This is a genomic window from Embleya sp. NPDC020630 (assembly GCF_044334985.1).
GTDB lineage: Bacteria > Actinomycetota > Actinomycetes > Streptomycetales > Streptomycetaceae > Embleya.
Map to the genome: position 1 here is coordinate 626,037 of NZ_JBIRUB010000002.1, position 57,671 is coordinate 683,707.

Consider the following 57,671-nt stretch of genomic DNA (forward strand, 5'->3'; position numbering starts at 1 on the left):
GCCGGCAGCATGTTGATCACGGCGATGATCTGGCGCCAGACGTGCTGGTCTTCATCGCTCAGCCATCTGGGCTCGACATCGGTCATGAACCAAGAATACCGGAGTTAGTTGAAACTTGAATGACCCTTTGGTTGCCGCGCGTCGCGCCGCACGCTGTGAGACGGCCACGTGACCGATCGGTAACCTCCACTACGCTCGGCCCGTGCCGAAGCCACTGAACCTTCCCTTCGATCCGATCACCCGTGCCGACGAGCACTGGCGAGAGCACTGGGGCGAGTGCCCGCCGATGGTCGCCATCACCTCGATCATGCGTGCCCAGCAGATTCTGCTCGCCGGCGCCGACGCGGTGCTCAAGCCGTACGGCCTGACCTTCGCCCGCTACGAGGCACTGGTCCTGCTCACCTTCAGCCGGACCGGTTCGCTGCCGCTGTCCCGGATCGGCGAGCGCCTGATGGTGCACCCGACGAGTGTGACCAACACGATCGACCGCCTGGAGCAGGCCGAGTTGGTCGCCCGTCGGCCGAACCCGCGCGACGGTCGCGGCGTACTCGCGGTGATCACGGACAAGGGGCGCGACGTCACCGAGCGGGCCACCCGGGACCTGACCGCGCGCGAGTTCGGGCTCGGCGCGTACACCGCCGAGCAGTGCGCCCAGCTGTTCGACCTGCTGCGGGTGTTGCGGGTGGACGCCGGCGACTTCGTGGTCGAGCCGGAGGCGGAGGCCAAGGACGAGGCGAAGGACGGGAGCGCGGCGGGGGAGGGGGCGGATTCGGGGACCCCGGTGCCGGCGACGTAAGCTGCATGCGCCATTGTGAAAAGCGGTCGACGACGACGTCGAGCCCGCCGTTACCGAAGGTGCTGCCGTGAAGCCTGCCGTATTGACCCGCTACCGAGTGATGGCCTGGATCACCGGGTGCATGCTCCTGGTCCTGTGCCTGTGCATGGTCCTGAAGTACGGGTTCGACACCGGCGAGAAGGCGACGCTCTACGTCAGCCAGGCGCACGGCCTGTTCTACATGATCTACCTCGTCGTCACCTTCGACCTCAGCAGCAAGATGAAGTGGAAGTTCGAGCGCATGCTGCTGATGATGCTCGCCGGCACCGTTCCGCTCGCGTCGTTCTACGCCGAGCGCAAGGCCGTCGAGGCGGTCCACGAGCGCGGCCTCGCCACCGCCGCCGCCGCCGGCGCCTGAGCCGCTCGCAGTCAGCCCGTTCCGTACCCGCTTCCCCCTGAGGACCCCCATGCTTTCCACCGCCTCCGGCCGCTTCAAGGTGATCTCGATCGCCGAGGGTTGTTCGTTCCTGATCCTGCTCGTCTTCGGCTCGCTGCTGAGCCGGATCTCGGACATCAACCTCGTCATGCCGCTGGGCCTGCTGCACGCGGTCCTGTTCATCCTGTACCTGCTGGCCATGATGGACGCGCGCACCAAGCTCTCGTGGGACAACAAGACCACGCTGCTCGCGTTCATCGCCGCGATCCCGCCGTTCGGCCCGTTCGTCTTCGACTACAAGATGAAGCACAAGCTGGTCGAGCCGACCGCGGCGCCGGCCACCGCCTGACCGTTCGCCGCCGCGCTCGCGGCCGTGCCCACGAAGCCCCCGACACCTCGTCGGGGGCTTCGGCGTTATCGGGGGGTGGGCATATTTTCGGGGGTGCTTGGACATTTACTAGGACGTCCTAGTAATTTTTCCGGTGCCGCGCGGGAATGGGTCCTACGACGACGGCATCGGACGGGAGCCACGTGAACACCGAGGACATCGAAGAGGGTCGGCGGCGCTGGCAGGACCGCTACGACAAGGTCCGCAACGACGGCATGCGCCGCACCACGCTTTCCGAACTCGAGGTCGAGCCGGTCTACGGCCCGCCCGCGGACCAGCCCTACGCCGGCTTCGAGCGGATCGGCTGGCCGGGCGAGTTTCCCTACACCCGCGGCTTGTACGCGACCGGCTACCGAGGCCGGGCATGGACCATCCGGCAGTTCGCCGGCTTCGGCAACGCGGAACAGACCAACGAGCGCTACCGGATGATCCTGGCGGCCGGCGGCGGCGGGCTCTCCGTCGCCTTCGACATGCCGACCCTGATGGGCCGGGACAGCGACGACGAGCGCTCGCTCGGCGAGGTCGGGCACTGCGGCGTCGCGGTGGACTCGGCGGCCGACATGGACGTGCTCTTCCGCGACATCCCGCTGGGCGACGTGACCACGTCGATGACCATCTCCGGGCCGGCGGTGCCGGCGTTCTGCATGTACCTGGTCGCGGCGGAGCGGCAGGGCGTGGACATCGGCACGCTCAACGGCACGCTGCAGACCGACATCTACAAGGAATACATCGCGCAGAAGGAGTGGCTGTTCGCGCCCGAGCCGCACCTGCGGTTGATCGGCGACCTGATGGAGTACTGCGCCGAGAAGATCCCGGCGTACAAGCCGCTGTCGGTGTCCGGGTACCACATCCGCGAGGCGGGGGCGACGGCCGCGCAGGAGCTGGCGTACACGCTGGCCAACGGGTTCGGCTACGTGGAACTCGGGCTGTCGCGCGGGATGGACGTGGACGTCTTCGGTCCCGGGTTGTCGTTCTTCTTCGACGCGCACGTGGACTTCTTCGAGGAGATCGCCAAGTTCCGCGCGGCGCGCCGGATCTGGGCGCGGTGGATGCGCGACGTGTACGGCGCGAAGACCGCGAAGGCGCAGTGGCTGCGCTTCCACACCCAGACGGCGGGCGTGTCGCTGACCGCGCAGCAGCCGTACAACAACGTGGTGCGCACCGCGGTCGAGGCGCTCGCGGCGGTGCTCGGCGGGACGAACTCGCTGCACACGAACGCGCTGGACGAGACGCTGGCGCTGCCGAGTGCGCAGGCCGCGGAGATCGCGCTGCGCACCCAGCAGGTGCTGATGGAGGAGACCGGCGTCGCGGCGGTGGCCGACCCGCTGGGCGGGTCGTGGTACGTGGAGGCGTTGACGGATCGGCTGGAGGCCGAGGCGGAGGCGACGTTCGCGAAGATCCGCGAGCTGGGCGAGAGTTCGCCGCACCCGATCGGGCCGATGACGTCGGGCATCCTGCGCGGCATCGAGGACGGGTGGTTCACCGGGGAGATCGCCGAGTCGGCGTTCCGTTATCAGCGGGCGGTGGAGAAGGGCGACAAGCGGGTCGTCGGGGTCAACTGCCACGAGGGGTCGGTGACGGGGGACCTGGAGATCATGCGGGTCAGCCATGAGGTCGAGCGGGACCAGGTGGCGATGCTCGGGAAGCGGCGGGGCGCGCGGGATCAGGCTGCGGTGGACTCGGCGCTTGGTGCGATGCGGGATGTTGCGCGGGGGTCGGGGAATTTGGTGCCGCCGATGTTGGCGGCGGCTCGGGTGGAGGCGACACTCGGGGAGATCTGTGACGTTCTGCGGGAGGAGTGGGGCACGTACACGGAGCCCGCGCGCTTCTGAGTCCGAGTCGGGTGGCCTCAAACGCCGGCCGGGCTGGGTTTGGCCTCAAACGCCGGCCGGGCTGGGGGGGACCTGGCCTCGGGCCGGGGGGCCTGGCCTCCGGCCGGGGTGGCCTCACGCGTACCTGGGCCGTGCGACGAGGCCTCCGGTCGAGGTGGTTTCACGCGCACCTGGGCTGTGCGGCGGCTTGCTTGGCCTCAAGCGCCGGCCGGGCTGGATTTGCTTGGGTTGGCCGGGTGGGCTCCGGGGGGAGCTGACCTGGCCTTCGGCCGAGGTGGCCTCAAGCGCCGGCCGGGCTGGATTTGCTTGGGTTGGCCGGGTGGGCTCCGGGGGGAGCTGACCTGGCCTTCGGCCGAGGTGGCCTCAAGCGCCGGCCGGGCTGGAATTGCTTGGGTTGGCCGGGTGGGCTCCTGGGGAGTTGACCCGGCCTTTGGCCGAGGTGGCCGGGCTGGGTTTGGTTGGGTGGGCTCCTGGGGGAGTCGAGGTGGGCTTGAGTGGCGGTCGGGCTGGAGGTGCTTTTGGGGGCGGTGGGCCTACGGGGTGGCTGGGAGTAGGCCGGTTACTACGAATGTGGTGAAGCGTTGGACCCAGTTGTCGGAGGCGGGTTCGGCGCTTACCAGGATGTGTTGGACTACCGTGCCGGCGATTACGTCGAAGATCAGGTCTACGTCTATGTCGCCCGGGGCGGTGATTTCGCCTCTGGCTTTGGCTCGGGCGCGGCCTTCGACCACCAGGCGTTTTTGGGGGTCGACGATTTCCTCGCGGATGCGCCGTCGTAGGGCCGGGTCGCTGGTGGAGTCGGCCACCAGGCCCATCAGGGCCGTGCGCATCTCGGGGCGGCCGAGGAGTGCGGCGAAGCGGCGGACCACGTCCTCGATGTCCGCGCGTAGATCCGGGCCCCGATCCGGCAGGTGCAGCGTGTCCAGCATCTCCGCGACGGCGGCGATGGCCAGGTCGTGCTTGGAGTGCCAGCGGCGGTACAGCGTGGTCTTGGCCACGCCCGCGCGCGTGGCGACGTCGCCCATGGCCAGCCCCGCCCAACCGCCCTCGGCGAGGAGTGCGCGCGCCGCGGCCAGGATCGCGTCGTCCGCGGTGGTGCTGCGGGGGCGCCCGATGCGCTGTGGGGGCGCGCCGACCGCCCGTCGTTCCGCCGGTTCCGCCGATTCGTCGTGCACGGGCGGTCATGTTACCGGCTGGTACGGTTTCCGGCCCCGATCCGCTCCGGTGGCGCAACTCACATCCGCCATTGGGGATCCTACGGTCGCATTCCGCCCGGCGCTCCCCTTACGCTACGAGCCGTAGCGAATCGCGGTGCCTGGATGGGGATTCGAGCACACGATCGCGACTGACGACCTGTCAAGGGTCGTCGTCCGTCCCGGGGCCCGCATCCTGCGGGGACCGGGGCGCGACGGGAACTCGTGCGTGTGCCGGTGGGTCGCCCCGTGCATCGTTCGCCTTGCTCTCGGGGGAAGATGTCTACATGCAGCCACGGAACATGTCCATGCGCGGAGTAGTCGATCTCGGGGCGGTCAAGGCCGCCGCCGACAATGCCGCCAAGCGTGCGGCCACCCCGGCCGGGAAGCCCGCCGCCGCGGCCGGTGGCCAACGGGTCGTCATCGACGTCACCGAGGCCACCTTCGAGACCGATGTGCTCGCGCTCTCCCAGCAGGCACCCGTCGTGATCGACTTCTGGGCCGAGTGGTGCCAGCCGTGCAAGCAGCTGAGCCCGCTCCTGGAGCGGTTGGCCGAGGAGTACGCCGGCCGCTTCGTGCTCGCCAAGATCGACGTCGACGCCAACCCGCGCCTGGCCCAGGAGTTCGGGGTCCAGGGCATCCCCGCCGTGATGGCGGTGCTCGGCGGCCAGCTCGCCCCGCTGTTCCAGGGCGTGGTGCCCGAGCAGCAGGCGCGCCAGGTGCTCGACCAGCTCGTCCAGCTCGGCGAGGAGCGCTTCGGGCTGACCGGTGTGGTGGTCGACGGCGCACCGGCCGCGGCCCCCGACGACGCCGAGTCCGAGGAGGAGCCCCCCGGCGACCCGCTGCTCGCGCCCGCCGACGAGGCCCTGGAGGCCGGCGATCTGGACGGCGCGGCCCAGGCGTTCCGCAACGTGCTCTCCGACCACCCCGCGCACGCCGAGGCCAAGCTCGGTCTGATCAACACCGAACTCCTGCTGCGCACCCAGGGTGTGGACGCGGACAAGGCCCGGGCGGACGCCGCCGAGCACCCGGACGACGTCGCCGTACAGACCCTCGCCGCCGACGTGGACATCCTGGACGGCCGCGCCGACGAGGCGTTCGCCCGACTCGTGGAGACCGTGCGGCGGACCTCGGGCGACGAGCGGAACAGGGCGCGGTTGCACCTGCTGGAGCTGTTCGAGATCGTCGGCGCCGACGACCCCCGGGTGCCGAAGGCGCGCATGGCCCTTGCGGGCGTGCTTTTCTGAGTCTGCGTCAGCACCGCGGTCCGGTTGCGTCGGACACCGCTCCGAGCGGCGTTTCGGGCGCCGGCCGCGCTCGCTCGCTTTGTCGATGAAGCCCCGGTCGTTCTCGATCCCGAGAGCGGCCGGGGCGTTGTCTTTACCCATCTTTGACTATGGGTCATTTCCCTCGCCCTGCGTGTCTTTTGGTGACCTCCGGGTGATCCGTTAACGGACTTATCCCACAAAATCGGATCGACGGACATGCGTCTCGATACCGCGCTGTGATCCGGTGGCGAGCGGCGTTCGACGGACCGCGTTACCCGTCGGTAACGAACCTCTTGTGTGCCGACCCGGTCGTGAAAGATGATCGGGCCGCTCGATCCGTGTCCCATTCGCCCCGGCAGCCGGTCGGCGGCGCGGACGCGGACCTCCCCATCCAGGCCGCGCCGGTCCTTCCCGGGACAGGCAGGCCCTCCCTCCATGCCCCGCCACGTGCGGCCCTGGTCCGCATGAGGAGGGGACTCTGTCCCGAGGAGGACCATGGACAAGAAGGTTCAGACGGGTAGCGGCAAGACCCGCTGGAAGCGATTCGGCATCGTGCTCCTGCCGGTCGCGGCAATGACCGTGGGCATGTTCGCGGGCGTCGCGAACGGTGTGGTCCCGGTGAACATCACCGTGGGCGGCGGCAACTTCAAGGTCCGCGCCGACAAGATGGAGGCGACGGACTTCTCCCAGTTCGGGGACTTCCTCAAGCGGAACAAGGGCGCCGACGTGCCGGTCGCGACCGCCGCGATCGGACACGCCGACATCACCAACCTCTGTCAGTCGGTCAAGGGGCCGTTCGGCATCGTGCTCCGGATCGAGGCCGGCGGCAAGGGCACCAAGGCCGAGGCCGACAACATGACCCTCTCGATGGACGGCCTCGACGGCGACGCGGTGTTCGAGAACATCGACATCGGCGTCGACGCGTCGACCATGGCCAAGGGCTCGGGGGGCAAGGGTCCGGCGACCATCGGCAACGGCCACCCCACGATGTTCGGCCAGCAGGCCAACAAGGCGACGTTCACCGACGTCAAGCAGTCGGCCTGGCTCGTGCAGGCGGGCCGGTTCTACCTCAAGGACCTCCACCTGGAGGTCGGCGGCGGTAGCAAGGAGTGCTTCTGACGTTCCGTCGGCTGTGGGCGCCTCGTCGTCCACAGCCGGTCAGTCGTATCGAGGCGGCATTCCAGGGAGTTGAACAGTGACCGCAGAACAGCGGCATCCCCATGCGGTCGTGCGCTGCCTGCGCGCGTTTCGGGAGTGGCGATCGGCCCGGCCGTTCTGGGCCGGACTCTTCACCATCCTGGCTGCCGGACCCATCCTGTGGGCCCCGTACGCATCCGTCAGCGCGGGTGACGTCACGGTCAGGCTGACGCAGTTCGGCGGCGTCTCGGCGCTGTTCATCGGCGCCATCCTGATCATGTGTGGAATCGCGCTCTGGTTGACCCCGGCGGCGCGGGTCTACCTCGGGATCTTCGTGATCCTCGTATCGCTCGTGTCCTTCATCGTGGCGACCTTCGGTGGCTTCGGCGTGGGCATGTTGCTCGGCCTCGTCGGTGGCATGCTCGCGACCTCCTGGACGTACAACGAGCCGTCGGACGACGAGGACGACGAGCGCCGTGGTGACGACGCCGGGGACGGACACGACGGCCGCGCCGACGTCGACGACACGCTCGTCGAGGACGGCTTTTTGGCCGACGCGTTGAACGGAAGGGCCCCCGATGCCTCGGGGGAAGCGTCGGCCGGGTCGGAGACCCACGGGCCCGGTGACAAGGCGGCGGGAACGGCCGCCCCCAGGGTCACGCTCGCGGTGATCGTGGCCGCGATGGCCGGCGTGGTCGGACTGGTCGGGATCGCGAGTGCGTCGCCCAGCGACCCACTGCCGGAGAACCCGTACGCGGACGGGCCGTGCGCCTCGGCGAGTCCCACCACGTCGCCGGGTTCGGCATCGGCCACGCCGGGCACGTCGAGTTCGGCGCCGAGCAGCACGGCCGCCCCGTCGGCGGGTTCGACCCCCGCCGGCAAGGCGGCGCAGACACGGTCCGCGGCGGGGCAACCCACCGCCGCGCAGAGCCCGGCGGCCGACCCGAGGACCGGCACGTCCAAGGCGCCGGAAGGCAAGGCACCGGAAAGCGGGGAACCAACCTTCAAGCTGCCCGAGTTGAAGCTGCCGGAGCTGAAACTGCCCGAGTTGACGCTGCCCGGGTTGCCCGGTCTCGGCCTACCCGGGATCAAGCCGTCCGCGCCGGCGTCGTCCGCGCCGGCGTCGACGGTGTCCGCCGCACCCCCGGCACCGTTGGCGGCCTCGGGCGGCTCGGCCTCGGCCACGCCGCCGGCGGCCGAGTCGACGCCGTCCGCTTCGGCGTCGGGCAAACCCTCGACCAAGCCCACGACGACGTCGGCCAAGCCGTCGGCCACGTCGTCGTCGGCCGCGCCGAAGGACGGCAAGTCGCCCTTCCCGTGTCCGGTCCAGGGTCCCGTGAACGCCAAGAGCGGCAACGGGATCCCGCCGGTCGCGGTGGACCCCCTGGTCCTCAAGTCCAGCCTGCTGGCCATGGCCGGGCTGAACTACGAGGGCGTGGTCAAGGTCCGGACGCTCACCGGGGTCGAGGAGAACGCGCTCAAGTTCACCGTGTCCAAGGGCATCGACATCTGGAACATGTCCATGACGGTGAAGGAGGAGGGCGGCAAGGACGTCGTCATCTCGTCCGACGAGGGCAGCAAGTCCTGGATGGACGCGGACATCCCGACGACGATGTACGTGAAGTACCTCAAGGGCAACATCTTCGGGATCATCCCGATCACCTTCACGCCCGAGAGCCCGCCGCCGATCAACGTGCCGATCGTGTTCTTCACGAACGTGGAGAGTTCGATGTACGCCCAACTGGGCGGGAAACTGCACATCCCCGGCTACGGCCTGAACAAGGTCAACGTGAAGTAGTCGGATCGAGTCGACACGAGCGGTCGACGCGCCGAACCACCGATGCGCCCCGGAACCCACGCGGTTCCGGGGCGCATCGGCGTGGGGCCGGTTGCCGCCGGGCGCTACGCGTCCACGTGGCGTTCGCGGAACAGGGCCAGGATGTTCTCGGGGGGCAGGCTCGGCCACAGGGTCACCCGGCCGTTGCGGCGGTCGATGATCCACTGGCCGGCGCCCACGTTGGCCATCGAGTCGGGGTCGGCGAAGATCGGTTGGACCAGCCAGCCGTACTCGAACTCGCTCATCACGAAGTCGACCGGCGCGTGCGGGCCGCCGCCGACCACGTGCCGTCGGGCCTTGTCCCGGGCCTCGCGCTCGTCGATCGGCTTCGGGGGCAGCGGCTCCCGGGCGGGCGTCAGGTTCAGGCGGGTGGGTCGCCGGCCCTCGATCAGCGCGATCAGCGCGCCGTCGAACGTGTCGGCCACGTGCCACAGGTCGCCCCACCACAGGTACACCGCGCCGCGCGGGTCCATCGCCAACCGGCCGCGTCCCAGGTCGTATTCGCCGACCGGGGTGAGCGGCCGGCCCAGCGCCGCGCCGTACGCCGCGAGCACGTCGCCCGCGTACAGCCCGACCAGCGGGTCGATCCGGAACGGCATCCGCGACATGTCCGTGCCGGGCCCGTACTGATGCACCGTCATCCCGCCGAACTCCCACAGCGCCTTGATCGCGCTCGGCGGGACGTCGATCCCGGCCGTGCCCAACGCCCGGTACCAGCGCAGCAGTTCCTCTTCCGGGATGTGGATGCCGGGCTGCCAGCCGGTGGCCGTCAGGGCCTGGGCCACGGCCTCGGGAAAACGATCGCTCATGACGCGGGCACCTCCAGGATCGTCACGCCCAGATCGGCCAGCGCGGGCGCGCAGGACGAACACGGCGGGATCGGCCGCTCGTGCGCGGGGTCGTTCGGCTCGCGCAGCAGGATCGCGGCCAGCGCCGCGCCGCGCAGCAGGTGCCGCATCCGGTCGAGCACCGCGTCGTGGTCGGGGTCGTGCACACCCTCGGCGGCCAACGACGCCTCCGCCTCGACCGCGACCTCGGACAACAACGCCGCGTCGGGGCAACGCCCGTGGAACACCGAGCGCATCGCGGGCTCGGTCCGGTCCAGGAGCGCGGTCACGGCCGGGTGCAGATCCACGAGCGTGGTGTGCGCGCTCACCGCCGTCATCGGCTCCCGACCGGGACGTTGCAACGCCGCACCGACGCCGGGCGGCAGCTGATTGTCGAACATCGGTCTCGTCCGTTCCCTTCGTGATGCCGCGTCAGGGTCGCAGGTCGGCGGGCAGACCCGCGCCCGCGTGGTCGACGACGATCGGCCGGTAGTGGCCGCCGGCGGCCGCGGTGCGGGCGATCTCGTCGAGTTCGCCCGGCACTTGGACCAACGCGTCGGCCAGCAGCGTGCCGACGTCGTCGGCGAGCCGGGACAGCAGCGCGACGGTCGCCTCCGGAGTGTCGCCCTGTCGCGCGTAGCGGTCGTCGTTGTCCCAGTACCAGACCGAACCGGCGTCCTGCCCCTGGGTCTTGAGCACCAGCGCGCCGCCCTGCACCCACGCGACGGCCAGGAAGTCGGCGGTCAACCGGTCGGTGAACCGGGCCGCCACATCCAGCAGGTCGTACGGGTCATAGGCGCCGTAGAGGTTGAAGAACTGCTGGTCGAACACGAACCCGTGGCGCGGGTGCACCGCAGGGCGGGCCGGCGGGCCGCCGCCGTTGTCGATCAGCAACGCCCGGTAGGCGTCCGGGAGTCGGTACTTGAGGTACTTGCCCTCCAGGTGGGTCAGGTCGACGTCGGTCAGTGGTCGGCCGACGTGCAGCGTGACCGGCACCCGGGCCTGCTCGACCGGGCTCCACAGGCCGGTGCGGTCCCGGTCGACCGACGTCATCGTGGCCACCCCGCCGTGGTGGCGCATCGCGTTCTTGACGTCCACCGGGATCAGGTACAGCCGGCGCGCGTGCGGCGCGTGGTGCCAGGTCCAGCCGCGCGGGGTCGCCGTTTCCACGAGGTCCCGGTACAGCGGATCGCCGGTGCCGGCCGCCGCGAGGTTGGCCGCGAGTACGTCGGTGACCCTGGCCTCGTCGACACCGAGCCCCGGCGGGATCGGCGCGGCCTCGATCACCACGCGCGCGTACGGCAGGAAATCCGGGAATCCGTACAGGTCGACGAAGACTCCGTCGGCGTAGACCCGACTGCGCGAGGTGCGGCCGAAATCGACGATCGAACCCGCGAATTCGGCGGCCGGCGAGTCGCCGGCTGCGGCACCGATATCGGTCATGGCGCGGTCCGTTCCGGATCTGCCGAATCCAGGAACGGGGAGGTCGGGTCGATCTCCCACAGCTCCAGGAATTGGGCGAAGGTATCGGCCACCCGGCGGAGCAGGTGGGTCGAGATGTATTCGGGGGTGTATTCCTCGTCGGTGTCGAGGGTCGACTCGCTCCAATACCAGAGCGAGCCGCATTCGGGTTCGGTCACCTTGATCGCCACGATTCCGGTGGTGAGGCGGGTGACCGGCAGATAATCCAGGGTGAGCACGTCGCGGCAATAGCCGTGGGCGTAGAGCAGTTCGGTCTGCGGATCGCCGCCGGTACGGTGGCCGTAGAGGTCGTCCTCCGGGTCCAGGCCACGCGGCATGAGCTGGGCGGCGACCGGGAACTCGGCACCGTTGGTGGCGGCGAGCCAGGCCCGGTATTCGGCCGGCAGGGCGAACCCGAGTTTTTCCTCGAGTTCGCACAGGGCTTCTTCCGAGAGGGTTCCTCGCGGCGTCAATTCGACGGTCAAGGCTGGACTCCAGGGTTGCCGGACGCGGGATCGGGGGCCATGGCGCTGGCGATACCACCGTGATGTTTCACCGCGTAGTGTACTGCGAACGGTATGAGCATCATGGTGCGTGTGCCCTCGACGTGGTGCCAGACGTATCCGGGAGCGCTGCGGCCCGGGCGGACGCCGGCCCACATCGGATCGTTTCTGAATTCCGCGTTGGCCTGGCGAATATCGAGCTTGCGCTGGTCGTCGTTTGCTTCCTGGCGGGCCTCCTTGAATTTCTTGGTGCCATCCGGGCCGGGCGGGAAATCGCTGCGCTTGGGCGGGGCGACGACGGTGTGCGGAAGATTGATGGTGCGCACCGCGTAGGTGGTGAAGTCCGGATAACCCTGAAGGTTGATGTAGACGCCGTCGGGGAAGTGGTTGTCCAGCGTCGGGCTCGCGAAGTGCACGATCTGGCCCGCGTATCCCGAGTTGATCGGGTAGCGGGGAGCGCCGGTCATGTCCCGGCCGCGCAGTGCCAGGTCGTTCATGCGCTGCGCCAGGTCGGAGCCGGTCAGCAGTCGTGCGTCGGTGCCCCGCAGGAGGCGGTCGAACTCGTCGCGGGCCTGGCGCTCGGCGCTGGTCAGCTCGTCCGGGTTCGGGTGGTTGACCAGCGCGTCGATGCCGGAGGCGTCGAACATCCGGCGGATCGTGGCCCGATTGAGGTTGTTGCGGGGCGGTGCGCCGGTGTCCGGGTGCGGGTTGTTCGAGCGGGCGCTCTGCGGCATCTCGAATTCGGCGTCGCCGCGGTGGGTGTCCCAGGTCAGATTTGCGCGGTCGGCCATGAAGGACGGGTCGCGCGTGACGCCGAGGTCGTAGGGCGACTGGCCGCCTCGGACGTCGTCCGGCTTCGGCGGGTTCGGGTTCGGCGCCGGCGAAGTGATGGGCGAGCTAGGGGAGTTGGCGTTGGGCGCGGCGTTGGGGTCGAAGTTCTCCGCGGCCGGGCGGGTCGCCATGAAGTCGCCGACCTCACGCTCGATGTCGTCGCGCCGACCGTCGTGCGTGGTGGGCCGATCGCCGGTCGGACTCGCCGTGGTCGCGGGTTCGCCGAGCGGGCGCGGATTGGCCTGCATCGGCGGCGCGAGGGGCGGCGTGGTGTCGATCGGACCGGGCGGATTGGCCTGGGTGTGCCGCGGTGGCGGCGGGGGAGTGGCCGGGGTCGGAGCGGGGGTGGGATTGGGGTTGGGATTGGGATTGGGTCCGGATTGACCGGGGTTGGGGACGTGGCTGCCTGGGTCGACGGGGCCGGTTTGGACGGGTTGCTGGTTGTGCGGTGCCGGGTGGACCGGTCCCGTTTGGAACGGCTGCTGGTTGTGCGGCGGTGCGGGGTGCACCGGGCCGGTCCGGAACGGCTGCGGGTGGTGGGGCGCAGGGTGGACCGGGCCGGGTTGGACGGGCTGTTGGTTGTGCGGTGGCGCGGGGTGCACGGGGCCCGTTTGGAAGGGCTGCTGGTTGTGCGGAGGCGTCGGGTGGACCGGGCCGGGTTGGATCGGTTGTTGGTTGTGCGGGACGGGTTGTACCGGTGGTTGTTGGGTGTACGGGCTGGCCTGCACCGGCTGTTGGGTGTGGGGGCCGGGCTGGTTGTACGGGCCCGGTTGTTGTTGCCGGGTGTACGGGTTGGGCTGGACCACCGGCTCGTGGGTGAACGGGGCCGGTGGTGGCGGCTGTTGCTGGTGGGCGTACGGGCCCGGCTGCATCGTCTGGAAGTGCGGGGCGGGCGGCACCGGCGGCGGAGGCGGGGCGACCGGTTGGGTGACGGGCGGGGCCGTCATGGGGACCGGTCGGGCGTTCGGGTCGAGCGTGATCGCGGAGACGGTGATCGCGTTCGGGTGCGGCAGGTTCATGATCTGGTTCGTCTGCGGGTCGATCCAGAGGATGTCGCCACCCACGTTGATCGCGGCCCAGGCATGTGAACTGCGCGCCACCCGGACCGAACCGTCCGGCTGGACCTCGTTGCGCGGGGGCCATTCGGTGACGATGTACGAGATCGAGCCGGGGCCGGACGTCCGCAGGGCGGCGTCGATCCGGGCGAAGGCGGCACCCGGGCTCGACGAGCCGTCCGGGTTGAGGTCTAGCCGGTTCCAGGGCGCGCCGGTCTCCTGCTCCGCGCGCCGCATGCCGTTCGTCTCGCCGCCGTTCTCACCCGGCACGCGGGCCGCGGACACCTCCGGTCGGCCGAACCAGGTGTTGCCGAAGGCCAGTACGCCGTCCAGGCAGTTGATGCCTCGGCCGGGTACCTGGTGGCCGCCGTCGTTCTGCAGCCGGAACCAGCGCCCCTGGCGGGGGTCGGGGTGCACCACGGGTGTGCCGTCGGGGTGGCGAGGAACCGCGTTGTTCAACGCGCTTACATCGCTCCAGGTGGGCGGGAGCAGACCGCCGGGCTGGTTGAACGGACGCCCGGCGGACAGCGGCGGGCGGCCCGCCATCGGACCGCCGGGTCTGGGCGGCGGCGCGTGGTGCGGCATCGGTTGCGCGTACGGATTGTTCGCCACCGGGGTGTTGCCGTACGGCGTCCCGTTGTAGGGGGACGGCGTGTTGGGGTTCTGGTGGAACGGGCCGCCCTGGAACGGGGGAGCCGCCGGGCCGGGGTGGTTCGGGCCGGTGTCGATGTCCGGGCCGCGGCCGAGGAGGCCGCGCATCCGGTCGCCGAGGCTCTGGAGGGTGTTGCGGAACGGTCCGGTGTGATCGGGCCGTACGGGGGCGCGGGGCGGCGTCGTGGTGAGCGGGCCGCCCGGCTGCGGGGTTGCGTCGACGGTGGTGTCGCCGCTGCCGTCCCGGACCGGGGCGGGTGTCGCGTCCGGGGCCGGGTGGGACGCCGGATCGGGCTCGGTCGCGGGGTCGGGGGTCGGCGTGGCGTCCCGATCCGAGGTGGGATCGGTGTTCGTGTCCGGGGTGGGCGCGCCGTCCCCGGTCGGGGCGGTCTCGGAGTGTCGGTCCGGCGTCCGGTCGGGGGACGGGTCCGGCGTGGTGTCCTGACGGGGGTCGGAGTCCGGGGTGACCTCGGAGGTCGGGTCGGGCTTCGCGTCGGGACGGGTGTCGGGCGCGGTGTCGGGCTCCGCGTCCGGGTGGGTGTCCGGGGCGACGTCCGAGTCGGTGTCGGTTTCCTGCTTCGGTCGGGCGTCCGGGGTGCTGTCCGGCCGCGCGTCCGGGGTCGAGTCCGTGGTCGGATTCGGTTCCGTGCGGGGCGACTTCGGTGTCGTGTCCGCACTCGGCTCCGGCGTGGTGTCCGGAGTGTCGGTGTGGTGGTCGGGGGTGGTCGGCGTGGTCGAATCGGCGGCCGGGCGGGCCGGGTTCGGCTGTCCGGTGGGGTCCGGGGTCGGGTCGGCCGGGTGCGTGGTCGCGGGCACCGACATGTCGATCGGCTGGGCGTTCGCGTCCACGGGCAGCGCCCATACGCGGTTTTGGCCCGGGTACGGCTCGGGCATGACCTCGCCGGACTGCGGGTCGACCCACAGGACGTCGCCGTCCACGTTGACCGCGGCCCACGCGTGCGAGACCCGGCCGGTCTCGATCGTGCCGTCCGGTTGGATCCGCGGTTCGGTCGGCCTGGAGGTGACGATGTACGTCAGCGCGCCCGGCCCCGCGTCGCGCAGCCGCGCCTCGATCTCGCCGTACGCGCCGGCGATGTCGGTACTGCCGTCCGGACGTCGGCCCAGGGGCGTCCAGTTCCCGCCGATCTCGCGCTGGGCCCGCTCCGGGGCCCTGGTCTCGCCGCCGTTCTCACCGGGGATCCGCGGCGCGGCCACCTCCGGACGGCCGAACCAGGTGTTGCCGAAGGCCAGTACGCCGTCCATGCAGTTGTTGGCCCGACCGGGCACGTCGATGCCGCCGTCGTTCTGCAGCGGGAGCCAGCCGTCGACGCGCGGATCCGGGTGCACCACGGGAGCGCCGTCGGAGGTGCGCGGGACGGCGTCGACGAGAGCCGACCGGTCGCGCGCGCTCGGCGGCATCAGGCCGCCGGTCTCGTACAGCGGGCGGCCGTCGTTCAGCGGCGGGCGGTCGGCCAGCGGACCGGCCGGATTCTGCGGCGAGTCCGGCCGGGTGGAGGCCGGGCGGGAATTGCCGTACGGCGTCGAGTCGTAGGTGGTTCCCGAGTCGGAACTCAGCCGGAATGGCCCGGGGTTCGGCCCGGGGTCGGTGGTCGGGTCGGTGTCCGGGGCGACGTTCGGCGAGGCGTCGGGGCCTCGGCCGAAGAGATTGCGGACACGGTTGCCGAGTCCGTCGAGGGCATCGCCGAACCGGCCGGCCGGAGCCGGGATGATCGAAGTGCCGCGCTGCGGGCCGACGGGCGGCAGGTGCAGTACGGTGACGCCGCCGTCCGAGTCGTCCCGCGTCGGCGAGGCGTCCCGGGCCGGGCGCGGCGAGGCGTCGCCGGTGTACGCGTCGGCCGAGGGGTCGGCGCTGAGATCGGTGCCCCGCTGCGAATCCGGCGTGGCATCCGGCCGAGCGCCCGGCGCGGCCTCGCCGTCCGGGTCGGGCGAGCCGTCCCGGACCGGTTCGCCGGCCGGGTCGGGCCGGGTGTCCGGAGTCGCGTCGGGCCGACCATCCGGCGTGACATCGCCGCCCGGATCGGGTCGGGTGTCGGGCGTGGTGTTCCCGGTCGGGTCCGGCCGGGCGTCCGGTGTCGTACCGGACGTCGGGTCCGGTCGAGAGTCCGGCGTGGCGTCGCCGGTCGGATCCGGCCGGGTGTCCGGGCTCGTGTCCGGCGTCGAGTCCGGCCGGGTCTCCGGGGTCGTGTCCGGCCGGGCATCCGAGTCCGGGCGTGCGTCCGTGGTCGGGTCCGGGCCGGGCTCGGTGTGGGTGTCCGGCCGGGTGTCCGGCTTCGGGTCCGTGGTCCGGTCCGACGTGGGGTCCGTGGCCGAGTCCGGGCGGTGGTCGGTGTGCGGCGTGGTGTCGGGGGATGTGTTCGGGCGGTCGGGGGTGCGCGAGCCCTCCGTGCGCTGACCCGGAATGCGGTTCGTGGTGTCCGGCGAGCCGCTGCTCGACGCGTTGTGGTTCGGCGAAGTGCCTTGTCCGGGGACGGAGTTGGTGGACGCACCCGCAGGCCGGGTCGCCGTCGGGCCGGACGCCGCGTTGTTCGCGGCCGTACTCCCGTTGCCCGCACCGGAGTTGCCCGTCGTGGCCGACCCCGCGCCGGGATGCGAGTTCCCGGCCCCGGCGGCAGCCGTACCCGTGACCGCGGCCGTGGTCGTCGCCGACACGTTGGTCGCGGCAGAACCCGGCCCGGACGGCGACGGCCCGCTACCCGACGTCGAGCCGGCCGAGGACGGCCCGGTCGCGGCCGGAGCCCCGGTCGCCGCGTTGGCGGTCTGTACCCCGCCACCGCCGTGCGGCGAACCGCTCGCGGCCGGCGAGCCACCGGCGGGCACGCCACCCGGACCGCCGCCCGGCGGCGGAGCCTGCACGTAGGTCGTGGTGTTCTGCGTCGGCCCGCCGTTGTGGGCCGGTGCGCCCGGCGCCGGCGCGGAAGGCGCCGTCGAGGCATCCGCCGTGGGAGGCGGGGCCGTCGACGCACTCTGGGTCGCGACCGGAGCGTGGGCGGGCCGGTGGTCACCGCCGGAGTTGCCACCGGTGTTCCCGGTGTTTCCCGAATTCCCAACGGAGTTCCCGGAGTTGCCTCCGGAGTTCGCGGAGTCGCCACCCGAGTGCCCCCCGGAATTCCCGCCCGAGTTACCGGAGTTGCTGTGCGGCGAGCCCCCACTCTGATTTCCACCGGGTCCACCGTTGGACCCGTTGGACCCGGTAGACCCATTCGATCCGTTCGACCCATTGGAGTTGTGCGATCCCCCGGAGCCGTTGGACCCGTTCGACCCGCCCGAACTCCCCGCGTTCCCGCCGCCGTTCCCCGACCCCCCACGATCCGGGTTCAGTGTCGAATCGATTCTGTTGCCGCCGAGGTTCCCGCCCGCGCCCAGGTTCGGCGTGCCGATGTTCGGGACATCGAACGCGTTCGAGACCCGATCGCCCGCCTTCGACGCCGCGTGATCGGTCGCCCCACCGAGCCCCCCGCTCGCGAAGGTCTCCCAGTTCACCGGGCCGCCGGTGGCCACCGTGCCCGCGACCTCGGCGCTCACGTTGGACGCGAGCGACGTGGTGACGCCCCTGATGCCGGACTCGGCGCCCTCGCCGAAGACCTTCTTGCCGAGCCCGTTCACGCCGATGGCGGCCAACCCGCCCGCCGCGCCGCCGCCTGCGGCCAGCGCGGTCTGCTTGATCGAATAGCCGTCCTGCGAGCCCCAGGTCATGTGGATGAACTGGGAGATGATGTCGTCGCGCACCTCGGACAGCGCCTCGAGGGCGACGTTCTTGAGCAGTCGGCGCACCATCGACGCCTCGATGCGGCCCAGCATCCGCCGCAGCACCTGCATGAACGAGAACCGCAGCGCGGCGGTCGAGGCCGCCGCGGTGCCGGCGGTGATGCCGAGGGTGATCGGCGCGGCCGCGATCTGGGCCAGGATCGCCGCGCCCTGGATGGTGGCCATCGTGACGAACTCGATCTTGGTGGCGTAGATCGTGTCACTCGTGTCGTCCGCGGCGCCGCCGAGTGCCTTGGACGCCGCCTCCAGGGCCGGGAAGAACGCCTTCTCGCCCTTGCTCAGCTTGTCCCACATCCGAAGGAAGGCTTCCATGCCCTTGCCCTCGTTGGCCGCGTTGAGCTTGTTCACCGCCGCGGCGAGGTCCCCCGCGACCTTGCCGAGTTCCGTCGCGGCGTGCTCCCACGCCTTGCCCAGGGCCTCACACTTGTCCTCGTCGCCCTCCGGCCAGTCGACACCGACGAGCAGTTCGAGGACCTTCTCGACTATCTCCCCCGCTTCGACCGCCATCAGGCTTTGCCACCGAAGCTCTCACGGTTGTGGTCCTCGGTCTTCTGGTAGTTGCCGGCGGACGTGTCGAGACCCTTGCCGATCTCCCCGAGACCCTTGGCGAGCGCTTCGAGCGCTTCCAGCACCTTGTCCCGGGCGGGCTTGTACGACTTGGCGAAGCCGTTGCCGAGGTCGTCGTCCCCCCAGCACTCGCCCAGGCCCTCGATGGACGTCTTGAGCGTCGTTCGGATCTCGGCCACGCGGCGTCCCGCGTCGGTGAAAGCCTTGCCCGCCGTCTTGAAGTCCGAGGGAAGGGCCTTGTACCCCGTACCCGCGTCCGCCGTCATGTGAGAACACCCCCGTGTCCCATGTCTCTCTGGCTGTCGCATCGACCCCGGCAGGTTCCGGAGGGACGTCTTCCGGGGGCATGAAGGCAAGACACTAATTCACGATTCGCCGGAGTGTCACGTTCCTGCGAGCCGACCGCGAGCCTTCCGGGAGCCGACCGCGAACAGACCGCGAACAGACCGGGAGCCGACGTCGCCCCTGCGACGTCGGCTCCCGGAAGCGGCATCAACTCCTATTCGGGCACAAACCACACAGCGGCCAGCGGCGGCAGCGTCATCGACGCGGAGGCCGGTCGCCCGTGCCACGTCACGTCCTCGGCCCATACCTCGCCCTGGTTGCCGACGTTGGCCCCGCCGTAGCCGGCCGCGTCGGTGTTCAACACCTCACGCCACCGGCCCGCGTGCGGCAGCCCGACCCGGAAGTCCTCCCGGACCACCGGGGAGAAGTTGCACACGCACACCAGCTGTTCGCCGGCCGCGCCGTGCCGGACGAACGACAACACATTGGACGCCGCGTCGCCGCCGTCGATCCAGGAGAAGCCCTCCGGGCGGGTGTCCTGGGTCCACAACGCCGGTCGTCCCCGATAGATCGAGTTCAGGTCGCGGACCAACTCCCGGATGCCCTGGTGCTCGGCGTGGTCCAGCAGCCACCAGTCCAGACCGCGCGCCTCGGACCACTCCGCGCCGTGGCCGAATTCCGAGCCCATGAACAACAACTGCTTGCCCGGGTGGGCCCACATGAAGGCCAAATACGCGCGCACGTTGGCCATCTGCTGCCAGCGGTCGCCCGGCATCTTGTCCACCATCGAGCGTTTGCCGTGCACCACCTCGTCGTGGCTGATCGGCAGGATGTAGTTCTCGCTCCACGCGTACATCAGCGAGAAGGTGATCTCGTTGTGGTGGTGCTGCCGGTGGATCGGCTCCTTCTGGATGTACTCCAGCGAGTCGTGCATCCAGCCCATGTTCCACTTGAACCCGAAGCCGAGTCCGCCGCTCTCGGTGGAGCGGGTCACCCCGTCCCACGCGGTGGACTCCTCGGCGATGGTGAGCACGCCGGGCACCCGCCGGTACAGCGTCGCGTTCATCTCCTGGAGGAAGGCCACCGCGTCCAGGTTCTCCCGGCCGCCGTGCTGGTTGGGCGCCCACTCGCCGTGCTCGCGCGAGTAGTCCAGGTAGAGCATCGAGGCGACCGCGTCCACCCGCAGCCCGTCGATGTGGAACTCCTCGCACCAGTAGACCGCGTTGGCCACGAGGAAGTTGCGCACCTCGTGTCGGCCGTAGTCGAAGACCAGGGTCCCCCAGTCGGGGTGCTCGCCCCGGCGCGGATCCGGGTGCTCGTACAGCGAGGTCCCGTCGAACCGGGCCAGCGCCCACGCGTCCTTGGGGAAGTGCGCCGGCACCCAGTCCACCAGGACGCCGATCCCGGCCCGGTGCAGCGCGTCCACGAGGTGCCGGAACTCGTCGGGATTGCCGAACCGGGAGGTGGGCGCGTAGTACGACGACACCTGATAGCCCCACGATGGGCCGTACGGGTGTTCCGCCACCGGCAGCAGCTCCACATGGGTGAAGCCCATCTCGGTCACGTAGGCGGGCAACTGCTCGGCCAGTTGGAGGTAGCTCAGGCCCGGCCGCCACGAGCCCAGGTGGATCTCGTACACGCTCATCGGCGCGGTGTGGTGGACCGTCTCGGCCCGCTTCTCCAACCACTCCTTGTCCGACCACGTGTAGGTCGGGGTGTGCACGACCGACGCCGTGGACGGCGGCAGCTCGGTGGCGAACGCCAGCGGGTCGGCCTTTTGCCGGGAGACCCCGTCCCGGCCCAGGATCTCGTACTTGTACTTGGTGCCGTCGCCGACGTCGGGCACGAACAGCTCCCAGACCCCGGAGGAGCCCAGCGAGCGCATCGGGTGCGCGATGCCGTCCCAGTAGTTGAAGTCGCCGACCACCCGCACCCCGCGCGCGTTCGGCGCCCAGACCGCGAACGAGGTGCCGGTGACCGGGCCGTTGGCGGTCTCGTAGGAGCGCACGTGCGCGCCGAGCACGTCCCACAACCGCTCGTGCCGGCCCTCGGCGATCAGGTGTATGTCCAACTCGCCCAGGGTGGGCAGGAAGCGGTACGGGTCGTCGGTGTGCAGTTCGGTGCCGTCGTAGCGGATCTCCAGCCGATAGTCGGGCACCTCGTTGCCGGGCAGCAGGCCGGTGAACAGGCCCTCCGCCTCGTGGGTGAGCGGCACCCGGTGCTCGCCGGTGACCACGATCACCTCACGGGCCCACGGCCGCAGCACCCGCACCACCACGCCGTCCACGCCGGGCACGTGCGGATGCGGGCCGAGCAGCCCGTGCGGATCGTGATGACCGCCGTCCACCAGGCGGCGCAACTCGTCGGCGGCCAACGGTGGCACCCCGGGCCGGCCGGTCGGCCGGGGGCGGGCACGCCCCGCCGAACGCTTGGCAGGACGGCCGGCGACCCCGCCGTCCTCGGTTGACGCGCTGTCCTGACGGGCCGTCACGGATGGGACCTCCTGAGACGTTGGTACGGAACGGGAATCGACGATGCGTCAGTGCGGCAACGGCGCACGTTCGGCCAGGCGCCGGATCGCCGACATCGGCACCGGCAACCACGAGGGGCGGTTGCCCGACTCGTACATGACCTCGTAGACGGCCTTGTCGGTCTCGAAGGCCCGCAACAGCACGGGTTCGGAGTGCGGGTCGAACGAGCCCGCGTCGGCGTACCCCGCACAGAAGGCTTCCCGATTGCGGGTGGCCCATTCCTCCGCACGGCGTACCAGGTGCGGCGCGGGCGTCCCGCGCCCCCAGAAACCACCGCCGCCGGCCAGCAGGTGCCGGGCCGCGTAGTCGAACGAGCGCAACATCGCGGCGATGTCGCGCAGCGGCGAGTGCAACGAGCGCCGTTCGCGCAGCGGCCGGGCCGGCTCCCCCTCGAAATCGAGCAGCACCCACCGGGTGGCGGTACGCATCACCTGACCGAGGTGGAAGTCGCCGTGGATGCGCTGGAGCGGCACGGGGTGACCGTCGCGGCCCAGCGCGCGCAGGTCCCGGTACGCCTCACGCAGCCGATCGGTGAACGGGGCCAACTCCGGCACCGCCTCCGCCGCCGCGTGCAACCGGCGCTCCATGTCGTCGGCGATCGCGGTCAGCTCCGGCTCGCCCGCCACCGCGGTGGGCAACGAGCGGGCCAGGTCGGCGTGTACCTCGGCGGTCGCCGCGCCCAGCCGGAACGACTCGCCGGCGAAGTCGCCGCCGGTCTCGTGCGCGTGCGGCCCCGCGCCGCGCACCTCCTGGCCCGCGTACAGGTCGCGCACCGAGGTCTTGGCCAGCTCCCAGCCGTCGGTCCCGGTGCGCAGGTACTCCTGGAGCATGCCCAGCGTGGTCGGCTCGCCGTCCGCGTCCGGGAAGGGCATGTCGAACCAGGCGATCGGCGCGGGGATCCGGCGCGAGCCCGCGCCGGCGAGGGCCAGCGAGACCTCCAGGTCCGGATTGACCCCGGGCACCACCCGGCGGAACAACTTCAGGATCACGTCGTCGCCGAAGATGATCGACGTGTTGGACTGCTCGGCGCCGATCACCAGGCCGACGTGCTCGGGATCGGGCGCCTGGGCGCCGGGACGATGGAAGGCCAGCGGGCCGACGGTGTCCGCCGCGACGAACCGTTCCGGCAACCACCGGGTCAACTCCGCGTCGTGCACACCGTCGTAGAGGCTGCTGCCGTTGGGCAATCGGCCGATCAGGGCGTGCGTGAGCCGGTCCGGCAGACCGGCGCGCACGCCGAGGAGGAGTTGGTAGTGCTCGGGTGCGCCACCGTGGTCGACCCGCAGCAGCATGTGGTGCAGCGCGGGATCGCCGGAGACCACTTCGAGACTGTGGACCACGCCGACCCCACGAAGAGGCCGGCCTTTGCCGGCGAACCATCTCTGCTGCGGCAGCCAGTCGCGCAGCAGAGCGATCACGGCGGAGGCAGTCGGATCGTGGGGTCGGGTGGAATCCGTCACAGCGTCATTTCTCCACGGGTGAGGCGGAACCAATAGAAACCGTGCCCCGCGAGGGTGAGCAGATACGGCAACTCGCCGATCGCGGGAAACGTCACCCCCCCGAGCAGCTCGACCGGTTCATACGTCTCGAACTGCCGCAGATCCAGCTCGGTCGGCTGGGCGAAGCGCGAGAAGTTGTGAACACACAGCACGATGTCGTCCTCGAATTCGCGAAGGAACGCCAGCACGCTGGGATTGGACGAGGTCAGCTCGTTGTACACACCGAGCCCGAAGGCCGGGTTCTGCTTGCGGACCTCGATCATCCGGCGGGTCCAGTGCAGCAGCGAGGAGGCATTGGACATCTGCGCCTCGACGTTGGTGACCTGGTAGCCGTAGACCGGGTCCATGATGTTCGGCAGGTACAGCCGACCCGGGTCGCACGTGGAGAAGCCCGCGTTGCGATCCGGCGTCCACTGCATCGGCGTGCGCACTCCGTCGCGGTCGCCGAGCCAGATGTTGTCCCCCATGCCGATCTCGTCGCCGTAGTACAGGACGGGCGAGCCCGGCAGTGACAGCAGCAGTGCCGTGAACAGTTCGATCTGATTGCGGTCGTTGTCGAGCAGCGGCGCGAGCCGGCGGCGGATGCCCACGTTGGCCCGCATGCGCGGGTCCTTCGCGTACTCCTTGTACATGTAGTCGCGTTCCTCGTCCGTGACCATTTCGAGGGTCAACTCGTCGTGGTTGCGGAGGAAGATGCCCCACTGGCAGTTGTCCGGGATGGACGGCGTGCCGGCCAGGATCTCCGAGACCGGGTAGCGCGACTCGCGGCGTACCGCCATGAAGATGCGCGGCATCACCGGGAAGTGGAACGCCATGTGGCACTCGTCGCCGTCGCCGAAGTAGTCCACCACGTCCTCGGGCCACTGGTTGGCCTCCGCCAAGAGCACGGTGTCCGGGTACTTGTCGTCGATCTCCTTGCGCACCCGCTTGAGGAATTCGTGGGTGGCGGGCAGGTTCTCGCAGTTGGTGCCCTCCTGCGCGAACAGGTAGGGCACCGCGTCGAGGCGGAAGCCGTCGATGCCCAGGTCCAGCCAGAAGCGCAGGCCGGCCAGCATCTCCTCCTGCACGCGCGGGTTCTCGTAGTTGAGATCCGGCTGGTGGCCGAAGAAGCGGTGGAAGAAGTACTGCTTGCGCACCGGGTCGTAGGTCCAGTTGGACGACTCGGTGTCGACGAAGATGATCCGCGCGTCGCCGTAGGCCTTGTCGTCGTCGGCCCACATGTAGTAATCGCCGTACGGCCCGTCCGGGTTGTTCCGCGACTCCTGGAACCACATGTGCTGATCACTCGTGTGGTTCATCACGAAGTCGATCACCACCCGCATGCCGCGCTTGTGCGCCGAGTCGACGAACTCGACGAAGTCGGCGAGGTCGCCGAACTCGGGCAGCACGGCGGTGTAGTCGGCCACGTCGTAGCCGCCGTCACGCAGCGGCGAGGCGAAGAACGGCGGCAGCCACAGGCAGTCGACGCCCAGCCACTGGAGGTAGTCCAGCTTCTGGGTCAGTCCCTTGAGGTCGCCGACCCCGTCCCCGTTGCTGTCCTGGAAGGACCGGACCAGGACCTCGTAGAAGACGGCTCGCTTGAACCACAGGGGATCGCGATCCCGCGACGGGGTGTCGTCGAAGGTGTCGCGGACGGGTTCGTTGACGATCACGGGCTGTTCCTCCGGACCGAGAAGAGATGCGCGGGCTCGTGCGCGGGATCGAGACGCACGTAGTTGTGCCGACCCCAGCGGTAACCGGCTCCGGTGAACTCGTCGTGCACCGCGAAGGTGTCCTGCCAGTCCAGGCCGAGGGCGGGCAGGTCCAGGTGGACCGTCGCCTCGTGGGTGTGGTGCGGATCGAGGTTCACCACGACCAGGACCAGGTCGTCGACGTCACCCACCCGGGTGCGCTTGGAGAAGGCCATGACCGCATCGTCGTCCACGTGATGGAAGGTCAGGTTTCGTAGACGTTGCAGGCTCGGGTGCCGGCGGCGCACGCGGTTGAGCGTGGTGATGTACGGCGCCAGCGAACGGCCCTCGCGTTCGGCTCGGGCCCAGTCTCGCGGACGTAGTTGATACTTCTCCGAGTCGTGGTACTCCTCGCTGCCCGCCTTGACGGCGACGTGCTCGTACAGCTCGAAACCCGCGTAGACGCCCCACGTGGGGGAGAGCGTGGCGGCGAGCAGGGCGCGGATCTTGAACGCGGCCGGACCGCCGTACTGCAGATAGGCGTGCAGGATGTCGGGCGTGTTCACGAAGAAGTTCGGCCGCATGTAGGCGGACGCCTCGCCGGTGGTCAACTCGGTGAGGTATTCCTGAAGTTCGTCCTTGCCGTTGCGCCAGGTGAAGTAGGTGTACGACTGCTGGAAGCCGATCTTGGCCAGAGTGCGCATCATCGCCGGCCGGGTGAACGCCTCGGCCAGGAACAGCACGTCGGGATCGGTCGCGTTGATCGTGGCGATCACCTGCTCCCAGAACATCACCGGCTTGGTGTGCGGGTTGTCCACCCGGAAGATCCGTACGCCGTGCGCCATCCAGTGCCGCAACACCCGCAGCGTCTCCTCGACCAGACCGTCGAAGTCGGTGTCGAAGTCGATCGGGTAGATGTCCTGGTACTTCTTCGGCGGGTTCTCCGCGAAGGCGATGGTGCCGTCGGCGCGGTGCCGGAACCACTCGGGGTGCTTCTCCACCCACGGGTGGTCGGGGGAGACCTGGAGCGCGAAGTCGAGGGCGACCTCCATCCGCAACTCGCGGGCCCGGGCCACGAACGCGTCGAAGTCCTCGATCGTGCCCAGATCCGGGTGGATCGCGTCGTGCCCGCCCTCGGGCGAGCCGATCGCCCACGGCGAGCCGGGATCGTGCTCGCCGGCCACGAGGGTGTTGTTGGGCCCCTTGCGGAAGGCGGTGCCGATCGGGTGGATCGGCGGCAGGTACACCACGTCGAAGCCCATCGCCGCGACCTGCGTCAGCCGTTCCATCGCGGTGCGGAAGGTGCCGCTGCGCGGGGGCCGGCCGCCGGTGGGGTCCACCACCGCGCCCTCGGAACGGGGGAAGAACTCGTACCAGGAGCCGTACAGCGCGCGTTCGCGCTCGACCCGCAGCGGATAGCGGGCCGATGAGGTGACCAGCTCGCGCAGCGGATGCCGGGTCAACACCTCGTCCAACTCGGCCGAGCGCGCAGCGGCCAGCCGCTCGGCGGGTGAGCGCGTCTCGTCCCGCAGCGCGTCCACCGCGGCCAGCACGACCGCCCGCCGGCCGTCCTTCTTCGGCACCCCGGCGGCGGCCCGCTCCAGGAGTTGCGCGCCCTCCTCCAGGACGAGCCCCACCTCCAGGCCCGCCGGGATCTTGATCCCGGCGGCGTGCCGCCAGGTCGCGATCGGATCGCCCCACGCCTCGACCGCGTAGGACCACATCCCCTCGGCGGTCGGGGTGACCGTCGCGTGCATCCGGTCGGTTCCGGGCGTGCCCGGGACCATCGGGGTGAGCGCGCCGGCCCGGCCGCGCGGGTCGCGCAACACGACGCCCGCGGCCACCGCGTCGTGGCCTTCGCGAAAGACCGTGGCGCCGACGCGGAAGGTCTCGCCCGGGATCGCGCGCACCGGGCGGGTGCCACCGTCGACCACGGGTTCGACGTCGATGATCGGGATCCGCCCGATCCGCGGCGCGGCCGGCTTGGCCGTCTTGGTCGACCCGCCGCTGCGCCCGGCGCCCGCGGCGCCCGCGGTCCGCCCGGATTTCCCGGCGCGCGCCGGTGACTTCGCGGCCGTCGACGTCGCGGTGGTGTCGGCCGGCGCGGCTGCGGCCCGTGTGGCCCGCGACCCTCCGGCGGTCGTCTTCCGTGCCGCGGCCTCGTCGGCCGCGACCTGCCCCGCCCGGGGTGCGCGAGCGCCCCCGGGGTCCTTCCCAGCCGAACTGGTCATGCCGAACTCCTGTACCCACGGACGGGCGTCCCGTGCGCGTCGCGCGCGATGCACCCGTACGGAAACCCACTCGATACCCCGATTGCCGGACCCGGGAGTGGCGACGAACCGACCCGGCGGCGACCGGTGGGATCGCTCGGGTCCACCTCTCACCGCTGCGCGGCGGCCATTGCTCGTGACGCGACCACCAGGCGGGGACCGGGTGGGGCCCGGCCCGCGACCGTGGACGGCGGATGTCTGGTGTGTCCGCGGTACGGCGGGACGGAAGGACCCGGCTGTTCAACGATCGTCAAGTCGATCGGGGCACGGTCCATATGGTGTAAAAACGCCCCCAGACCCATCCGCAAGATCTTGCCGGCTTTGCAAGCGCACTGCATCCACTGTCGCAAGTTCTGCCGCCTTCCGGCTAGGGTCGCAGCGTGAGAGCAATCCGCAGATTCACCGTGCGTACGGTTCTGCCCGCTCCGCTGGAGCCACTGGGTGAACTGGCAATGAACCTCCGCTGGTCCTGGCACGCGGAGACCCGCGCCCTGTTCGAGTCGATCGACCCGGACACCTGGGCGGCGGTCGGCCGGGATCCGGTCCGCCTCCTCGGCACCGTGCCGAACGACAAGCTCGGCGCGCTCGCCGACGACCGCCGCTTCCTTGCCCGCCTGCGGGTCGCAGCCGAAGACCTGCACGAATACCTGACCGGACCTCGCTGGTATCAAACCCTCTCGGATACCGGTGGAAGCCTGGCCGCACCGCCGGCGGCCATCGCGTACTTCTCGCCGGAGTACGGCATCACGGCGGCACTTCCGCAGTACAGCGGGGGTTTGGGCATCCTCGCGGGCGACCATCTCAAGGCCGCCAGCGACCTGGGTGTGCCCATCGTCGGGGTCGGATTGATGTACCGCCACGGCTACTTCCGACAGTCGTTGTCCCGAGACGGTTGGCAGCAGGAGCGTTACCCCCTCCTCGACCCCAACGAGTTGCCGCTGACCCTCCTTCGGGGTGCCGATGGTGCACCCGCACGGGTGGTTATCGGACTCCCGACGGGTGAGTTGCACGCGCGGATCTGGAAGGCCCAGGTCGGTCGGGTGCCACTGCTCCTGCTCGACTCCGACATCGAGGAGAACGAGTCCGCCGAACGCGAGGTGACCGACCGGCTGTACGGCGGCACGAGCGAACACCGCTTGCATCAGGAGATGCTGCTCGGCATCGGCGGGGTGCGGGCTTTGCGGGCTTTTTGCGAGATCACCGGCCATCCCGCGCCCGAGGTCTTCCACACCAACGAGGGCCACGCCGGATTCCTGGGCATCGAGCGCATCCGCGAGTTCACCGGGACCGACGGGCTGGACTTCGACGCGGCTCTCGAAGCCGCCCGGGCGGGCACGGTGTTCACCACGCACACGCCCGTGCCGGCCGGCATCGACCGGTTCGGTCGCGATCAGATCCAGCGGCATTTCGGCGGCGACCTCGCGTGTCCGGGGGTTCCGGTGGATCGGGTCCTCGCACTCGGCGCGGAGACCTACCCGGACGGTGATCCGGGCGTGTTCAACATGGCCGTGATGGGCTTGCGGCTCGCCCAACGGGCCAACGGCGTGAGCAAGTTGCACGGACGGGTCAGTCGGGGCATGTTCGACGGCCTGTGGCCGGGCTTCGACACCACCGAGGTACCGATTACCTCGATCACCAACGGCGTACACGCGCCCACGTGGGTGGACGGCGACGTCACCGACCTGATCGCACGCGAGGCGGGCGTCGAACTCGCCGAGGATCCGGCGGCGTGGGCGGCGATCGATGGGTTGTCGGCGGGCTCGTTGTGGGAGTTGCGGCGCGCGCTGCGGGCGAAGCTGGTCGCCGAGGCCCGGCTGCGGCTGCGCGCGTCGTGGCGGCAACGCGGCGCCGGCGAGGCGGAATTGGGCTGGATCGAGGGGGTGCTCGATCCCGACGTGCTGACCATCGGGTTCGCTCGCCGGGTGCCCTCCTACAAGCGGCTCACCCTGATGCTGCGCGATCAGGACCGGCTGCGTTCGATGTTGCTGCATCCGGAGCGTCCGGTGCAGATCGTGATCGCCGGCAAGGCGCACCCCGCCGACGAGGGCGGCAAGCGGCTGATCCAGGACCTGGTGCGGTTCGCCGACGGCGAGGACGTCCGGCATCGGATCGTGTTCCTGCCGGACTACGACATCGCGATGGCGCAGCACCTGTACCCCGGGTGCGACGTGTGGCTGAACAACCCGTTGCGCCCGCTGGAGGCGTGCGGCACCTCCGGGATGAAGGCCGCGCTGAACGGTTGCCTGAACCTGTCCATCCTGGACGGGTGGTGGGACGAGTGGTACGACGGCTCGAACGGGTGGGCGATTCCGACCGCCGACGGGATCACCGACGTGGATCGTCGGGACGACCTGGAGGCGGCTGCTCTCTACGACCTGATCGAGAACTCGGTCGCGGCCAGGTTCTACGACCGGGGCCCCGAGGGCCTGCCCACCCGGTGGCTGGAAATGGTCCGACACACGCTGGCCACGCTCGGCCCGAAGGTGCCGGCCGACCGGATGGTCAAGGACTACGTCGACGTGCTGTACGCGCCGGCCGCGCTGTCGGGTCGGGCGATCACCGGGTCGGCCGCCCGGGAGTTGGCCGAGTGGAAGGCGCACGTGCGGCGGTCCTGGCCGGGCGTGCGGGTCGATCACGTGGAGTCGGGCGGGATAGGGGACGCCCCCGAGGTCGGCAACACGCTGAACCTGCGGGTCTTCGTCTCGCTGGGCGAACTCGCCCCCGCCGACGTGGAGGTCCAGGTCGTGCACGGTCGGGTCGACGACGCGGACCGGATCGTGGACGCAACGATCGCGCCGCTGAAGGCCGGTCGTCGGGACGAGCACGGCCGTTGGTTCTACGAGGGTTCGCTCGCGTTGGACCGGACCGGGCCGTTCGGCTACACGGTGCGGGTCATGCCGACCCACCCGCTGTTGGCAGGCCCCGCCGAACTCGGCCTGATCGCGATCCCGCCGCAGAGCGAGGGCTTCGCGGAGGGCATCGCGCTGCGCTGACGCGGTGATCGCGGGCTCGGGCCCCGGCGTCCTTCGGGACGGCGGGGCCCGAGGCGTTTTTCGGCCGGCGGTGGCCCGCGCGCCTGCGGTTCCGCCCCGGGGTCGTGATGGATCTCATACCCCATGGCCGCCACGGCCGGGATGGGCAATGGAGTCATCCCTTTGGTAGTGCAGCCACTTAGGGAGATCCATGTCGACGACGGCAGCAGGGGCCACATCCGGTTCGGGCGCACCAAGACCTCGCTCGCGACGACGGATACGCCGGGCCCTGCCGGCGCTTGCGGTGTGTGTCGCGCTTCTGGGCGCGGGAGCGTGCAGTGGGGGCGACGGGAAGAAGGACACGAAGGACGACAAGGTCGCGCCCATCGCGCAGACCAAGGCCCCGGACGGCGCTCCCAAGGTGTCCCAGGCGGTGGTGACGATCTTGCCGAAGGACGGCGCGACGGAGGTGGCCACCGACGGCGCGCTGAAGGTGAGCGCGAGCGCCGGGAAGCTGACCCAGGTCACCGTGACCTCCTCCGAGGGCGGCAAACCGGTCGAGGGCACCATCTCGCCGGACGGGGCGAGTTGGCAGCCCGCGGCGGCTCTGCAGACCGGCACCAAGTACGCGGTGTCCGCGACCGCGACCGACGCCGCCGGGTTGGTCTCGGCGCTCCAGTCCTCCTTCACCACGCTCACCCCGGCCAACACCAACTACGGCGTGTTCAACATCGACGCGAACGAGACGTACGGCGTCGGCATGATCGTCTCGCTGGAGTTCACCAAGAAGGTCACGGACAAGGCGGTGGTGAACCAGTCGGTCAAGGTCACCTCGGAGCCCGCCGTCGAGGTCAAGGGCCACTGGTTCGGCAACCAGCGGCTGGACTTTCGCCCGGAGAAGTACTGGAAGCCCGGCACGAAGGTGACCCTGCACCTGGACCTGGACGGGAAGCAGACCTCCCCGGGCGTCTACGGCAAGCAGAAGAAGGACGTCACCTTCACCGTCGGCCGCGCGCAGACCAGCGTCGCCGACCACACCGCGCACACGTTGACGATCACCCGCGACGGCGCGCTGCTCAAGAAGCTGCCGGCCAGCCTGGGGGACGCGGAGAACCCCTCGTGGAACGGCAAGATGACGATCATGTCCAAGGAGCCCACGGTGCACATGGACTCCCAGACGGTCGGCCTGGCCAAGGGCGTGTACGACATCAAGGACGTCCCGCACGGCATGCGGCTGAGCAACACCGGCACCTACGTGCACGGCAACTACTGGCGTACGGACCCGCTGCCGTTCGGCAAGGAGAACACCAGCCACGGCTGCGTGAGTCTGCAGGACGTCAAGGGCGGCGGCGACCCGAGCATGAACGCCGCGTGGTTCTACAAGGAGTCGCTGATCGGGGACGTGGTCGAGGTGGTCAACTCGCCCAGGAAGACGGTCGACCCCGACAACGGCTGGAGCGGCTGGGCGATGGACTGGGCGGGCTGGACGGCGGCGAACTGATCGGTTCGATCGCCCGAACTCGCGCAGCGCGCAACCCCGAAGGGGGCGGTGCCGGTGTCCCGGCGCCGCCCCCTTCGGGGTTGCTGGTCGTGGTGTGTCCCGATCGGCTCGGTCAGCCGTGCGGCTGGTCCGGGCGGTAGTGCTGCCCGTACGGCTGCCCGGGGTAGGGCTGTTGCGCCTGGTAGGGCTGCTGCCCCGGGTAGGGCTGCTGTCCGGTGTACGGGGCGGGCCCGTAGCCACCGGCCATCTGCGGCTCGGTCACGAGCGTGCGGTCCGTGTCCGGGTGGCCGTACGCCGCCGGCGCGCCCGCTCCGCCCCCGTGCCCTTTGTTGCTCCGACGCGGCCACCACAGGCCCCGGCCCAGGATCGAGGCGATCGAGGGCACCAGCACGATCGAGAGCAGCATCGAGGAGAGCAGGATGCCGACCGCGGTGGCGAAGCCGATCTCGGCGGTCGCGGGGCTGGCCGCCAGGCTGGCGAAGGAGCCTGCCAGGACCAGACCGGCCGTGGCGATCGCCGGCGCGGTGTGCCGGACCGCCTCGGCCACCGCCTTGCGGGCCGAGACCGGCTTCTCCATCTCCTCCCGGAGCCGGTCGCTCATCAGGATGTTGTAGTCGGTGCCCAGCGCGACCACGAACAGGAACAACACCAGCGGCAGGGTGAAGTTCACCCCGGGGCGGCCCAGCATGTGCTGGAAGACCAGCGTCCCGGCGCCGAGCGTGGCCACGAAGCCCAACCCGACCGCGAGCATCAGCACCAGCGGCGCCAGCACCGAGCGCAGCAGCAGGAACAGGATCAGCGCGATCAGGATCGCGGCGACCGGGAAGACCAGCTTGAGGTCCTTGTTCACCGCGGTGGCCACGTCGGCGAAGATCGCCGCCGTTCCGGTGATGTGCGCCTCGCTGCCCTCGGGCGTGTTCTTGGCGATGGTGCCGCGGACCGGGCCGGTGATCAGGTCACGGGCCTTTTGGGTGTCGGCCTTGGCGGCCAGGAACACGTCGATCCGGGCGGCGGACTTGTCCGGGTTGAGCACGGGCTTGGCGACTTGGCCGACACCCTCGACCTTGCCGAGCGCGCCGGTCAGTCCGGTGAGCGAACGCTCGTCGAGCTTGCCGCCCGCCTTGGTCTGCACGTAGACGGTGTGCGGGTCGGACACGCCCGCGGGCAGCGAGCGGGAGATCTCGTCGGCGGTCCTGGTGGCGTTGGTGGTGGGCTGACCGTGCTGGTCGTAGCTCATCTTCACGCCGACCGCGCCGGCGCCGAGCGCGCCGAGCAGGACCAGGCTGCCGATCAGGTAGCGCACCGGACGCGCGCTGATGTTCTCGCCCAGTCGGGCGGCGAAGCCCGCCGGACGCTCCTTCTTCCAGGCCCGCGCTGGCCAGAACATCGCCCGACCGGTGACCGCGAGCAGCGCGGGCAGCAGGGTGAGGCTGCCGATCAGGGCGACGAGCACCGAGACCGCGATGGCCGGGCCGAGCACCTTGAACTGACCGAAGCTGGCGATGCCCAGGGTGGCGAACGCCGCCACGATGGTCAGGGCCGCGCAGGTGATCGCGTTGCCCACCCGGCCCGCGGTGTTGGCGGCGGCCTCGCGCTTGTCCATGTCCGGGTTGGCCCGCAACTCCTCGCGGAAGCGGAACATCAGGAACAGGAAGTAGTCGACGACGATGCCCAGCAGGACGACGGTGATCAGGTTCGGCACGGACGAATCCAGCTTGATGTCCAGGAGTTTCGCGCTGCCGGCGACCGCGCCGGTGGCGGCACCGCCGATGAGCGCCACCGCGAGCAGCGGCAGGATCGCCGCCAGGACGCTGCGGAAGACCACCACGTTCAGCAGGACGATCAGACCCATGGTCAAGGCGCCGACGAGGGCCTGGGTGTCCTCTTCCTCGTCCAGGTCATCGACCATGTTGGCGATACCGCCGGTGAATCCGATCCGATATCCGGCGGCCTGGTAATCGGTCTTCGCCAGGTCACGGGCGTCGCGATACACGTCCTGGAGGCCGGGATCGTTCAGATTGCCGCTCAGCGAGAGCGTGAGCAATTGGAACGTCCCGTCCGGGGCGACCATGCCGACGGTGTAGCGCGGGGTCTGCGAGAAGTCCTTCGCGAACTGCTCCGGCTCCGCCTTGATGCGCTTGGCGGCCAGCGCGGCGGCGGTGTCCGCGATCTTCTTCTGATCCTGCGGGCCGACCTTGGCGCCATCGGCGCGGGCCACGAGAACGGTCACCGCGTTCGGGTCGGGCTTTTCGTCGAATTTCTTCTCGGCGATCTGGATCGCCGCCGCCGAGTCGTATTTCTTCGGCAGGAAATCGCCGGTCGACGAGTCGGTGACGCTGTTCATCAAGGGTTGGCCGACGGCGGTCATGGATATACCGATGATCGCCCAGACAATAATCGTCATCCATCGATGACGTGTGGCGAACGCGGTTGTTCTACGGATCATTTTCCTTCTCCGCCGTCGGATCGAAACATGGGAGTTCGATGCGGAACTCCGGAATGCCTCAAGCTGATCATGCGAAACCCCCCTCGGGCATCGACCGGGGGAAGGGGAGCGGACCGGGACCACGGTCCGGGCGGATCGCCGAACCAGGACTCCGGTCCGGGGCGCGGATCATCTGCGATGAGGTTCAGAAAACCGGGCACGGGCGATGGAATGGGACGACCGGGCGGACGGGCGGGGCGGGCGGGGTGGGGGACGCCGGCCGCGGCGCGGACGAACGAACGGCACCAACCATGAAGGAGGCCCACGCATGGGCTTCGAGCACCGCTCAGCGGCGGGGCGGGCGACGATCACCACGATCGGGGCGCCGGCCGCGGAGCCGGCGGCCGGTCCGGGGATCGGGTCGGCGGTCGGGTCGGCCGGCGCGGGTTCGGGTCCCGGTCCGGGGCCGGGGTGGTACCCGGGGCTGGTCGGTCTGGTCCGGCGGCGGATCCGGGCCTGCCGGCGCACCCGTGCGGATCTGCTGATCGCGCTCGGCTGCGGGGCGGCCGACCTCGCCTCGTACATCGGCGCCGGCCACACGGCTGCGCCGCACGCCTCCGTGATCGGCGCGCTGCTGATCACGGCGGGCGCCGGTGCGCTGTTCTTCCGCCGGCGCCGGCCGATGCCCGTGCTCGGGGTACTGGTCGCGCTCTACGTGGCGTTGTCCGCGGTCGTCACGATGCACGCGCACAACTTCTCCGTGTCGGTCGCGGTCGCGCTGTACGCGGTGGCCCGATACCGCGGCGCACGTGCCATCGGTGCGGCCGGTCTCGCCGCGCTCGCGGGTCAGGCGGCGCACACCACGCAGGAGAACTCGGCCACCCCGCTGATGGTGCTCGGCGACACGCTGTTCATCGCCCTGGTGATCGCGGTGGGCGTCTGGGTGCGCCGGTGGCGCGAGCAGGTGGCGCTGAACCGGCGGCTGCTCGCGGAGCGGGCGGTGACCGAGGAGCGCCGGCGCATCGCGCGCGAGCTGTACGACATCGTCGCGCACCACATCACCACGATGTACCTGATGTCCGGCGGCGCACGCGCCACCCTCGCCCGCGATCCCGACACCGCCCGGGAGGCGCTGGTCACGCTGGAGTCGTCCGGCCGCACCGCGCTGCGCGAGATGCGCCAACTGCTCGGCGTGCTGCGCAGCACCGACGCGGCCGAGGACGCGCCCTCCGAACCCCAGCCGGGGATCCGGGAGATCGACCGGCTGCTCGCCGAGTCGCGCGCGGCCGGGCTGCCCGTCGAGTTCGAGGCGCTGGGCGAGCCGCGTCGGGTGCCGTTGGCGATCGGGCTCACGCTGTACCGCGTCGTGCAGGAGGCGCTGACCAACGCGCGCCGGCACGCGGGGGACGCGCGGGCCTTCGTACGGCTCGAATACCGGTCCGACCTGGTCGCGGTGGAGGTCTGCGACGACGGCGACGCGGGCCGCGGGGGCACCGCGGTCGCGGGAGGCGGGTACGGTCTTCTCGGTATGCGTGAGCGTGTTGCCGTGCATGGTGGTGTGCTCGAGACGGGCAGGCGTCCCGAAGGCGGATTCCGGGTGGCCGCACTCGTGCCCCTGCCGCCGGCGGAGCCAGGAGAGGACTTGAATCGATGAGCGTGGACGCACCCCCGGTCACCGTGCTGCTCGCGGACGATCAGCCGCTTGTGCGTCGGGGCCTGGCGCTGATCCTGCGCTCCGATCCCGGCATCGAGGTGATCGGCGAGGTCGACGACGGCGCGCAGGCGGTCGAGGCCGCGCATCGGCTGCGTCCGAACGTGATCCTGATGGACATCCGCATGCCGGTGCTCGACGGCGTACAGGCCACCGCGCGGCTGACCGAGGAACTGCCCGAGTGCCGGGTGCTCGCGCTGAGCACGTTCGACATGGACGAGTACGTGGTGGGCGCGCTGCGCGCCGGGGCCATCGGCTTCCTGCCCAAGGACGTACTGCCGGAGGACCTGATCGCGGCGGTGCACACGGTCCACCTGGGCGAGGCCGCGGTCGCGCCGCGGCTGCTCACGCGCCTGATCGAGTCCTTCGTCAAGGCCCCCTCGGCCCCGCAGCCCTCGGCGACGGGCCTGCGCGACCTGACCCCTCGCGAGGTGGAGGTCCTGCGCCTGATCGCGGCGGGCCTGGACAACGCCGAGATCGCCCAGACGATGAGCATCGGCGTCCAGACGGTGAAGAACCACGCCACGGGCCTGTTCGCCAAACTCGGCGTCCGCGACCGCGCCCAGGCAGTCGTCTTCGCCTACGAATCCGGCCTGGTCCAGGCAGGCCGGACGACGTAGGGCCCGGTCCGACGGCCACGGCTCCGCTAGGGCATCCACGGGCCGGTGGGGACGCGCTGGGAGTCGACACCGTCATGGGTGCCCGCGGATCGGCCGGGGGCGGGCGCTTGCGCGGCCGGAACGTCGGGAAGGTGGCCGCGATTGAGAGCGGACCGCAGGCTTCGGCCGAGAGGACGTTCGACGAACCGCTGCAGCAGGTAGGCGAGGACGACGCATCCCGCGGCGACGCACGCGATCAGAACGGGTGGCGACAGGCGGCCGCGGAAGTGGTGGATGGTGATCAGACCGAGCGTGAAATGCGTGAGGTAGAGCGGGAAGGTCATCGCTCCGGCGGTGCTGAGCCAGCGCCAGCGGATGCGGGAGGTCCAGCCGAGGGCGACGATCGCCACGACGGCGTAGATGCCGGTGAGGACGACCAGGATCCACGCCCTGCGCGGTTCCCACTGGCTCCACGGAATCGCGCCGGAAGTCTTGGTGAGGGCGTAGTGGGCGCTCAGGACCCAAGAGATGCCGACGATGCCCCACAGCAGCGGGGTCGAGCGGAACCGATACATCAGGTAGTAGGCCATGCCCGCGATGAAGAACGGCGAGTAGACGGGATTCACGAGCATGGTGAGCGTGTCGTTGTGGATGCCGTACGCGATGACGGAGCCGACGGTCCACAGACCGCAGAACAGCACGACCCGGCGGTACGTGACGCCGCGCCAGACGACGACGGCGAACATCAGGTAAAAGCACAGTTCGACCCACAGGGTCCAATAGACCGGGTCGATATTTTCCGCGCCCAGCGGTTTTTGCAACATCGTCAGGTTGGCGAGGACGGTTTCCGCGCCGGGCTTCGTCAGGGGTGAGGTGGGCAGCGGGAGCAGGTACAGGGCCAACGTGGAGCCTGCTCGGACGCGGTCGCCTCGGCCTTCGCCCTGGTGTCGGCGGATGGGGTGTCCGGGCCGGTCGGGGTGGTGTCGCGAGCGGCGGTCGGGGTGTCGCGGGCGGCGGCGGTCGCCGTCGCGGCGGTGACCGCGCCACAGGACAGCGAGAGGGCGACGAGTCCGCAGACTGCCGCCGATAGTCGCGGATGCGGGCGTGCGAGGACGGGCGTTTGTCGCATGGAGACGGCTCCTGGAGTGGGGTCGGGTGGGTCGGGCGCGCATGAGTGCGCGAAACGTATCCGTTGGCAAAACGACTCCGCCGTGTGGCGCACATCACACACTTGATGTGGCGATGTCGATAAGTACTCATGGCGCACAACTGTGTGTTCGGATTGCGTTCTATGGATCCCAACGGGTGATTTGGCTCTGCGGGGGACGATCGATCGGCCTTCGGGGTTGTAGTGACGAGGTTCACATCTGCCGTCGGGAACTCCCTTTACCGGCACCGGATTTACGGCCTACGTTGCGCTCCGTCTGTGATCTCTCGTCTATTCGGGCGGGGTCCGTCCTGTCCCGGTGGGGGTCGTGCGTCATGCGTGGTTGGTCGTGGGGGTCGAAGTCTCGGCGCGAACGAAAAGTGCGCCCGGCGCGCCTGTTCGTGGCGGGAGTGACGGTCCTGGCGTTGACGGCGAGCGTGGGCCCGGCCCAGGCGGCGAGTTGGATCAAGAACGAGCCGGATCCGGGGGCGTGGTCGCCGCGCGAGTTGCCCAAGACCCCTTCGGTGAACGGGAGGAAGGCCGAGCTCCCGAAGCCGGTGCCGGTGGCGGGTGACGGTCACCGCTCGTGGAAGCCGACCGCTACGGCGTGGCCGAAGGCGGTCGAGGCGGAGGCCGTGCCGGCTCCGTCGTCGTCGTTCGTCGCGCGGGGAGGTTCGTCGCTCCTGGCGGCGCCCTCCGGCGGCAACGCCCCGGGCACGCCGGTGTGGATCACGGCACCCGATGCGAACGGCCCCGGCCCACTGCTGCGTTCGGGCGTCCTCGCGGCGCCTGCGGGCAATGCCTCGACCCGGGTCAAGGTCACCGTCGCCGACCACGACGCGGCCGAGAAGGCCGGCGTGGACGGCGTCCTGATCACCGTGCGTCCGACGGACGCCGCCTCCGCGCCCGGCAAGGTCACCGTCGGCGTGGACTACGCGGGCTTCCGCGACGCGTTCGGCGCGGACTGGTCCTCGCGGCTGCGCCTGGTGTCGATGCCCGAGTGCGCGTTGACCACGCCTGATGTGGCCGCGTGCCGGGTCAAGACCCCGGTGGCCGGCGGGCGCAACGACCGCGTGAAGAACCGGGTGCTCGCCGACGTCGACCTGTCCGCGAGTGCGGCCCGTTCGGCGACCGCCGCTCTAGGCTCGATGCTGCTAGCGGTCACCGCCGAAGCGTCTGGCCCCTCCGGTGACTACAAGGCGACGTCGCTGTCGCCGTCGGGTTCGTGGTCGGCGGGTGGCAACTCCGGTTCGATGAACTGGTCGTACGGCGTGGGTGTTCCGCCGGCGGTCGGGGGCACCGCGCCGACGGTGAACCTGGCCTATAACTCTGGTGCGGTGGATGGTCGTACGACCAACACCAACAACCAGGCGTCGTGGATCGGCGAGGGTTGGGAGTACTCACCCGGTTTCGTCGAGCGCTCGTACCAGTGGTGCGGACGGGATGGTCAGGACAAGTCCGGCGAGAAGTGCTGGTCGAACCAGAACGCCTTGACGTTGTCCCTGAACGGCAAGTCATCGACGCTGGTCCAAGACGACGCGGACAGGTCGAAGTGGCGGCTGGAGGGTGACGACGACTCGCGGATCGAGCCGTTGACCGGTGCGGTCAACGGTGACGACAACGGGGAGTACTGGCGCCTGACCACCGGCGATGGTGTGCAGTACTACTTCGGCGTGGGCCACAAGCCCGGCACCACCACGGGCCCGGCCACGAACTCCACTTGGTCCGCGCCGGTGTATGGCAACAACGCGGGCGAGCCGTGCAACCAGGCGTCCGGGTTCGACGCCTCGTGGTGTCAGCAGGCGTGGCGCTGGAACCTCGACTACGTGATCGACGCCCGCGGCGGCATGGTCACCTACACGTACAACACCGAGACGAATCGGTACACCCGCGGCGCGGTCCTGGTGGGGTCCGGAACCCTGACCGAGTACACCCGGGGTGGCACCTTGGCGAGGATCACCTACGGCTCGAAGAAGGACGACACGACCCCTCCGACCGCGCAGGTCGTCTTCGACACCGCCGAGCGTTGCCTGAAGAAGGACGGGTTCGACTGCGATCCGGCGAAGATGACGAAGGCGAACGCATCGAAGTGGCCGGATGTGCCCGTGGACAAGCAGTGCGCGACGTCGGGCAAGTGTGAGGTGTACGGGCAGACATTTTTCTCGACCCGTCGCCTGACGAGGATCACGACGCAGACGTTGGTCGGCTCGACCTACCAGACGGTGGACGAGTACGCGTTGGACCAGGACTACCCGGATCCGCAGGACGGTTCGTCCGCGACGTTGTGGTTGAACTCGATCACCCGCACCGCCTGGGAGGGCACGAGGAAGATCGACGTCCCCTCGGTGGACTTCGCGGGCACGTTCAAGCCGAACCGTGTGGATGCGGGTGGTGACCTTGCGCCGCCGATGAATCGTCGGCGTCTGACGGGGGTCACGAACGAGACCGGCGGTCAGACCACGGTCACCTACAACGACGCCGAGTGCCTGCCGACCGCGTTGCCCACCCCGGACGCCAACTCGAAGGCGTGCTACCCGATGTGGTGGAACTTCGACGAGGAGGCGGAGCCGGTTCTCCACTGGTTCCACAAGTACACGGTGGCCGAGGTCACCGAGCACGACATCGCCACGGTCACCCCGAATCGTTCGACGCGTTACGAGTACGTCGGCGGCGCGGCCTGGCACCGCGACGACGCGGAGCTGACCGAGGACAAGGAGGCGTCCAGGCCGAAGAGCAAGGACCGCCGCACCTGGAACCAGTTCCGGGGCTATGGCCAGGTGATCACCCGCTCGGGCGTGGCCCCGAAGGACGCGGTGACCCAGTCGACGGCGTTCTATCTGCGCGGCATGGACGGCGACGTGAGGAAGGACGGCACCAAACGCGCCGTCACCCTCACCGACTCCACCGGCCAGACCATTGTGGACGCGAACCAGCATGCCGGATTCGCCTACGAGACCCAGGCGTTCACCGGCGCCGGCGGCACGGCGGCGACCACGACGCTGAGTACGCCGTTCTCCTCCGCGGCCACCGCCACCCACGCCCGTGTCCGGGGCCTGCCTCCGCTGGCGGCGTATCGCACCGCGACGTCGAAGACGCGCAACCGCAGCCTCCTTGCGGACGGCACCACGTGGCGCGAGACGTCCAAGACCACCACGTTCGAGCCGGTCCACGGTCTCCCGGAGACGGTGTCGGACAAGGCGGAGGGCCTGCCGGAGTACTGCACGAAGACGACCTATGCGCACAACACCGGTGCGTGGATCATCGGCAAGCCGACCGAGAACCTGTCCCTGGTCGGCGCCTGCGACACCGCCACGTCGAAGGACACGGTGTACGCCTGGTCGCACAACCTGTACGACAACAAGCCTTTCGGCGAGGTCGGCGCGGTCGGCGACGTCACGTCCACCGACGCGGTCGTCGACTACAAGCCGGACGGCACTCCGAACCGGGTGACCACCGCGAAGTCGGAGTTCGACGCGTACGGCCGGGTCACCAAGGCCACCGACGCGGAGAACAAGGTCACCACGACCGCATACACCCCCGCGGCGGGCTCGCTGCCGACCACGGTGGCGGTCACCGGTCCGACCGGCTGGACCGCCACCACCACCTACGCCGGCGCTCGTAACCTCGCGGTGAAGGCGGTGGACGCCAACGGCTTGGTGGTGGAGCAGGAGTACGACGTCCTGGGCCGGTTGATCGCGGTGTGGAAGCCGGGTCACACCAGGCAGCAGAACGCCGACCTGCAGTTCGCGTACGCCCCGAGCAAGACCGGGCCGTCGGTGGTGACCACCCGCACCCTGCGTGTGAACGACACCTACGCGGTCTCCCACCGGATCCTGAACAGCTTCCTGCAGGAGCGGCAGACACAGTCGACGACGGCGACCGGTGACCCCGGCCGGGTGGTCACCGACACCTTCCACGACAGCCTGGGCCGTCCGGTCAAGACGAACCAGCCGTACTTCAACAGCGCCTCCGGTCCGGACACGGCCGTGTTCGCCGCCAACGACAACGAGGTGTCCGGTCAGAACGCGGTCGTGTATGACGGCATGGGCCGCACCACCGCCCAGGTGTTCGCGTCCAAGGGCGTCGAGCAGTGGCGCACCACCACGACCTACGCCGGCGCCGACGAGACCCGGGTGACCCCGCCGCCCGGCGGTGTCGCGACCGTGTCGATCTCCGACGCCCGCGGCAAGCCCAGGGAACTGCGCGAGTACAACGGCGGCAACCCCACCGGCACCGACTACTCGAGGATCACGTACACGTACACCCCGCGCGAGGAACTGAAGACCGTCACCGACGCGGGCGGCAACACGTGGACGTACACCTACGACTTCCTGGGCCGCAAGACCCACGCCGAGGACCCGGACAAGGGCCCGTCCGACACCCGCTACGACCTCGTCGGGCGCGTGATCGGCACCACCGACGCCCGAGGAATGAAGCTCGCCTACACCTACGACGCCCTCGGCCGAAAGACCGCCTCGTACAAGGACTCCGTCTCCGACGCGAACCTCCTCGCCGAGTGGACGTACGACCGCTACGCGAAGGGCCAGGCCGACGGCTCCTCTCGCTACGTCGACGTCGACGGCAAGCCCCGTGCGAAGTACACGAGCGAGATCACCGGTTTCAAGCCCGGCACATACCTGCCCACCGGCACCCGCACCACCATCCCCTCCGCCGAGGGCAAACTCGCCGGCATCTACACCACCGCCACCGAGTACGAACCGGTGATCGGCCTGCCCATCCGCACCACCCTCCCGGCCCAGGGCGGCCTGCCGGGCGAGGCGTTGGACTACGCCTACAACGACGGCGGCCTGCTCACCACGGTCAGCGGCGCGCGGGGATACCTGAACTGGGCGGACTACGACCCGTTCGGCCGCAACACCCGCGCCACCCTGGGCGCCCAGCCCCGCCAGGCCGCCTTCACCAGCACCTATGACCCCTCCACCGGCCGCCTGCTCTCCACCGACTGGGACAAGGAGACCGGCACCACCACCAGCGTCGACGCCACGTCGTACACCTACAAACCCTCCGGCGACGTCACCTCCATCCGCACCAAACGCGACAACAACACCACCGACACCCAGTGCTTCGCCTACGACGCCAAACGCCGCCTGAAGGAAGCCTGGACCGACACCGCCGGCACCACCACCCTCCCCGCCCCCAACGTCCCCGGCACCGGCGGCTGCACCACCCAAACCTCCACCCCGACCACCGTCGGCGGCCCGAACCCCTACTGGCAGTCCTTTACCTACGACGTCGTCGGCAACCGCACCAAACTCGTCGAACACGACCCCACCGACGACCCCACCAAGAACGTCACCACCGAGTACGCCTACCGCGCCGGTGCCCAGCCCACCGACCGCACCCACCGCCTGGACTCGGTCACCGTCAAAACCGGCACTCGCGAAGCCGTAACAACCAGTCTGACCTACGACCAGTCCGGCAACACCAGGACCCGCCCGGGCGCGGACGCCAACCTCCAGACCCTCACCTGGAACGAAGAGGACAAGCTCACCAAGGTCGCCTCCGCCACCGGCACGAGCGAGTACGTCCACGACTCGGACGGCAACCGCATCATCCGCCGCGAGGCCGGCAAGACCACCCTCTACCTCGGCACCGACGAACTCACCACCAACACCGACCAATCCGGCCCCGTCGTCGGCACCCGCTACTACACCACCGCCGGCGGCGCCACGGTCGTTCGCAACGGCCCGAGCACCATCGCCTATATGGCGGCCGACCACCACGGCACTCCGGTCAGCACCCTCGACGCCACCACACTCACCGCCACTCGACGCCAATCCAAGCCCTTCGGCGAACCCCGCGGCACCCAACCCACCCAGGCCAACGGCCAATGGCCCGACGACAAGGGCTTCCTCGGCAAGCCCATGGACGCCACCGGCCTCACCCACGTCGGCGCCCGCGAATACGACCCCACCCTCGGCCGCTTCATCAGCGTCGACCCGATCATGGACCTCACCGACGCCGGCCAAATGCACGGCTACACCTACAGCAACAACAACCCCGCTACGCTCTCGGATCCCACTGGTCTGCGCACCGGCCCCAACGATCCTCGTGTAGACAACCCCAACTACTCGAAGGTGATCAACGACCGGGACAACGCGGCGGCGGAGGCAGCCACGCCGGTGAGCACGGACGTGGCTACGACGAGCGGCAACAGCGGAAAGGGCACCTCGGACACCACGGGCCAGCTGTCTCCCAGAACAAAGAAATCAAATTCGGCAATAGGTGGCTCCGGTGGAAATTACGTTCGCCCGCCCGGCCGTGAAATAAGCGTCAAGACTTTGCTGGGTCTCTTGGGGGACACCACTCTCGTAATCCCGGGAATCCGTTGCACGTTGGGCAATGAGCAGCAGTGCGATGTTTACGGTGCGGGAGTTTCCTCCCTTGATGCCGTTCCGGCGGCGAGGTTGGGCGCGGGAGTGCTTGAAGAACTCTTTGCGCGCCGAGCAAGGCAAGAAGAAGCACGTGGCGTCGGGCTGGCGGGAGAGGCTTCCAGGATTGCAGGGGGATGTCTCGGTCACAGCTTCGTGCCGACTGCCGAGATTCTCATGGCCGACGGTAGTCGGAAGCCCATCAAGGATGTCATTCCCGGGGATACGGTAATTGCAGCTGATCCGGAGTCCGGGGTGACGACCAGTCGAACTGTCCTCGCCTCTATCATCACGGAGGATGACAAGGATTTTGCCGAGATCACAGTCCGAGCGGACGATGGTGGCGGAACTATTATCGCCACGACGAATCACCCGTTCTGGATTCCGGAGTTCAAGCAGTGGGTCGAGGCGGGAAATCTCAAGTCCGGCCAGTGGCTTCAAACCTCTTCAGGGGCTTGGGTGCAGGTCGACGGGGTCCGTATTTATCGGCAGCGTCAACGCACTCACGATCTCACGATTGATGCGAATCACACGTATTATGTATTTGCGGGCGCATCACCCGTACTTGTGCATAACTCCAATTGTACCGAATACTCCGAGTGGTATGATAACGGAGCTGGTATCGCTGCATCCCTCGATGAAGAGAATATTCTCAACACGGTGGTCACGGCAGGCAAGGAAATTCCGGGGATGCATGCGCCCGGTGGGTGGCGTGATGTTTGTTAACGCCATGGAGGCACTCGGGAAAGATGCGTCCGCAGTCCGTGGCTATTGGTTGTCCGGTGGCGACATGAAGGATAACTTGGACAGCTTCAATGCCGGGATGCAACACTGGCTGTCCGCAGAAGAGGCTGCCCGTAATACATTCACCGGAAAAATCGCCGTCAAGTACGGATTTACGAATGTGGAATTTAGAACATTGGAAGGCGCTGCGGCCGAATATACAAAAGTTGAGGTAATATTCAGGAAATGATGTGGAATGAGAACCTGGTTCCGAGGATTCAGGAAATGGCAGAAGAGGGTCGATCGGCTAGTTCGATTGCCACATGGCTGCGTAGTGAGTCCGGCTCCGAGTTCACGTACTTCATGTTCGTTCGCTACTTCTTCACAGCGTTCGAAATATCGGTCGGAGCGCTGAGGTACGTGGAGCTCTGGCAGGGATTTGGGAAGGGGGGGAATCTGTCGAATAATGAGATGGACGAGATCCTTGGAGGGCTGCGGGTGCGTCACTCGGGAAAGGCTCTATAGCCGTGGCACACGGCTTGGAGACTTTGCCGGGCTCGGCCAAGCGGCAACTCCTGCGGCGCCGGCGGGGGGCATGTCCGATGGCTCCGTAGTTGTCTCGATTCCTGTCAAGTGTGGCCTTGGGTCAGCTCAGCGTCCCGAGAACCTTGGCTTTTCCTTGGCTTCGAAGGCGCGCATGCCGGTGGTGCGGTCCTCGGTGGCGAACAGGGCGGTGAACTGGAGGCGTTCGATGTCCAGGCCGGTGTTCAGGTCGGTTTCGAGGCCGCGGTCGATGGACTCCTTCGCGGCGCGCAGGGCGTGGGCCGGGCCGTTGGCGAATTGCCCGGCCCACTTCACGGCCTCCGCGTAGACGTCCTCGGCCGGGACGACCCGGTCGACCAGGCCGATGGACAGGGCCTCGTCGGCGGCGACGAAGCGGCCCGTGTAGATCAGGTCCTTGGCCTTGGACGGGCCGATCAGGCGGGGCAGGCGCTGGGTGCCGCCGGCGCCAGGGATGATGCCCAGCGTGATCTCGGGCTGGCCGAGTTTGGCGTTGTCGGCGCACACGCGCACGTCGGCGCACAGGGCCAACTCGCAACCGCCGCCGAGCGCGAAGCCGGTGATCGCGGCGACCACCGGCTTGGGGATCTCGGCGACGGCGGTGAACGCGGATTGCAGCGCGGCGCCCCGGTCGGCCATGTCCGTGTAGGTCATCTCGGCCATCTCCTTGATGTCCGCGCCCGCCGCGAACACCTTCCCCCCCGTCGTAGATCATCGGACCGGGTCGGTCGACACGACGACGGCCGCGGGGTGGATGGGCCGGTTCGGGTGGGCCGAACAGGTGACGGAAGGGCATCAAGTCGTGAGTGTGGGGGGCGCGGGCGGGCGCGGCGGGTTGGGATGGGGTGTGCGGGGGCCGGAGTCGATCCGACGGATGAAGGTGTCACCCCATGTACGACTCGGCCGAGCCCGGCGGCAACCCCTACGCTCCGCGTCTGGTGGCCGCCGGGCAGACGTTCGACGTGATCGAGGTGGATGCGCGGCTGGGACGCGAGGTGGTGAAGCACCTGCGGGCGGCGGGAGTTCGGGTCGGGCCGGTGATTTACGACCGGCGCTGCGCGAAGATGGGCTTCCTCGTTCCGGTCTCGGGTCCGGATCGCACGCGGTTGCGGGATCAGCGCGGGCCGAGTCGGCACGGTCTCGGGGCCTGGGTGACCTTTCCTCCGCCGCGTGGTGGATCCGGGCCGCTGGTCTGGTACATCGCGCCGAGCGAGAATGCCGTGCCCACTCCGCTGGGCCCGCTCGACGCCGCCATCGCCCGCGCCGCGGCATCCCTGATCGAGCACGACTGAGGGCCGGGCGCCCCTTCGTAAAGCTCTCGTCAGCGGTGGGAGCGCGCCCATACGATGCGTGCCTCGGTTGCGGAGACAGGGGTGGCGAATGGTTCCCGTGGGTCGGCGGATCGACGAGTTACGCGGCGAGGTGGCGGGCCATCTCGGGGCTCGGCGGCGGATCCGGCAGTGGATCGCCATCGGGTTCGTACTCGGGCTGCTGATCGGCGCGGGGTTCGCGGCGGGGGCGGCGGCGCTGTACTGGCCGGAGAAGGACAAGCCGCTGAAGATGATGATGCGCGAGACGGAGATCCCGGTGAAGGCGGCGCCGGTGCTCAGCGGGCAGACCACGTTCACCGCGCAGGGGCTGACCTGCGGCATCGAGTGGATCACCGGCACACACGCCGAACACTTCGCCAAGGGCCGGCTGTGCCGGGTCAAGATCTCCATCGCCAACAACTCGCTGGCCACCGTGCAGGTCGCCAACCTGGAACAGCGCCTGGTTCTCTCGGACGGCACCCAGCTCGGCATGGACCTCGAATCGATGGAGATCAAGCGCCAGTTGCGCGACTTCACCCTCGGTGCCTCCGACACCCTGGTCGAAGACCTGTGGTTCGACCTCCCCAAGGACACCACCCCCGCAGCCCTCCTCCTACGCACCAACGCCGACGCCCCCCAGGGCCGCGCCGATCTCCCCCAAAAGGACTGGACGAAGAAGTAGTAGCCGATCGCCGATCATGCGAGATGCGACCGCGCCCAGCTCGTAGAATCAGACATGTCCGGTCAATCGAAGGAGTGCCGTGAGCCTTCCCGCATTCGATCGTGTGTGGACGCCCGAAGACGTTCTGGAGATCCACGCCGATGGATGGCGTGTCGAATTGCTGGACGGTGCACTCATGATGTCTCCGGCCCCATCCCGTCGGCACCAGATGGTCTCGCGGCGATTGGCCATGTTGCTCGAGGCTGCCGCCGAGGACGCCGGCGTGGACTGCGTCGTCTACGAGAACATCAACGTTCGGCACGACAACGATTTCACGCAGCCTGACGTCGTAGTGGTCGAGGGTGCCGTCGCCCGAGCCGGCGAGAAGTCCGACGAGGACGACATCTGGCTCGACCCGGAGCACGTGCTGCTCGCGGTCGAGATCGTCTCGCCCGGACAGGCGGGCCGAGACAGCGTCGACAAGCTCAAGAAGTACGCGTCGTGGGGGATCGAGTACTACTGGGTGCTGGAGCCCAACGATTCCGTGCTGGAGGGGTTCGAGCTTCGAGACGGGGCGTACAGTTCTGTGGCCCGAGTCGAGGGAGCGCACGCGGCGATGCCACCGGCGCCGTTCGAGGTGACGGTTCGGCCCGACGAATTGCGCAGGCTGCGCCGAGTGACGCGGCAAAACGACTAGGCCCTGTTCGCCGGACAAGACGTAGCCCGCCCCGCGGCAGCTACGTGCACCCCCTCGACGAGGATGCGATGTTCGAGCTGATCGTTGCCGTGGCGGACGGCTCGATGGGGGACATCGTGGAGACTGCGGCGGCGTTGCGGGCCGGGGTTGGTGGTGGGGGGTGCCGGACCCCCTAACATCGGGGCGAGTCGGCGCCTGACGGGGGCGCGTCGTCTAGGAAGGGCCTGCGTGTGACGCACTCGGGGATCGAGCGCAAGCCGATGTTCGTGTTCGGTTGGATTCCGCTGCCGAAACGGGTGGCCGAGCGCTACTTCGTGCCCGACTATCGGCTGATCGGGCGCGATGTGACGCTGGAGCGGGTGCGGGCGATCCGCTCCTGGCTCGGGCTCGGCGTGCTGGTGTGGATCGCGATCACCTATGGGGGCACCGACGATGCCGCCCGGGGGTGGATGGCCAGCTTCATCGCCTCCGTCTTCGTGGCGATCATCGCCTGCCCGATCGCGGTGGGCATCATGATCGCGCTCACCCGCCCCGACATGCGGACCGAGACGCGCAAGAGCCTGATGTTGCCGCTGCGTTCGCTCGGTCTGTTCGTGATCGTCTCGGCGGCCACGCTCGGCGGTCTGGGCGCGTTCGCGTACGGAACCACCAAGGTCAACGCCAACGCCAGTGTGCAGGCATTCCTGCTCACCGTGCTCGGCCTGATCGTGTCCGTGTGGGTGATGCGCTTCTGGTTCCTCGCCGTACGCGCCATCCCGCAGCACCTGTTCCGTGCCGTGGACGGGCACCCGCTGCTGCCCGCCGTGATCGCGCCCTGGCTGTCGTGGTGTGGCGCGCTGATCGACCTCGGGGACGACGGCGGCAAGGGCGCGCTGCCGACCGCGGTACGGCTGATCGGGTCGCTCGGCGGCCCGATCACGATCACCCTGATGTCGATGTGGGAGATCCGCCGGGTGCGCAGCCGCTACGGCGTGACCTTCCGCGGCGGCCCGCACCCGACCCGTCGCCCGGAGCCGCCGATGCCGCCGATGCCGCCGATGTCGTTCCCGCACCAGACCGGCCCGTGGGCCGCGCCGCAACCGGCCAACCCGTGGCAACCGGCCCCGCCGTCTCCGCCGTACCCGTCGCCGCAGGCCAACCCGCATCAGCACCCGGCCTGGCAGCAGCAGCCCCAGTACCGCCAACCCCCGCCGCCGCCGTGGGGCCCGCCCCGAGGCTGACCCACCCGACACACAGGACCCACCCGCCCCGGCTCAGTCCGTCAGCAGCCGCTCGCGCAACCGCGCGACCTCGGGGTCGGAGACCCCCAGGCCGTCCCGCACATAGCCCTCCACCGACCCGTACCGCTCCTCCGCCGCCGCGAACGCCGTGTCCAGATACTCCACGTGCACGTCGAACACCGGCGCCAGATGCGCGGGGTCGAAGCCGCGCTCCGCGATGTGCTCCAGGATCGCCCGGTTCTTCTCCGCGAGGTGCGCCGCGCTGGCCAGATAGTCCTCGACCACGGTCGCCCGGGGCACCCCGAGCAGCGTGAGCAGCACGGCGGACGTCCACCCGGTCCGGTCCTTGCCGTGCGAGCAGTGGAACACCGTCGGCGCCGCCTCGTTCGCCATCCGCGCGAACACCGAGCGGTACGCGACCCGAGCACCCTCGCTCGTCACGAACCGCCGGTACACCTCGCACATCAGCTCGCGCCCGGCCGTGCCGCCGAGCAGCTCCCCCGCCCGATCCGGGTCGGCGAACACCTCGCCGAACAGCTCGTCGTTCTCCCGCCCCATCACGTCCGCGATCAGCAGCTCGGCGCCGGCCGGCACCCGGTCCGGCTCGCGGTCGCGCTCGGTCGCCGAGCGCAGGTCGATCACCAGGCCGATGCCGAGCCGCACCAGCGTCGCGGCGTCGGTCGCGTCCACCTCGCCGAGGCCGTCGGAGCGGTACACGAGGCCCGTGCGCACCTTGCGACCGGTCGCGGTGGCGTGCCCACCCGCGTCACGGAAATTCGGGGCGGTGACCAGGATCGGCGTCGGGGACGTCATGGTGCGCGGTCCTTCGCTTCGAGGGGGGATGTCGGGCCGGGCCGGCGGACGGCGGGACGCCACACGCGTGCGCAACGCCGTCGGTATCTCCACCCTACGCGAGCGTACGGCTTCCCTCGCCCGCCCCTACGTAGGCGCCCACACCGCGTGCTCCACCCGCAGCAACATCGCCGACCGCCCCGCGAGCCGCAGTCCGCTGCCGCCCGCGACCGGCTCGCTGTACCGGGCCATCGGATCCCCCTCCAGCGCGGTGTCGAGCACCACCTCGTACGAGTGCGCCCAGGGCTCGTCCGGCAGGGTGAATCGCATCGGCTGCGACGACGCGTGCAGGATGAACAGGAAGCTGTCGTCCACGATCCGCTCACCGCGCGGGCCACGCCGGTCGATGTCCAGGCCGGACAGGTACATCCCCAGCGTCGCGGTCGGCGCGAACCAGTCCCGGCGGGTCATCTCGCGCCCGCCGGGGGTGAACCAGGCCAGGTCGCGCAGCCCGTCCGGGGTGACCGGCTGCCCCGAGTAGAACGCCCGGCGACACAACACCGGATGCGCGCGACGCAGGTGGATCAGCCGCGCGGTCAGCTCGACCAGTGGCCGCCACTCCGGCGAGTCCAGGGCCGACCAGTCCAGCCAGGACAGCTCGTTGTCCTGGCAGTAGGCGTTGTTGTTGCCCGCCTGGGTGCGCCCCATCTCGTCACCGGAGGTGATCATCGGCACGCCGGTGGACAGCAGCAGTGTGGTCATCAGGTTGCGGATCTGCCGCTTGCGCAGCGACACCACGTTCGGGTCCGCCGTCTCGCCCTCGTAGCCGTGGTTCCAGGACCGGTTGTTGTCGGTCCCGTCCCGGTTGTCCTCGCCGTTCGCCTCGTTGCGTTTGCGCTCGTAGGTGACCAGGTCGCGCATCGTGAAGCCGTCGTGCGCGGTGACGAAGTTGATCGAGGCGTACGGGTTGCGCCCGTCGCGCTGGTACAGGTCGGAGGAGCCGGACAGCCGGTACGCCAGCCCCCGCACATCCGGCCGGGCGCCGCGCCAGAAGTCCCGCACCGCGTCCCGATACTGGTCGTTCCACTCGGTCCACAGCGGCGGGAACGCGCCGACCTGGTAGCCGCCCGCGCCCAGGTCCCACGGTTCGGCGATCAGCTTCACCCGGGACAACACCGGGTCCTGCGCGATCACGGTCAAAAACGAGGACAGCTTGTCCACGTCGTGCCTGGACCGGGCGAGTGCGGCGGCCAGATCGAACCGGAAGCCGTCCACGCCCATCTCGGTCACCCAGTAGCGCAGCGAGTCGGTGATCAGCTGCAACACGTGCGGCTGGACCACGTTGAGCGTGTTCCCGCACCCGGTGTAGTCGGTGTAGTGCCGGCCGCCGCCGGCCAGGCGGTAGTAGCCGCCGTTGTCGATTCCGCGAAAGCACAACGTCGGCCCACCCGGCCCGCCCTCGCCGGTGTGGTTGTAGACCACGTCCAGGATCACCTCGATCCCGGCCGCGTGCAGCGCGTGCACCATGTCCCGGAACTCGTGCACCTGGCCGCCGCGCCCGCCCGCCGAGGCGTACGCCGCGTGCGGCGCGAAGAACCCCACCGTGTTGTAGCCCCAGTGGTTGGTCCGCCCGCCGCGCAACAGGTGTTCCTCGGAGACGAACTGGTGCACCGGCAACAGCTCGACGGCGGTGACCCCGAGCCGGACCAGGTGGTCGATCGCGGCCGGGTGGGCCAGGCCCGCGTAGGTGCCGCGCAGGTGCTCGGGGATGCGCGGGTGGCGCGCGGTGAAGCCCTTGACGTGCAGCTCGTAGATCACGCTCTCGGCCCACGGGATCTTCGGCCGGCGGTCGTGCGACCAGTCGGCGTCGTCGGCCACCACCACCGACCTGGGCACGAACGCCGCCGAGTCGCGATCGTCGCGCACGGTGTCGGGTCCGCCGTACACATGCCCGAACACCGCGTCGTCCAGCCGGAATTGCCCGTCCACGGCGCGGGCGTAGGGGTCCAGGAGCAGCTTGGCGGGATTCCACCGCGCGCCGCGCTCGGGCTCCCAGCGCCCGTGTACCCGATAGCCGTAGTGCTGTCCGGGCCGCACGCCGGGGACATAGCCGTGCCACACCCGAAAGGTCTGCTCACGCAGCGGCAGCCGGGTCTCGCGCGACGTGCCGTCGGGGCCGTCCTCGAACAGGCACAGCTCGACCGCCTCGGCGTCACCCGCCCACAGTGCGAAGTTGGTGCCGGCACCGTCGAAGCGCGCGCCGAGCGGCAGTCGGCGGCCGGGCCACGGCGGCGGCAGTCGGCCGTTGCCCGACCGCACGTCACCGTGTACGGCGTCGAGCGCGTCGCCGAGCACGCCGCGCGCCTCGCCGAGCACGGCGCGCGCGTCGACCTCGGGGTCCGTCGATTCCCACTCGAGCGTCACGGCCGCCTCCCATCCCGGTCACCAGGATGTTCCCGCCGGGCCCACTCGCATACACGTACACGCCGCGGCGGGGGGCGCCCCCCCGGGGGGGCCCCCCCCCCCCCCCCCCCCCGCCCGGGGGGGGGGGCCCCCCGGGGGGGCGCCCCCCGCCGCGCGCGACGATCGGCCGGGTCGGTGCAGCCGATCGGGTCCACTCAGAACCAGGGGTGCCAGGCGTGCTGCACGTCGGCGTTGCCCTGGTTGATCACCACGACGCCCGAGTTGCCCTTGATCCCGGCGTTGTTGTTCTGGTTCGAGGCGCCCGCGCCGGTCGCGCTCTGCTGCGTGGCGTTGTAGTTGCCGTCGACACCGCCGAGGACGTTTCCGCTGCCGCTGTTGGTGGTGGAGGAGGTCGTGGTCGACGCGTTCGAGCCGTTGTCGCCGAGCGTGCCGTTGCCGCCGTCGGCGCACGCGGCGCCCGCACCGAGGAAGAGCAGACCGGCGGCGAGGGGAGCTACGGCCAGGGTGCCGAGCTTGCGGTTCATGGGGATCCTCCGTGTATTGCGGATCCGGGCGGGGCCCGGGTGTCATCAGGTAGGCGCCATCAGGTACGCCACGGGCCGTCGTGTGGGGCGAACGATCCGACCCCCACGGCGACTTCGTGTGACCAAGCTGTCGCAAACGGTGAGCACAATCCAGCGGTACGGCCCGGCTTCCCCCGGGAGAGTGACATGGAAGCCCCGAACCCCCAACGAGCGCCGATACGGAGGGTTGCGGGTGAGGGGTATTTTCCGCCGATTCGGAGCAATGTTTCGGCCACTCTGTCGATTTTGGTTAATTTGTCGACGAACAGCGCGTGACCGACGGCGCGTTCTCTACCGGCGGAGCGCGGAAATGTGCCTCAACTCGATTCGTGGGCCCGCACGGCGAGACGTGCGCTCCCGTCTTTACCCGAGCTTCACGAATGTCGGGTTTGAGTAAGGTTGCCGCCATGCCCGTAGTCGTCACCGGAGCCGACCAACCGCTGGGTCGCGCCGTCGCGCTCGAACTCGCCCTGTCCGGTGGGGAGGTACGGGCCACGGTCCGCGATCGCGGCGCGGCCGGTGTGTTGCGCGCGGCGGGCGTGCGGGTCGCGGTGAGCGACCTGTCCGACCCGCTGCGACTGGGCGCGGTGCTCGCCGGCGCGCACACCGTGCTGCACCTCGATCGTGGCCCCGACGGGCGGGGGACGCCCGCCGATACCTGGGAATGGTTTCTCGAGGCCGTCGAGGGTACGGATGTCCAGCGGATCGTCACGGTCTTGCCACAGCCTCCGACCGCCTCTTCGCCCGGGGAGTACGAATTGATCGTCCGTCCGTTTCCCGCCGAGGCCGTGGATCGGCCCGGATTCGCCGCTCCGACGCTGATTCGCGCCCTGGTGGAGGCCGATCGTCGGCCCGGATGACGGATCACGGCGCGATGCGCTTCGGGTCGAGGCGGCCCGCGGTCGTCCGCGAGGATGGCAACGATCGCCCCGATCACCTCATTTGCCCGCGAGTGACCCGGAATGCGGAACCGCGGTGGATGTTCGGCTCGTCGAATGAGACGTGGAATGTGGCTTTCGGCCCCGGCCGGGTCGCGACCCGGCTCCGGATGAAGGGACTGCCCGTACATGTCAGCAGGATCGAAGTCGCTCTCGACGCGGTCACGGGCCCGATGGCGCGTGGTGCCCGCACTGCTGCTCGGCGCGCTCCTGCTCGTGTCGGGCTGCAGCTCGGACGACGGCGGCGACGGCGGCAAGAAGCCCGGCGGGCCGAACAGCACCACGACCAAGGGTGATTCGAAGAAGGGCGCGGATCCCGCGTCGATCACGCTCACCCCGGCCGACGGCGCCAACGCGATCGACCCGCAGGCGCCGATCACGATCGTGGTGGGCGGCGGGAAGCTCGGCGAGGTCAAGGTGGTCAACGCGCAGAACGAGCCGGTCGACGGCACGCTCGACCCGGACGGCAAGACCTGGAAGCCCAAGGTCGCCTTCACCCTCGGCGGCAAGTACACGGTGAGCGCGACCGCGACCAACGCCGACAACGCGCCGACCACGGCCCGGGCGACGTTCAACACGCTCTCCGGCGACAAGAAGGTCACCGCGCGCTTCAGCCCCGAGGACGGGGCCACCGTCGGCGTCGGCTTCCCGGTGTCGCTGACCTTCGACTACCCGGTCAAGAACCGGGCCGCGGTGGAGAAGGCGCTGTCGGTCGACGTCGAGCCGAAGGTGGAGGGTGCCTGGCACTGGTTCGACAACACCCGGGTGGACTACCGGCCCAGGGACTACTGGGCACCCGGCACGAATGTGAAGGTCAACCTGAACCTGCGCGGCGTCGACGTGGGCAACGGCGCGATCGCCAACCAGTTCAAGAGCTACAGCTTCAAGGTCGCCGCCACCAAGCGGATCGCCATGGTGGACGTGAAGGCGCACACCATGAAGGTCTACGAGAACGAGCAGTTGATCAAGACCATCCCGATCACGGCCGGCAAGTCGCCGAAGTACAGCACGTGGAACGGGAAGATGGCGATCACCGAGAAGTTCGAGAAGACCCGGATGAACTCGCAGACGGTGGGCCTGGGCAGCGAGTACGACATCGACGACGTGCCGTTCGCGATGCGGGTCACCACCTCGGGCACCTTCGTGCACGGCAACTACTGGGCCGACCCGAGTGTCTTCGGCAGCGAGAACACCAGCCACGGGTGCGTGTCGATGACCAAGGAGAACGCCAAGTGGCTGTACGACCGGGTGATCCCCGGTGACATGGTCGAGATCTCCGGCTCCGACGAGCGCACGGTCGACGCCGACAACGGCTTCGCCGACTGGAACCTGAGCTGGGACAAGTGGACCGCGACCGGCACGCCCGGCAGCACGCAGGGCACGACGACCCCCACGCACTGAGGCGTCCGGCGGACGGGGCCGCGGCGGTGTCGTGGCCCCGCTCACCGCCCGCCGAGCCGGCGACGCCTATGGTCGGATCGGCACATCAGGGCTGACCAGAGGAGAGCGTCATGGGCGAATTCGTGAACCTGGAAGTGGCCGACGGCGTCGGCACGATCCGGCTGAGCCGGCCGCCGATGAACGCGCTGAACCGGCAACTCCAGGAGGAGCTGCGGGCGGTGGCGCAGGAGGCGGGCGAGCGGGCCGACGTGCGCGCCGTGGTGATCTACGGCGGGGGGAAGGTGTTCGCGGCGGGCGCGGACATCAAGGAGATGGCCGAGATGACCTACACGGACATGGCCGACCGGGGCGCCGCGCTGCAATCCGCGTTCACCGCCGTCGCCGAGATCCCCAAGCCGGTGGTCGCCGCGATCACCGGCTTCGCGCTCGGCGGCGGTTGCGAGTTGGCCCTGTGCGCCGACGTGCGCGTGTGCGCCGACAACGCCAAACTCGGCCAGCCCGAGATCACGCTGGGCATCATCCCGGGCGCCGGCGGCACCCAGCGCCTGCCCCGCCTGATCGGCCCCTCCAAGGCCAAGGACCTGATCTACACGGGCCGCTTCGTCGCCGCCGACGAGGCCCTGTCCATCGGCCTGGTCGACCGGGTCGTCCCGGCCGAGGACGTCTACGCGGAGGCCGTGAAGTGGGCCGGGCAATTCGCCAACGGCCCGGCCCACGCCCTGCGCGCCGCGAAGGAGTCCATCGACCGCGGCCTCGAAACCGACCTGAACACGGGCCTGGAGATCGAACGCCTCCAGTTCACCGCCCTGTTCGCCACCGAGGACCGCACCACCGGCATGCGCGCCTTCGTGGCCAAGGAAAAGCCCAAGTTCTCCGGCCGCTGACCGCGGCGACCCCGGCGGGGCCGCGACGAAACGGGGCGCCGACTCGGCAGGTGTCGAGTCGGCGCCCCGGTTTTCGTCGTGTCGACGAACCCGATCCGCAGGATCAGAGGTTCGGGTAAAGCGGGTGCTTTTCGGCCAGGGCGGTGACCCGGGCGGTGAGCGCGGCCTTGCGGGTGTCGTCGAAGTCGGGGAGCAGGGCCTCGGCGATGATGTCGGCGACCTCCTCGAAGTCCGCCTTGCCGAAGCCGCGGGTGGCCAGGGCCGGGGTGCCGATCCGCAGGCCGGAGGTGACCATCGGCGGGCGCGGGTCGAACGGGACCGCGTTGCGGTTGACCGTGATGCCGATCGAGTGCAGGCGGTCCTCGCCCTGCTGCCCGTCCAGCTCCGAGTCGCGCAGGTCGACCAGGACCAGGTGCACGTCGGTGCCGCCGGTGAGCACGGTGATGCCCACGTCGGTGACGTCCTTGCGGGTCAGCCGCTCGGCGAGGATGGCCGAGCCCTCCAGGGTCCGCTTCTGGCGGTCCTTGAAGTCGTCGGAGGCGGCGACCTTGAACGCCACCGCCTTGCCCGCGATCACGTGCTCCAGGGGACCGCCCTGCTGGCCCGGGAAGACCGCCGAGTTGATCTTCTTGGCGTATTCCGCCTTGGACAGGATCACGCCGCCGCGCGGGCCGCCCAGGGTCTTGTGCGTCGTGGTGGTGACCACGTCGGCGTACGGCACGGGGCTGGGGTGCAGGCCCGCGGCGACCAGACCGGCGAAGTGCGCCATGTCGACCATCAGGAAGGCGCCGACCTCGTCGGCGATCCGGCGGAACTCGGGGAAGTCGAGCTGCCGGGGATAGGCCGACCAGCCGGCGATGATCAGCTTCGGCCGGTGCTCCTTGGCGAGCCGCTCGACCTCCTCCATGTCGACGCGGTGGGTCTTCTCGTCGACGTGGTAGGCGACCACGTTGTAGAGCTTGCCGGAGAAGTTGATCCGCATGCCGTGGGTGAGGTGGCCGCCGTGGGCCAGGTCCAGGCCGAGGATCGTGTCGCCGGGGGAGAGCAGCGCGAACATCGCGGCGGCGTTGGCCGACGCGCCCGAGTGCGGCTGCACGTTGGCGGCCTCGGCGCCGAACAGCTCCTTGACCCGGTCGATGGCGAGCTGCTCGACCACGTCGACGTGCTCGCAGCCGCCGTAGTAGCGCCGGCCGGGGTAGCCCTCGGCGTACTTGTTGGTGAGAACGGAGCCCTGCGCCTCCAGCACCGCCACGGGGGCGAAGTTCTCGGAGGCGATCATCTCCAGGGTGTTCTGCTGGCGGTGCAGCTCGTCGGCGACGGCGGCGGCGACCTGCGGGTCCACCTCGCCCAGGGGACGGTCCAGGATCGTCACGGTTGTCAGCTCCTCGATCGGGTCGATCTCGATCATTCGCCGCAGAACGCGGCGTATTCGTCGGCCGACAGCAGGCCCTCGGCCTCGCCGTCGATGCGCACCTTGAACAGCCAGCCCGCCCCGAAGGGGTCGGAGTTCACCAGGGCCGGGTCCTCGACGACGGCGTCGTTGATCTCGACGACCTCGCCGGAGACCGGCGCGTACATGTCGCTGACCGACTTCGTGGACTCCAGTTCGCCGCACGGCTCACCGGCGACGACCACCCGGCCGACCTCGGGAAGCTCGACGAACACCACGTCGCCGAGCGCCTCGGCCGCGTGTTGGGTGATGCCCACGACGGCGGGGGAGGCCGCCTCGTCGAGCCACTCGTGTTCCTTGCTGTAGCGCAGGTGCTGGGGTGCGTGCACGGGTCCATTCTCCATTCGAATGAGGTAAGTCCGTCCCTCAGGATGATTTGGGACGTTTTCCGGTGATATAGGGAGGGGTTCGGCTCAGCCGCGCTTGTAGAACGGCAGCGCCACCACCTCGACCGGCTCGGCCTTGCCGCGGATGTCCACCGCCAGCCTGGTGCCCGGT

General features: G+C 69.7%; 40 protein-coding genes and 1 pseudogene (2 of these 41 cut by a window edge). 20 read left to right on the forward strand and 21 right to left on the reverse strand.

The genetic code is table 11. From position 1 onward, the window contains the following. Positions 1–86, reverse strand: partial view of a MarR family winged helix-turn-helix transcriptional regulator gene (locus ACH4XV_RS08980; RefSeq protein ID WP_395787864.1) — the 5' portion only. The gene continues 424 nt to the left of window position 1, outside the view; 86 of the gene's 510 nt are visible here — the first part of the coding sequence; the start codon lies at positions 84–86; the stop codon falls past the left edge of the window. Positions 87–202: 116 nt separating this feature from the next. On the opposite strand from ACH4XV_RS08980, the gene ACH4XV_RS08985 reads away from it, so the two are divergent. From ACH4XV_RS08985 to ACH4XV_RS09000, 4 genes are all read left to right on the forward strand, one after another. Continuing rightward, positions 203–796 carry a MarR family winged helix-turn-helix transcriptional regulator gene (locus ACH4XV_RS08985; RefSeq protein ID WP_395787866.1) on the forward strand — a complete coding sequence of 198 codons (594 nt, stop codon included), beginning with the start codon at positions 203–205 and terminating at the stop codon, positions 794–796. 67 nt (positions 797–863) lie between these two features. Continuing rightward, on the forward strand, positions 864–1,193 hold the full coding sequence (locus ACH4XV_RS08990) for a DUF3817 domain-containing protein (RefSeq protein ID WP_395787868.1): 330 nt from the start codon (positions 864–866) through the stop codon (positions 1,191–1,193). A 49-nt stretch (positions 1,194–1,242) separates the two neighbouring features. Beyond that, positions 1,243–1,560: a DUF3817 domain-containing protein gene (locus ACH4XV_RS08995; protein ID WP_380040341.1), complete on the forward strand. Its 318-nt coding sequence runs from the start codon at positions 1,243–1,245 to the stop codon at positions 1,558–1,560. Between the two features lie 146 nt (positions 1,561–1,706). Next, positions 1,707–3,431, forward strand: coding sequence for a methylmalonyl-CoA mutase (locus ACH4XV_RS09000; RefSeq protein ID WP_379995047.1), 1,725 nt, complete (start codon positions 1,707–1,709; stop codon positions 3,429–3,431). Between the two features lie 533 nt (positions 3,432–3,964). Here ACH4XV_RS09000 and ACH4XV_RS09005 read toward each other — a convergent pair. Beyond that, entirely contained in the window at positions 3,965–4,606 is a 642-nt protein-coding gene (locus tag ACH4XV_RS09005; protein ID WP_395787870.1) for a TetR/AcrR family transcriptional regulator, read from the reverse strand. A 305-nt stretch (positions 4,607–4,911) separates the two neighbouring features. On the opposite strand from ACH4XV_RS09005, the gene ACH4XV_RS09010 reads away from it, so the two are divergent. From ACH4XV_RS09010 to ACH4XV_RS09020, 3 genes are all read left to right on the forward strand, one after another. Continuing rightward, complete coding sequence (locus tag ACH4XV_RS09010) at positions 4,912–5,871, forward strand: tetratricopeptide repeat protein (RefSeq protein ID WP_395787872.1); 960 nt, start codon at positions 4,912–4,914, stop codon at positions 5,869–5,871. Between the two features lie 516 nt (positions 5,872–6,387). Continuing rightward, on the forward strand, positions 6,388–7,011 hold the full coding sequence (locus tag ACH4XV_RS09015; RefSeq protein ID WP_380040347.1) for a DUF6230 family protein: 624 nt from the start codon (positions 6,388–6,390) through the stop codon (positions 7,009–7,011). 76 nt (positions 7,012–7,087) lie between these two features. Further along, complete coding sequence (locus ACH4XV_RS09020) at positions 7,088–8,827, forward strand: DUF6114 domain-containing protein (RefSeq protein ID WP_395787874.1); 1,740 nt, start codon at positions 7,088–7,090, stop codon at positions 8,825–8,827. A gap of 104 nt (positions 8,828–8,931) precedes the next feature. Here the strand turns inward: ACH4XV_RS09020 and ACH4XV_RS09025 are convergent, their stop codons facing one another. The 10 genes from ACH4XV_RS09025 to ACH4XV_RS09070 all read right to left on the reverse strand — a co-directional run bounded on the left by ACH4XV_RS09025 (position 8,932) and on the right by ACH4XV_RS09070 (position 26,763). After that, a complete protein-coding gene (locus tag ACH4XV_RS09025; protein WP_395787876.1) occupies positions 8,932–9,675 on the reverse strand; it encodes an SUKH-3 domain-containing protein in 744 nt (247 codons plus the stop codon). Continuing rightward, positions 9,672–10,094: a YwqJ-related putative deaminase gene (locus ACH4XV_RS09030; RefSeq protein ID WP_395787878.1), complete on the reverse strand. Its 423-nt coding sequence runs from the start codon at positions 10,092–10,094 to the stop codon at positions 9,672–9,674. The genes ACH4XV_RS09025 and ACH4XV_RS09030 overlap by 4 nt, the downstream gene beginning before the upstream one ends. Before the next feature lie 31 nt (positions 10,095–10,125). Further along, positions 10,126–11,136 carry an SMI1/KNR4 family protein gene (locus ACH4XV_RS09035; RefSeq protein ID WP_395787880.1) on the reverse strand — a complete coding sequence of 337 codons (1,011 nt, stop codon included), beginning with the start codon at positions 11,134–11,136 and terminating at the stop codon, positions 10,126–10,128. Next, complete coding sequence (locus ACH4XV_RS09040) at positions 11,133–11,639, reverse strand: SMI1/KNR4 family protein (protein ID WP_395787882.1); 507 nt, start codon at positions 11,637–11,639, stop codon at positions 11,133–11,135. Before ACH4XV_RS09040 ends, ACH4XV_RS09035 begins: the two co-directional genes overlap by 4 nt. Next, a complete protein-coding gene (locus tag ACH4XV_RS09045; protein WP_395787884.1) occupies positions 11,636–18,487 on the reverse strand; it encodes a toxin glutamine deamidase domain-containing protein in 6,852 nt (2,283 codons plus the stop codon). Before ACH4XV_RS09045 ends, ACH4XV_RS09040 begins: the two co-directional genes overlap by 4 nt. After that, on the reverse strand, positions 18,487–18,813 hold the full coding sequence (locus ACH4XV_RS09050) for a WXG100 family type VII secretion target (RefSeq protein WP_078975381.1): 327 nt from the start codon (positions 18,811–18,813) through the stop codon (positions 18,487–18,489). The genes ACH4XV_RS09045 and ACH4XV_RS09050 overlap by 1 nt, the downstream gene beginning before the upstream one ends. A gap of 233 nt (positions 18,814–19,046) precedes the next feature. After that, on the reverse strand, positions 19,047–21,323 hold the full coding sequence (gene glgB, locus ACH4XV_RS09055; RefSeq protein ID WP_395787886.1) for a 1,4-alpha-glucan branching protein GlgB: 2,277 nt from the start codon (positions 21,321–21,323) through the stop codon (positions 19,047–19,049). Positions 21,324–21,371: 48 nt separating this feature from the next. Then, positions 21,372–22,823, reverse strand: a complete 1,452-nt coding sequence (locus ACH4XV_RS09060; RefSeq protein WP_379995066.1) for a maltokinase — start codon at positions 22,821–22,823, stop codon at positions 21,372–21,374. Beyond that, the gene (treS, locus tag ACH4XV_RS09065) at positions 22,820–24,514 is read right to left on the reverse strand and encodes a maltose alpha-D-glucosyltransferase (RefSeq protein WP_078975378.1); all 1,695 of its coding nucleotides are present in this window, start codon (positions 24,512–24,514) and stop codon (positions 22,820–22,822) included. Before treS ends, ACH4XV_RS09060 begins: the two co-directional genes overlap by 4 nt. After that, entirely contained in the window at positions 24,511–26,763 is a 2,253-nt protein-coding gene (locus ACH4XV_RS09070; protein WP_395787889.1) for an alpha-1,4-glucan--maltose-1-phosphate maltosyltransferase, read from the reverse strand. Before ACH4XV_RS09070 ends, treS begins: the two co-directional genes overlap by 4 nt. 419 nt (positions 26,764–27,182) lie before the next feature. On the opposite strand from ACH4XV_RS09070, the gene glgP reads away from it, so the two are divergent. Continuing rightward, the gene (glgP, locus tag ACH4XV_RS09075) at positions 27,183–29,795 is read left to right on the forward strand and encodes an alpha-glucan family phosphorylase (RefSeq protein WP_395787891.1); all 2,613 of its coding nucleotides are present in this window, start codon (positions 27,183–27,185) and stop codon (positions 29,793–29,795) included. Positions 29,796–30,078: 283 nt separating this feature from the next. Further along, positions 30,079–31,275 (forward strand): Ig-like domain-containing protein, encoded by a 1,197-nt coding sequence (locus ACH4XV_RS09080; RefSeq protein WP_395787893.1) that lies wholly within the window; start codon positions 30,079–30,081, stop codon positions 31,273–31,275. Positions 31,276–31,387: 112 nt separating this feature from the next. Here ACH4XV_RS09080 and ACH4XV_RS09085 read toward each other — a convergent pair whose 3' ends face one another. Then, positions 31,388–33,679, reverse strand: a complete 2,292-nt coding sequence (locus ACH4XV_RS09085) for an MMPL family transporter (RefSeq protein ID WP_395787895.1) — start codon at positions 33,677–33,679, stop codon at positions 31,388–31,390. 349 nt (positions 33,680–34,028) lie between these two features. Here ACH4XV_RS09085 and ACH4XV_RS09090 point away from each other — a divergent pair, with 349 nt between their 5' ends. Beyond that, a complete protein-coding gene (locus ACH4XV_RS09090; protein WP_395787897.1) occupies positions 34,029–35,354 on the forward strand; it encodes a sensor histidine kinase in 1,326 nt (441 codons plus the stop codon). Then, the gene (locus ACH4XV_RS09095; RefSeq protein WP_380040375.1) at positions 35,351–36,031 is read left to right on the forward strand and encodes a response regulator; all 681 of its coding nucleotides are present in this window, start codon (positions 35,351–35,353) and stop codon (positions 36,029–36,031) included. The genes ACH4XV_RS09090 and ACH4XV_RS09095 overlap by 4 nt, the downstream gene beginning before the upstream one ends. Positions 36,032–36,057: 26 nt before the next feature. On the opposite strand, the gene ACH4XV_RS09100 is transcribed toward ACH4XV_RS09095, so the two are convergent. Beyond that, positions 36,058–36,912, reverse strand: a complete 855-nt coding sequence (locus ACH4XV_RS09100) for an acyltransferase family protein (protein WP_395787899.1) — start codon at positions 36,910–36,912, stop codon at positions 36,058–36,060. A gap of 655 nt (positions 36,913–37,567) precedes the next feature. On the opposite strand from ACH4XV_RS09100, the gene ACH4XV_RS09105 reads away from it, so the two are divergent. Both ACH4XV_RS09105 and ACH4XV_RS09110 read left to right on the forward strand, forming a co-directional pair. Beyond that, positions 37,568–44,275 carry an RHS repeat-associated core domain-containing protein gene (locus ACH4XV_RS09105; RefSeq protein ID WP_395787901.1) on the forward strand — a complete coding sequence of 2,236 codons (6,708 nt, stop codon included), beginning with the start codon at positions 37,568–37,570 and terminating at the stop codon, positions 44,273–44,275. Continuing rightward, complete coding sequence (locus tag ACH4XV_RS09110) at positions 44,253–44,522, forward strand: hypothetical protein (RefSeq protein ID WP_395787903.1); 270 nt, start codon at positions 44,253–44,255, stop codon at positions 44,520–44,522. The genes ACH4XV_RS09105 and ACH4XV_RS09110 overlap by 23 nt, the downstream gene beginning before the upstream one ends. A gap of 401 nt (positions 44,523–44,923) precedes the next feature. Here ACH4XV_RS09110 and ACH4XV_RS09115 read toward each other — a convergent pair. Continuing rightward, positions 44,924–45,535: pseudogene (locus ACH4XV_RS09115) on the reverse strand (enoyl-CoA hydratase/isomerase family protein); the annotation flags it as partial. A gap of 188 nt (positions 45,536–45,723) precedes the next feature. Here ACH4XV_RS09115 and ACH4XV_RS09120 point away from each other — a divergent pair. The 4 genes from ACH4XV_RS09120 to ACH4XV_RS09135 all read left to right on the forward strand — a co-directional run bounded on the left by ACH4XV_RS09120 (position 45,724) and on the right by ACH4XV_RS09135 (position 48,721). Further along, positions 45,724–46,125, forward strand: coding sequence for a hypothetical protein (locus ACH4XV_RS09120; protein ID WP_395787905.1), 402 nt, complete (start codon positions 45,724–45,726; stop codon positions 46,123–46,125). Positions 46,126–46,213: 88 nt separating this feature from the next. Further along, the gene (locus tag ACH4XV_RS09125; RefSeq protein WP_395787907.1) at positions 46,214–46,825 is read left to right on the forward strand and encodes a hypothetical protein; all 612 of its coding nucleotides are present in this window, start codon (positions 46,214–46,216) and stop codon (positions 46,823–46,825) included. Positions 46,826–46,928: 103 nt separating this feature from the next. Beyond that, entirely contained in the window at positions 46,929–47,501 is a 573-nt protein-coding gene (locus ACH4XV_RS09130) for a Uma2 family endonuclease (protein WP_395788662.1), read from the forward strand. 230 nt (positions 47,502–47,731) lie between these two features. Continuing rightward, positions 47,732–48,721 (forward strand): hypothetical protein, encoded by a 990-nt coding sequence (locus ACH4XV_RS09135; protein WP_395787909.1) that lies wholly within the window; start codon positions 47,732–47,734, stop codon positions 48,719–48,721. Positions 48,722–48,754: 33 nt separating this feature from the next. Here the strand turns inward: ACH4XV_RS09135 and ACH4XV_RS09140 are convergent, their stop codons facing one another. The 3 genes from ACH4XV_RS09140 to ACH4XV_RS09150 all read right to left on the reverse strand — a co-directional run bounded on the left by ACH4XV_RS09140 (position 48,755) and on the right by ACH4XV_RS09150 (position 52,461). After that, entirely contained in the window at positions 48,755–49,534 is a 780-nt protein-coding gene (locus ACH4XV_RS09140) for a tyrosine-protein phosphatase (protein ID WP_395787911.1), read from the reverse strand. A gap of 126 nt (positions 49,535–49,660) precedes the next feature. Continuing rightward, on the reverse strand, positions 49,661–51,937 hold the full coding sequence (gene glgX, locus ACH4XV_RS09145; RefSeq protein ID WP_395787913.1) for a glycogen debranching protein GlgX: 2,277 nt from the start codon (positions 51,935–51,937) through the stop codon (positions 49,661–49,663). Positions 51,938–52,131: 194 nt separating this feature from the next. Then, a complete protein-coding gene (locus ACH4XV_RS09150; protein ID WP_380037676.1) occupies positions 52,132–52,461 on the reverse strand; it encodes a hypothetical protein in 330 nt (109 codons plus the stop codon). A gap of 446 nt (positions 52,462–52,907) precedes the next feature. Here ACH4XV_RS09150 and ACH4XV_RS09155 point away from each other — a divergent pair, with 446 nt between their 5' ends. The 3 genes from ACH4XV_RS09155 to ACH4XV_RS09165 all read left to right on the forward strand — a co-directional run bounded on the left by ACH4XV_RS09155 (position 52,908) and on the right by ACH4XV_RS09165 (position 55,723). Then, complete coding sequence (locus ACH4XV_RS09155) at positions 52,908–53,360, forward strand: NAD(P)H-binding protein (protein WP_395787915.1); 453 nt, start codon at positions 52,908–52,910, stop codon at positions 53,358–53,360. Between the two features lie 207 nt (positions 53,361–53,567). Then, positions 53,568–54,839 (forward strand): Ig-like domain-containing protein, encoded by a 1,272-nt coding sequence (locus tag ACH4XV_RS09160; protein WP_395787917.1) that lies wholly within the window; start codon positions 53,568–53,570, stop codon positions 54,837–54,839. A 110-nt stretch (positions 54,840–54,949) separates the two neighbouring features. Further along, positions 54,950–55,723: an enoyl-CoA hydratase/isomerase family protein gene (locus ACH4XV_RS09165; protein WP_395787919.1), complete on the forward strand. Its 774-nt coding sequence runs from the start codon at positions 54,950–54,952 to the stop codon at positions 55,721–55,723. Positions 55,724–55,826: 103 nt separating this feature from the next. On the opposite strand, the gene glyA is transcribed toward ACH4XV_RS09165, so the two are convergent. The 3 genes from glyA to gcvT all read right to left on the reverse strand — a co-directional run. After that, positions 55,827–57,131: a serine hydroxymethyltransferase gene (gene glyA, locus ACH4XV_RS09170; protein ID WP_395787921.1), complete on the reverse strand. Its 1,305-nt coding sequence runs from the start codon at positions 57,129–57,131 to the stop codon at positions 55,827–55,829. Beyond that, on the reverse strand, positions 57,128–57,502 hold the full coding sequence (gene gcvH / locus ACH4XV_RS09175) for a glycine cleavage system protein GcvH (RefSeq protein ID WP_379995103.1): 375 nt from the start codon (positions 57,500–57,502) through the stop codon (positions 57,128–57,130). The genes glyA and gcvH overlap by 4 nt, the downstream gene beginning before the upstream one ends. Positions 57,503–57,586: 84 nt before the next feature. Continuing rightward, positions 57,587–57,671: the end of a glycine cleavage system aminomethyltransferase GcvT gene (gene gcvT, locus ACH4XV_RS09180; RefSeq protein WP_395787923.1), read on the reverse strand. The gene runs 1,016 nt beyond the window's last position; only the last 85 of its 1,101 coding nucleotides appear in the window; its start codon lies off the right edge, out of view — the gene reads right to left on this strand; it ends in the stop codon at positions 57,587–57,589.

Bases quoted from the DNA above. Each gene is read 5' to 3' on its own strand.
- ACH4XV_RS09070 (WP_395787889.1), bottom strand. From the start codon at position 26,763: ATGACCAGTTCGGCTGGGAAGGACCCCGGGGGCGCTCGCGCACCCCGG.
- ACH4XV_RS09050 (WP_078975381.1), bottom strand. From the start codon at position 18,813: ATGACGGCGGACGCGGGTACGGGGTACAAGGCCCTTCCCTCGGACTTC.
- ACH4XV_RS09045 (WP_395787884.1), bottom strand. From the start codon at position 18,487: ATGGCGGTCGAAGCGGGGGAGATAGTCGAGAAGGTCCTCGAACTGCTC.
- ACH4XV_RS09125 (WP_395787907.1), top strand. From the start codon at position 46,214: ATGGTTCCCGTGGGTCGGCGGATCGACGAGTTACGCGGCGAGGTGGCG.
- ACH4XV_RS09015 (WP_380040347.1), top strand. From the start codon at position 6,388: ATGGACAAGAAGGTTCAGACGGGTAGCGGCAAGACCCGCTGGAAGCGA.
- ACH4XV_RS09120 (WP_395787905.1), top strand. From the start codon at position 45,724: ATGTACGACTCGGCCGAGCCCGGCGGCAACCCCTACGCTCCGCGTCTG.
- ACH4XV_RS09160 (WP_395787917.1), top strand. From the start codon at position 53,568: ATGTCAGCAGGATCGAAGTCGCTCTCGACGCGGTCACGGGCCCGATGG.
- ACH4XV_RS09090 (WP_395787897.1), top strand. From the start codon at position 34,029: ATGGGCTTCGAGCACCGCTCAGCGGCGGGGCGGGCGACGATCACCACG.
- ACH4XV_RS08995 (WP_380040341.1), top strand. From the start codon at position 1,243: ATGCTTTCCACCGCCTCCGGCCGCTTCAAGGTGATCTCGATCGCCGAG.
- ACH4XV_RS09085 (WP_395787895.1), bottom strand. From the start codon at position 33,679: ATGACGATTATTGTCTGGGCGATCATCGGTATATCCATGACCGCCGTC.
- ACH4XV_RS09150 (WP_380037676.1), bottom strand. From the start codon at position 52,461: ATGAACCGCAAGCTCGGCACCCTGGCCGTAGCTCCCCTCGCCGCCGGT.
- ACH4XV_RS09000 (WP_379995047.1), top strand. From the start codon at position 1,707: ATGGGTCCTACGACGACGGCATCGGACGGGAGCCACGTGAACACCGAG.
- ACH4XV_RS09095 (WP_380040375.1), top strand. From the start codon at position 35,351: ATGAGCGTGGACGCACCCCCGGTCACCGTGCTGCTCGCGGACGATCAG.
- ACH4XV_RS09035 (WP_395787880.1), bottom strand. From the start codon at position 11,136: ATGACCGATATCGGTGCCGCAGCCGGCGACTCGCCGGCCGCCGAATTC.
- ACH4XV_RS09030 (WP_395787878.1), bottom strand. From the start codon at position 10,094: ATGTTCGACAATCAGCTGCCGCCCGGCGTCGGTGCGGCGTTGCAACGT.
- glyA (WP_395787921.1), bottom strand. From the start codon at position 57,131: ATGATCGAGATCGACCCGATCGAGGAGCTGACAACCGTGACGATCCTG.
- ACH4XV_RS09155 (WP_395787915.1), top strand. From the start codon at position 52,908: ATGCCCGTAGTCGTCACCGGAGCCGACCAACCGCTGGGTCGCGCCGTC.
- ACH4XV_RS09025 (WP_395787876.1), bottom strand. From the start codon at position 9,675: ATGAGCGATCGTTTTCCCGAGGCCGTGGCCCAGGCCCTGACGGCCACC.
- ACH4XV_RS09140 (WP_395787911.1), bottom strand. From the start codon at position 49,534: ATGACGTCCCCGACGCCGATCCTGGTCACCGCCCCGAATTTCCGTGAC.
- ACH4XV_RS09010 (WP_395787872.1), top strand. From the start codon at position 4,912: ATGCAGCCACGGAACATGTCCATGCGCGGAGTAGTCGATCTCGGGGCG.
- ACH4XV_RS09165 (WP_395787919.1), top strand. From the start codon at position 54,950: ATGGGCGAATTCGTGAACCTGGAAGTGGCCGACGGCGTCGGCACGATC.